Raw genomic sequence first — 56,861 nt, forward strand, 5'->3', positions numbered from 1 at the left:
GCCGCTCACCTCGCAAGGTGAGCGGCCGCCGTCGTGCCGGGAGGGGGCCCTCCGGGGTGTCAGTCGTCCTCGACGACGCGCGGGGGCTGGCCCGGGGCCACCGGGCCCGGAGCGCCCTCGGGGCGGTCGATCATCGAGTGGGTCGGCAGGTCCTCCGGGTCGGACTCGCCGGCGGGGATCTTGCGGGCCTCCTCGAGGGTCTTCTCGTCCATCTGGTAGTCCATGAAGAACGGCGAGGCCTTGCCGATGACGTCCTGGTACGTGGAGGGGTCCTTCAGGACGGTGTCCGCCAGGTGGTCGCGGGCCTCGGTGACGATCGTGGTGCTCTCGGCCACCGGGGAGTTCTCGATGGCGGTGAGGCCCTCGTTGGCGTCGCCGTAGCCCTCCATGGCGCCGAAGGTGATGGACACCATCTCGGTGCCGTCGTCACTGCAGGCCCAGCCGGTGCGCTGCGGCATCAGCGGGGCGCCGTCGGCGCCGCCCTTCATGCCCGGGCGCACGAGGGCCATGAGGCCCTTGTTGGTCTCCTCGTCGAACGTGTACTCGTCCGCGATGGCTGCGGGCTCCGGCTTGCACCACTCGAGGCGCTCGTCGTTGAGGTTGTGCTGGTAGCGGACCATGGCCATCGGCATGCCGTTCTCCGCACGGGTGGAGCTGGTGAAGGAGCAGCTCATGAACTCGAGGTTCTCGTCGCGGGAGGCGAAGAGCTGGGCGATGGACATGGCGGACGCGTTCGGGATGTGCGTGGCCACGGCGTCCAGGGTGCCCTGGTCCAGGACGTCGCGGGCGCAGTCCATCACGGACACGGTGTCCTGCTTGGCGGAGGCGATCGAGATCCAGCTGCCGGTGGCGGCGCCGTCGGTCACCCCGGGGCCGTCGGTCTCGAGCGCCTCACGGGGCTGCGGGCGGCGGGTGCCGGCGGCGGCGCTCGACGCGGCGGCCTCGGCCACCTTGGAGGCGGCCGCGGCGGTCGGGTCGAGGCTCTCGGACGGGCTCGGCTCGGAGGCCTCCTCGGTGCCGGAGGAGGGCGCACCGTTCGGGTCCTCCTGGTCTGCGACGCAGCCGGAGAGCACGAGTGCCAGCGCGGCGGCGCCTGCGCCCAGGGGCAGGAGGCGGCGTCGTGCGGCGGTCGAGGCCTTGGCCATGGAGAGCTCCTTCGAAGACAGTGGGCGGTGCCGGGAGGGCACATGCACTGACCCACGGTACCGGAGAAGCCTGGAAGCGGCCCGGGGCCGCCGGGCGAGCGTGGATACACTTTCGGAGAACCCCGCCGCCTGCTGACGTGCATCCCCGTATGTGCGGTGCGGGCGGACCCGCAGACAGCACAGGAGGAGATCGCCATGTCCGAGTCGCTGATCGGCAAGAACCTGATGGAGCCGCCGGCCACCCTGCTCCCGGAGGAGCCCGAGGTCCAGGCTCGCATCGAGGCCGGAGACCTGCCCGAGGACATCGTCCCGGTCGCCCCGGACTCCTCGCTCGTGTGGGCCATGATGGCCGAGGACGCCTGGAAGGAGGGCCGTACGGTCGACTCCTACGCCTACGCGCGGGTCGGCTACCACCGCGGCCTCGACGCCCTGCGCCGCTCCGGATGGCGCGGCGCCGGCCCGGTGCCCTACTCCCATGAGCCGAACCGTGGCTTCCTCCGCGCCCTCTACGCCCTCGGCCGGGCAGCCGCCGGCATCGGCGAGTCCGAGGAGGTCCAGCGCATCGGCACGTTCCTGAACGACTCGGACCCGTCGGCGAAGGAGCAGATCGAGAAGGCGCAGGGCTGACGCGCACGTGGCCAAGCTCTACTTCCGCTACGGGGCGATGAACTCCGGGAAGTCCACCGGCCTGCTGCAGGCCGCCTTCAACTACGAGGAACGGGGCCAGCGCGTTCTGCTGGCCAAGCCGCAGGTGGACACCAAGGGGGATGACGAGATCGTCTCCCGCCTCGGCGTCTCCCGCCGCGTGGACTTCCGGATCCGCCCGGACGACGACGTGGTGCAGCTGTTCCGCGGCCACGCCTCTGGGGAGGATCCGGACGCCCTGGTGGACCGCCTGGAGGGCGTCCCCCCGGTGGCGTGCCTGCTGGTGGACGAGGCCCAGTTCCTCACCCCGGGTCAGGTGGACGACCTGCTGCGGATCGCCGTGGAAGAGGGGGTGCCCGTGCTCGCCTACGGCATCCGCACCGACTTCCGCACCCATTCCTTCCCGGGCTCGGCACGGCTGATGGAGCTGGCGCATTCGCTGGAGGAGCTGAAGACCATCTGCCGGTGTGGGAAGAAGGCGCTCTTCAACACCCGCAAGGCCACCGACCCCGCCACGGGGGAGGAGCACTACATCTTCGAGGGGGACCAGGTGGCCATCGACGGCGTCGAGGTGACCTACGACTCCCTCTGCGGCGGCTGCTACCTGCGCGAGTCCGGTGGCCGGCTGGGCTGAGGCGGCGCTCTCTGCGCCGAGCCAGAAGAATCGGCTGCTTCGAGGCTCGGCGAAGGGGCCGATTCTTCTGGCTCGCGTGAGGCGGAGGTGCGTGTTGTCAGGGAACTCCCAGTGCTGGTTCGGTCTCCGTACACCGGCGCTTCGTAGGCTGAAGCCACCTCATCAAGGTGCGAGTGATGACGGGCGAGGGGCCCCGGAGTTGATCCGGGGCCCCTCGTCCTGTCCGGTTCAGTGCGGTGAGGTCAGGGTTCCGCGTGGGACTGTCAGGGGTGTGGTCAGTGTGGGCGGAAGGGTGATGCGCCTTCGGGTCCGGTGGGTGCGGGGGTCTGGGTGGACTCCGGCAGGGGGCCGGGCTGGCCGGTGAAGTCCTCGAGACTGTCGGTGTCGGCGTAGCCGTCACCCACGGCGCCGTACTGCGGGTCCAGCTCGGAGCGGACCATCTCGTGGCCGTCGGGCATGTCGCGGCAGATCCCGCGGACGTGGTTGATGACGATCAGTGTCCCGTCGCGGTCTTCGTCGAGCAGGACGGTCATGACCATGTTCTGTCCGTCGTGCTTGCCGCCGAGCAGGCGGGTGCCGTCGAAGTTGCCTTCGGCGTCGACGTCGGCGGGGTCTTCGGCCAGGGTCCAGCCCTGTTTGTCGGCTTGGGTGCGGATGTGGTCGGCGACCTTGTGGGCGGTGTCCTCGGAGTCGACAGCGACCACGGCGCGGGCCATCCAGGACGTTCTCTCGACGGTGGACGGATCGCCTGGGAGCGCTCCGGTGCAGGTCCTTTCGCGCAAGTGGGTCACCGATTCTGCTCCCATGGCGCGGGCGATGTCGGGGAAGGTCTTGTCCAAGAACTCCCCGTCGGCGGTGGACAGGGCCTCCGCCTCGGCGGACTGTGAAGCGGTCACGTCTTCTCCTGGGTCGGGTGCACACGAGCTGAGAGCCACCAAGGCCACGCCTGCCGCGATGGCCCGTATGGAAGCGGATCGGAATGTCAACGGATCACCTCGTCGTAGGGGCGCTTGAATTCGTCGAAGCCCTCGCTTTCGGTGATCTCGGGGTGGTCGTCTAACCCGTCGATGAGCACCGGAGCCTTGGGATTCGCGCTGTAGTCGAGCCGGTCAGGCAGCTCAGGGACGAGCTCATCCTCGTAGATGAAGGCCTCGATGTTGGCGCGAGACGTAGAGCGCGGCACCCACAAGTCACTGTGTCCCCGGGACGATTGCCACCTTCACCACCGGGCTCTCCCCCTTGTGTTCTCCCTTGCCTCACTGTGGTGTTCGCGCTCAGTGCGGGTCAAGCTGTTGTGCCCCGCCCCGTCCCATCACTGATCGGTGCCGCCCGCGGGCGTGCCGTCGGAATCCTCCCACTCGTGGCCCATGAAGGTCTGTACCGTCTCGTGGTGCCCGGAGGAGCCCACCAGCAGGCTGTGGCCGGCTGGGCTGAGGCGGCGCTCTCTGCGCCGAGCCAGAAGAATCGGCTGCTTCGAGGCTCGGCGAAGGGGCCGATTCTTCTGGCTCGCGTGAGGCGGAGGTGCGTGTTGTCAGGGAACTCCCAGTGCTGGTTCGGTCTCCGTACACCGGCGCTTCGTAGGCTGAAGCCACCTCATCAAGGTGCGAGTGATGACGGGCGAGGGGCCCCGGAGTTGATCCGGGGCCCCTCGTCCTGTCCGGGCAGCGACGTTCAGCGCGGCCGGAAGTCGGTGCGCAGGGCCCGCTGGATCCGGACCACCCGCTCATCCGACCACTCCTGGCCCAGCACCGCGGCCCAGTAGGGCACGACCTCCTCGAAGTACTGGTGCCCGTGGCCGCCGTCGGTGGCGACGGACAGCGGCTGGTCCATGCCGACCTGCCAGAACGTGGCCCACGGCGTCCAGGTCAGGTTCGGGGAGACGTCCCGGCCCACCTTCTCCTCCATCCAGTCCGGCTCCGAGACCAGCAGGTCCGGGTCCCACCAGACGATTGGGTCCGAGGCGTGCTGGGCATAGACGACCCGGGGATGCTCCCACTCCGCGTAGGGGCCGCCGTAGTAGTCGTGGCCCAGCTCCTCGGGGCGGGTGACGAACCGGACGTGCCGCCCGTTGTCCACCACGGGAGCGATCTCCGGGCTGCCCGGCCGCCGCTGCTCCGTGAACTGCTGCCACAGCGGCGTGAACCGCGGGGTGCCGCTGAACACGGCGCCGTCGACGTCGGCCATGAGCTCCTCCGGGGAGTCGAACGCGCCCTGCATGCCGTAGGACCCCAGCGACTCGCCGCTGACCACCAGCAGCGGGCGACGGTCCTCGGGCAGCTCGAGCCAGGCGTCGTGGACGGCGTCGAAGAGCGCGCGGCCGGCCTCCGGAGGGGACTGCCGGTCGGAGACGTAGGCCAGGGCCGAGGAGAAGTAGGAGTACTGCAGGGACACCGTGGCGCAGTCCCCGCCGGCCAGATACTCGACGGCGCCGGCAGACCAGCCCTGCACGAAACCGGTGCCCGTCGTGGTGGTCACGTGCACGACGGACCGGTCGAAGGCGCCGGTGCGCTCCATCTCGGCCAGCACCGCGTCGACCGCGTCCTGGAGGGTGGGGTTGCCCTCCTTGCCGGCGTACAGGCGGATCGGCTCCTGAGCCGGCTGCCCGGTGATCTCTGCGATGCGCTCGCGACGGGCGCCGTCGGCGACGAACACCTGACCGTCCCGGCCGAGGCTCTCCCAGGACTGCGTGGACTGCGGCGACCCGGAGCGCTCGGGCTCGGCCGGCCGGGTGCGTCCGGGGGCGGTCTCGGCGTTGAGCTGCGCGGCGGAGGACAGGGCGGCGTTCATGCCTTGTCGGTACAGCACGCCCTCGGAGAGCCAGGTCACGGTGGTGAGCACGACGACGGTGGCCGCCGCCGTCGCCAGGACCCCGGGCAGGAAACGGCGAGCCAGGTGGCGGACTTTCCACCAGGCCAGCGCCAGCAGACGGACGAGCAGCAGCACCACCCCGGCCAGCGCGAGCCCCGCGGCCACGCCGGCCAGTTGCGATCCGGCCCCGTTGCTGCGCAGACCCACCAGCTCGGCGGTGAGCTCCTGTTCGCGCAGGCTCCACACCCAGATGGCGACGGTGACCGCCGTGAGCAGTACCGTCCAGCCGAGGCGGATAAGCCAGTCCGACAGCGGCGGCAGGGTGATGCGCAGACCGATGCGGCGGGCGATCCACGCGCTCGCCCGGCCCACGAGGTCGCCGACCAGGTAGCCGAGCACGGAGCTCAGCCCCACCGCGACGGCCGTCATCCACCAGGTGCGGGGCAACAGACTGGGACTCAGGGACACCCAGAGCATCACGAGGGCGAGGGTCATGCCCGGCTGGGACAGACGCAGCAGGAAGCGCTGCCGTCGGTCCAGGACCTTCAGGGGGCCCACCGGGTACACCACGTCCGGGGCGTCCGGCGCGGGCGGGCGCCACCACGGGCGAGAGCCGCCGATGATGCGGTGACTGCCGACGGCGGCGTGACGACCGTGCCGGGCCGCCGTCGAACCCGCGCCCGACGGGGGCAGCTCGGCCGGAGCGTCGGAGGGCGGATCGGTCGGGGCGGCGGCCACGGCGCCAGGCTAACGACGTCGTCCCGCTGCGGCCAGTGCTGGGCGGCTCCGTCCCGGGACGGGCGCTGCGGAGGCCGTCGGAGATGGGGCAGAGTGGCTGTGGAACACGGTGCGTGGCACGTGATCAGCGCGCCTGGATGGAAGGAGGATGGATGAGTGAGCAGGGCATGGAGCGGGTTTCGCTCGCAGATGTGCAGTTCCCTTTGCGGGTGCGGGTGCGTACTGGTGTGTGGGCGCCGGCGTTCGTGATGGCGGTGGTGCTGTGGGCGCTGTTCGTGCCGATCATCCTGGGGGTGCCGTCGTCGTTGTTCGAGGCGGACTCGGCGATGTTGCCGTTGCTGCGGGTGTTGGCGGGGGTCGGGTTCCTGCCGTTGTCCTTGTATGTGGCCTACACGTGGATGGCGTGGCGTCGTCCGCGGCATCTGACGGTGGATGAGGAGGCGGTGTGGACGGATTCGTGGCGGGTGCGTTGGGAAGACGTCAGGTCTGTGTGGTTGAACCCGACGCATGGCCAGGCTCCGGACAAGAAGACGCAGGTCGGTTTCATGGTTGAGGACCACGCCTGGACGGATGAACTGCGGCGGGGGAACCGGTGGGACTCGGGGTATCCGTTCGGTCTCGGGGGTCTGTTGCCGAGGGACAACTTGGTCTTGACGCAGTTCGCCACGGATCCGCCGATCCAGTCGTTGTTCGGGCTGTTCGAACAGTTGCGCATGCAGGCCCGTGGTGAGAAGCCGGACGACGCGACCGCGCATGGGTGACGCCGCGGGGTTCGACGGCGTCTCGACCACTTCCCATGCCGCGGCCTCTGCGGCAGCCGACGCCCGTCACATCTGCACCGAGGAGTTCGCCGGCCGGGTCAGAGCGAGACGAGCAGCAGCGTCGCCGCGAACACCAGGCCGGAGGCGATGAGCACTATCGTGGTGTAGCCGAGGATGTCGCGCATCTTCAGCCCGGCGATCGCCAGCAGCGGGATGGCCCAGAACGGCTGGATCATGTTGGTCCACTGGTCGCCGTAGGAGACGGCCATGATGGTGACGGCCGGGTCCACGCCCAGCTCGGCGCCGGCGGAGAGCATGATCGGGCCCTGCACGGCGAACTGGCCTCCGCCGGAGGGGACGAAGAAGTTCACCAGGCCGGCTGCGAGGAACGCGAACAGGCCGAAGGTCACCGGGTTGGAGACGGAGACCAGGGCGTCGGACAGCACGGTGATCAGCCCGGTGGCGGTCATCATGCCGAGGATGCCGGCGTACAGGGGGAACTGCAGCAGGATCTCGCCCACGTTCGAGGCGGCCTTCGCCGTCAGCGCGATCAGCTCGTGGGCCGAGCGGGTCAGCAGCAGGATCAGGGCGAGGAAGGACCAGTTCACGATGTCCAGGGTCAGGGTCCCGCCGAGCACGAAGTGGCGGACCAGGTACACGGCCAGGGCCAGACCCACCAGCAGGGTGGGGACGCGGGAGGCGTCCAGGCGGTCGGCCGGCGTCTCCAGAGGGGCCGCCTCCACCTCCTGCTTCTCAGCCTTCTGCGCGGGAAGCTCGATGATCCTCGTCTCGCCGCGCGGGGCGATGAGGTAGAGGGTCAGGCCGACCACCAGGACCGTCGCGGCCGCGGCGAGCATGTTCCAGGTGGAGAACACGGTCTCGGTGATGGGGACGGTCTGCCCGCCGAGGGACTCGGTGAGGAAGGAGCCTTCGGTGGCCGCGGTGAGCGGGCCGGAGGCCGAGTAGCCCATGTGCCAGACCACGAACCCGGCGAAGCCGGAGGCCACGAGCATCGGGAAGTGCAGCTGCACGCCGCGGTCGCGGCCGCGGGCGGCGACCTCGCGGGCCATCAGCGCGCCGACCACCAGGCCGAGGCCCCAGGTGATCAGCGCGGCCGCGGCGGCCACCACGAACACGAACAGGTAGGACTGCAGCGGGGTGCGTGGGATGCCTGCGAGCCAGGACAGCAGGCGGCGGACCGGCCCGGTGTTGGCCAGGATGTGGCCGAGCAGCAGCACGAGGGCCATCTGCGTCATGAACTCGAGCAGTCCGGCCAGGCCCCCGCCCCAGCCGTCCAGGACCTCGAGGGGCCCGGCCGGGGTGAGTGTCAGGCAGAGGATCGCGACCAGGAAGGTGAGCACGATCGTGAACATCAGGGAGGAGGGGATGAACCGCTCCACCACGGTGTTGACCGGGCGCATGGCTCGGGAGAAGACGTTCCCCTCGGCGGGGGTCTGCGCGTCGGAGCGCGCGGGGGCGGACGTGGGCATAGAGGGCTCCCTCCGGTGCGGGCGGGCAGGGGCTTCCATCGAACCCCCTCGAGTGACTCAGGTCACTCTAATGGAGGGATCCCCGCTGCGACGGCCGCCCCCGAGGGCGGCGAGGCGGGTTGATGAACAGTGTTCAATGATCCTGCTACAGTGCTGGGCATCACATCGCCGTGACCGACGACCCCGAGGTGCCCCATGACTCCTGCCGTTCCGCAGACCCTCGCAGCCCAGCAGACCGCCGCCGGCCTCCTCGACCCGGAGACCCTCGTGGACCGCATCGAGGCGGGCCACGTGCTCACCGCTGAAGAGGCCGTCGCCGTGCTGGACGCCCCGGACGCGGAGACGTTCCGCATCGTCGCGGCAGCCTCGCGCCTGCGCGAGAAGCACTTCGGCCGCACGGTCAAGGTCAACTATTTGGTCAGCCTCAAGACCGGTCTCTGCCCGGAGAACTGCACCTACTGCTCCCAGCGGCTCGGCACCGAGGCCGAGATCCTGCGCTACACGTGGCTCAAGCCGGAGGAGGCCGTCCGCCAGGCGGGCCTGGGCATCGCCGGCGGCGCCTCGCGCGTGTGCATGGTGGCCTCCGGCACCGGTCCCACGGACCGCGACGTCGACCGCGTGGCCGGCATGGTCGGCGACCTCAAGGCCCAGCACCCGGACGTCGAGGTGTGCGCGTGCCTCGGCTTCCTCAAGGACGGCCAGGCCGAGAAGCTCAGGGACGCCGGCGTCGACGCCTACAACCACAACCTCAACACGGCCGAGTCCCACTACGAGTCCATCTGCACCTCGCACACCTACGAGCAGCGCGTGGACACCGTGCAGCGTGCCGGCGCCGCCGGCCTGTCCTCCTGCAGCGGCCTGATCGCGGGCATGGGGGAGACGCACGAGCAGCTCGTCGAGGCCGTCCTCGCGCTCCGCGACCTGGACTCCGACTCCATCCCCGTCAACTTCCTCATGCCCTTCGACGGCACCCCGTTGCAGGGCCACCAGCAGCTCACGCCCCTCGAGTGCCTCCGGATCCTCGCCATGGTCCGCATGGCGTGCCCGGACAAGGAGCTGCGCATCGCCGGCGGCCGCGAGATGCACCTGCGCTCCCTGCAGCCGGTCGGCCTGCAGGTGGCCAACTCGATCTTCCTCGGCGACTACCTCACCTCTGAGGGCCAGGACGCCGAGGCAGATCTGCAGATGATCGCCGACGCCGGCTTCACGGTGCTCGGCGCCGAGGAGCGTGCACAGCAGGCCGCGACCGACGACGGCGGCCCGGCCGGCGGCTGCTGCGGCGGCACGGACGACGCCGGCCCGTGCGGCTCCGGTGCGGCCGTCGCCTCGGCGGCCAGGGCCGCGGAGGACGCTCGACCCGACACGGGCTCCGAGGGCGCCGTGAAGCCCGAGCTGCGCCGTCGGGGCGCGGGCACGGCCGAGCCCGCCAACGCCTGAACGCACCGTGACCGCTCCCGCTGAAGCCGGCCTCCTCGACCGCGACGCCGCCCACCTCTGGCACCCCTACGGGGCCGCCGGCGCCCACCAGCTCTACGCCGTGCACGGCGCCCGGGGCGTCCGCCTCGACCTCGAGGGGCCGGGCGGGGAGCGTCACCGCGCCATCGACGCGATGGCGTCCTGGTGGTCCGTGGTGCACGGGCACGGGCACCCTGTGCTCGTCGAGGCACTGACCCGGCAGGCCGCGGCCTTCCCGCACGTCATGTTCGGCGGGCTCACGCACGCGCCCGCCGTCGACCTGGCGGAACGGCTCGTCGCGCACACCCCCGCCGCGCTCGAGCACGTGTTCCTCGCCGACTCCGGCTCGGTCTCGGTGGAGGTCGCGCTCAAGCTCGCCCTCCAGTACCAGGCGACGCGCGGCCGTCCCAGCCGCCGCCGATTCCTCACGGTCCGCGGCGGCTACCACGGGGACACCGCCGCGCCCATGGGCGTGTGCGATCCCGTGGACGGCATGCACGCGGCCTTCACCTCGCTCGTGGCTCGGCATCTGTTCCTGCCCCGTCCGCCGGCGGCACGCTGGATGCCCGAGGGCGTCGCCGCGGCACCCACGGCGCCCGACGCCGTTCCGGCCGGCCACTGGGAGGCCGACGACGCCGCCTTCGCCGCGTGGGAGGACGAGGCCCGCGCCTTCACCGCCGCGCACGCGGACGAGATCGCCGGCGTGATCCTCGAACCCGTGCTCCAGGGGGCGGGGGGCATGCGCGTCTACGACCCGCGCTGCCTCGCCGTGCTGCGCGAGCTGTGCGACGAGCACGGGCTCCTGCTCATCGCCGATGAGATCGCCACCGGTTTCGGCCGCACCGGCCGCTGGCTCGCGTGCGAATGGGCCGGCGTCGTTCCGGACGTGCTGTGCCTCGGGAAGGCGCTCACCGGCGGCACCATGACGGGCGCGGCCATGCTGTGCACCGCCGAGGTGGCCGAAACGGTCTCCCGACGGGAACGGGGCATGCCCGGGGCGCTCCTCCACGGGCCCACGTTCATGGGCAACCCGCTGATGTGCGCGGTCGCCTCCGCATCCCTCGACCTGCTCACCGACCCGCGTGACGGCTGGGCCGCCCAGGTGCCCCGCGTCGAGGCCGGACTGCGCGCCGGGCTGGCGCCGGCCACCGATCTTTCCGCCGTCACCGACGTGCGGGTCCTGGGCGCGGTCGGCGTCGTGGAGCTGGACCGGACCGTGGACGTCGAGCCCGTCACTCGGGCCGCCGTCGCCCGCGGTGCGTGGGTACGCCCCTTCCGGCGGCTGGTGTACGTGATGCCGCCCTACGTGAGCACCGACGACGACGTCGCCACGATCTGCGCGGCCGTCACCGGGGCCATCGGGGAGGTCTGCGCATGAGCACCGCCGAGGCCGTCGCGGCCACGAGCACGCCCGCCGACCCGTGGTCCTCGTGGCTGCGCTCCCGGGCCGACGTCCGCGCGCGCCGCGGCCTGGAGCGCCGCGCCGACCCGCCGGAGCCGGGCACGCCGTCGTCGGACGTCGTGGACCTGGCCGCCAACGACTACCTGGGCCTGGCCGCCCACCCGGACGTGCGGGCCGCCGCGCGCGTCGCCACCGAGGGGCCGGTCGGGGCGCGGGCCTCCCGCGTGGTGACGGGGACACATCCGGCGCACGCCGACCTCGAGTCCGCCGCCGCCGCGCTGGCCGGCGCGGATGCCGCCCTCGCCTTCTCCTCCGGCTACACCGCGAACCTCGGCGTCCTCGGTGCCCTGGCCGGGCCGGGCACCGCCTTCCTCCTGGACGAGCACGCCCACGCGAGCCTGCGCGACGGCGCCGCCCTCGCCGCCACCGCCCGCTCAGGGGCCTTCACCTCCTTGCCGGGCGCGTCGGTCACCACGGTGGAGCACAACAGCGTGCCCGCCTTCCGGGCCGCCCTCGACCGGCTGCGCGCCGAAGGGCGGGCGCGACGGATCGTGCTGGTGGTCGAGTCCCTGTACTCCGTGCTCGGGGACGAGGCCGACCTGCCCGCGTTGGCCGCCCTGGCCGCCGAACACGGCGCCCTGCTCGTGGTGGACGAGGCCCACTCGCTCGGCGTGGTGCCCGGCGGCAGCCGCGCGGGCGCCCTGGGACTGTGGGCGGGGCAGGCGCCCGTCGTGGTCACCGCCACCTGCTCGAAGGCCCTCGGCGGACAGGGCGGTCTGGCCCTGTTCGGCGGACCCGACGCGCCGTCCTGGCGCGACCACGTGCTGAACACCGCCCGGACCTTCGTCTTCGACACGGCCCTGGCCCCCGTGCTCGCCGCCTCCGCGGCGGCCGCCTGCCGGATCGCCGCCACGGGAGAGCCCGCGGCGCGGCTCGCGCGGGTCCGGGAGACGGCTGTGGACGTCCTCACCCGCCGGCCCGAGCTGGCCGGGCACGTGGAGGTCGGGGCGGGGGCCGTCCACTCGATCCGCATGCCCGGACCGGAGCAGGCCGTCGCCGCGGCCGCGGAACTGCGCGCGCACGGTGTCCTCGTGGGATGCTTCCGCCCGCCCAGCGTGCCCGACGGCGTCGCCCGCCTCCGCGTGAGCGTGACCACCGCCGTCCCCGAGCCCCGGCTGCGGGCGGCGCTGGAGGCGGTGGCGAGCGTGGCCGCCCGGGCGTGGGGTGCGTCCACGGGCTGTCCGTTCTCCCACGGTGACCCGCGGCCGGAGGCCGTGCGCGGCGACCACCTGCGGATCTCCGATCCCGCCGACCTGCGGCGCGTGCTCACCGACCCCGGGACGTTCGCCTCGGACAACGCCCTCACGGCGGTCGTCCCGCTGAGCGGCCCGGCCCGCCGCATCCTCGCCGCTGCCCGCTTCCGGCTGCCGCCCGTGCTCGCCTCCGCCGGCGGGGAGGAGCACCGGGCGGTGCGTCGCGTCGTGGCACCGTTCTTCTCCCCGGCGAAGGTGCGCGAAGCCCGCGGCCGGATCCTCGCGACCGCCCGGACGGCCCTCACGGCCGCCCTCGCAGACACCGGCCGCGCAGGCGGGGCCGTGGACCTGGCGACCACCGTGGCGGCAGCGGTCCCGGCGCGCGTGATGTCCGCCCTGACCGGCGTGCCCAACCCGCCCGAGGCGCAGCTGCACCGCTGGAGCGCCGACTCCCTCGAACTGTTCTGGGGCTGGCCGGACGAGGACCGCCAGCTGCGGCTCGCCCGCTCCGCCGCCGACTTCCACCGGTGGCTGCGCGGGGCCGTCGTCGAGGCGCGCGGGGACGACGCACAGCCCGGCAACCTGTTCGCGGCGCTGCACGAGGCCGGCGTCGACGACGAGCGGATCGTCTCCCTCGGCTACTTCCTGGTGATCGCAGGGCAGGAGACCACCCGGCTGCTCATCTCCACCGCGCTCACCCGCGCCCTGGCCGACCCCGCCCGCTGGGCCGCGCTCGGCGCCGGGGCGGACGGGGGCGCCGGAGCCGATGCGGCGGAGGCGGCCGCGGCCGAGCTCGTGGCCGAGTGCCTCCGGACGAGCTCCTCGGTGCCCACCTGGCGGCGCCTCGCCACGGCGGACGTCCGCGTCGGCGAGCACGAGATCCGCGCCGGCGACGAGCTCCTGCTGCACCTCAGCGGCGAACAGCACGATGACGCCCGGCTCGCCTTCGGCTTCGGCCTTCATCGCTGCCTCGGGGCCGGGCTCGCGGAGCTCGAGACCGCCCTCGTGGTCCGCGAGGTCGCCCGCCTGCTGCCGGGCGCCCGGCTCACCGGGCCTCCGGCGACGTGGCTGCGCCTGCTCTCCTTCCAGGCACCGCAGCACGTGCTCGTGACGCCCGGACCGTGGCACGGCGGCGAGGACACCCGAATCGAGCAGAGTGGAGTGGACGCATGCGCATCGAGGTCGTGACCGGCACGGACACGGACGTCGGCAAGACGTGGGGCACCGCCGCGCTCGCGGCCCGTGCCCTGGCGGCTGGGCTCCGCGTGCACGTGGACAAGCCGGTGCAGACGGGCGTCGCTTCGGGAGAGGCGGGCGACGCCGAGGCCGTCCGAGACCTGGTGGCCGCGGCCGCCGCATCCGGCGCGCTCGACGCCGCCGCTCCGGCCCGCCTGACCGTGTCCGAGGGGGCGCGGGTCGGCCCCGCGATGGCCCCCGTGGACGCCGTCGCCCACGCGGGGGAGGGGACGCCCCCTCTGCCGTCTCTGGGTGAGCAGCTGGGCCGTTGGCGGCGCCTCGCCGCGGGCGTCGACCACCTGCTCATCGAGGGCGCCGGTGGGATCACCGTGGCGTGGACCGAGGCCGACGAGGGGCCCGTGGACGCCGTGCGCGCGCTGCGGGCGGCCGGGCTCGAGGCGGGGTTGACGGTCGTGGCGCGCCCCGGGCTGGGCACGCAGAACCACGCGCGCCTCACGGTGGAGCACGCCGCCGCCCGTGGCGTGGCGCCGGAGCGGATCCTCGTCAGCGGCGTGGCCGCGGACCCAGACCCCGTCGAGCGGGCCAACCTCGTGTTCCTGGCCCGCCTGGCCGGCGCCCACGGGGCGGTGCTGGAGACGGTGCCGCGGGGCACCCCGCCGCGCGTCGTGCCGGAACGCTGACGGCCATCAAGGCGAGGCCGCACACGAGGCCGACGTCCATCGCGGTGCTCTTGCCGAGCAGGTCCATGAGCACCGGGGTCGTGGCGCCGGAGTCCGGGTGGTCGCCGCCGTCGGGGAAGATGATCGCGGCCCGCGCCCACGGCAGCACGGCCCAGGGTCGCCACGTGCCCACGCTAGGGCCCTTCCGGGTGCGGCGGGATGGCGAAGCCGGCGGCCACGAGGAACACGAACAGGTAGGACTGGATCGGCATGCGCGGGATGCCTGCGAGCCAGGACAGCAGGCAGAGGATCGCGACCAGGAAGGTCAGGACGATCGTGAACATCAGGGAGGAGGGGATGAACCGCTCCACCACGGTGTTGACCGGGCGCATGGCTCGGGAGAAGACGTTCCCCTCGGCGGGGGCTTCCATCGAACCCCCCTCGAGTGACTCAGGTCACTCTCATGGAGGGATCTCCGCTGCGGCGGAGGCAGGTGGCGATCGCCGCGATGCCGCAGGCGGCGCTGCCGAGCAGCAGCGGCGGGCTGAGCCAGAGGGCGAGCACCTCGTCCGAGGTGCCCAGCGCGTCGGCCAGGAGGCTGGTGGCGAAGAAGGAGCCGTCCCCGCCGGGGGCGTCCGTGTAGTCCGGGTGGACGAGGATCGCGAGCACGCCGAGCACCCAGCATGCCGTCAGCAGATGCCGCAGCCGCCTGCCGAGGACGACGCCCGGCGTGGGCTCGTGCTCCGGGTTCGCCCGCGGGAGCCTCCAGAGCGCGGCCGCCACGGCCGCGCCGCAGAGGGCATGCGGCAGGCCGAGGACCGCCAGGTAGAGCCCGCTGATCCAGCCGAAGCCCACGAAGACCGCGCGCAGCAGTACCACCGCCAGTGGCAGCAGGACGAAGGCGACGGTGATCGGCAGCAGCAGGTTCGTGCGGTCGTGGCCCACGGAGGGCTGGCCGTGGGCGCCGCCGCCGGCGGTGCTCACCGGCGCTCTTCCGGTCGGTCGTGGGGGAAGGCCGCGGTGGCGCGGGCCGGCACCGGGGCGGGCATCGGGGCGGCGTCGGCTGCGGGTGCCCGCAGGCGCCGTACCAGGCAGAGGAGGACCGCCGCGGCGCCGCACAGCAGGGAGACGGCGGCCAGGGTCAGGCCGACGGCCATTGTGATCTCGGCGGCGAGGTCGTATCCCCAGAGCTGCTCGGCGACGGGCAGGGCGACTGCGGACTCCGGGGCGTCGCCGGCGTCCGGGAGGATCGCCGGTCCGGCGACGCCGGCGGCCCAGCAGACGCAGAGAAGGGCGGTCAGCGGGGCACCGAGCCGGATGCCGGAGCGACGCTCGTGCACCGTGTTCACGCGGGGGAGCATCAGCAGGGACAGTCCGACGGCCAGCCCGCCGAACGCCTGCAGGGCCACGCCGAGCATGATGTAGAGGAGCATCATCCACCCGGCCAAACCGTTCATCGCGCGCAGCGTCACCACGATCACCGGGATCGCCAGGAAGGCCAGCGTCACGGCCCACACGACCGGCACCCGCCACAGGCCGACGGACGGACCCCGCAGAGGCGGAGCGGGGTAGGCCCGTTCCCGCGCGTACGGATCGTGGGCGGCGGGATCGTCGGAGCGGGGGTCGTGGACGGCGGCCCCCGGGGCACGCCGGCCCTGGAAGTGCGGGTCATCGGGGTCCGGGTGCGCCCCCGTCTGCGGCAGGCTCATGGTGTCCAGCATAGAGAGCGGGGCGGGTCCGTCATACCCCGAAGTGTGTCATGCGTCACGCTGGTAGACTCCCCGTGCAAGGGCTCCCTGCGCATTGCACGGAGCATTTTCCATGTTCGGGCCCGTGATGCGGCAGCGTCCTCCGGGCCCTGTAGGAGAGATGACATGCCAGCGATCGCTATCGTCGGCGCCCAGTGGGGCGACGAGGGCAAGGGCAAGGCCACCGACCTGCTGGGGGGCCGCGTGGACTACGTGGTCAAGCCCAACGGCGGCAACAACGCCGGTCACACCGTGGTGGTGAACGGCGAGAAGTTCGAGCTGAAGCTGTTGCCGGCCGGCATCCTGTCCCCGAACGCGGTCCCGGTGATCGGCAACGGCGTGGTCATCAACCTCGAGGCGCTGTTCCAGGAGATCGACGGCCTCGAGGCCCGCGGCCACTCCTGCGCGAACCTGAAGATCTCGGCCAACGCCCACCTGGTGGCCCCGTACCACCAGACCATGGACAAGGTCACCGAGCGCTTCCTCGGCAAGCGTGCCATCGGCACCACGGGCCGGGGCATCGGCCCCACCTACATGGACAAGGTCGCCCGCCTCGGCATCCGTGTGCAGGACGTCTTCGACGAGTCGATCCTGCGGCAGAAGATCGAGGGCGCCCTGCGGCAGAAGAACGAGCTGCTGGTGAAGCTCTACAACCGCCGTGCCGTCACGGTGGACGAGATCGTGGAGTACTTCCTGTCCTACGCGGACCGCCTGAAGCCGATGGTCGTGGACTCCGTGAACCTGCTCAACGACGCCCTGGACGAGGGCAAGGTCGTGCTGATGGAGGGCGGCCAGGCCACCTACCTGGACGTGGACCACGGCACCTATCCGTTCGTGACCTCCTCCAACCCGACCGCCGGCGGGGCGTCCGTGGGCGCGGGCATCGGCCCGACCCGTTTCTCCCGGACCATCGGCATCGTGAAGGCCTACACCACCCGCGTGGGCTCCGGGCCGTTCCCCACCGAGCTCTTCGACGAGATGGGCGAGAAGCTGCGCACCACCGGCGGCGAGTTCGGCGTGAACACAGGCCGCCCGCGCCGCACCGGCTGGTATGACGCCGTCATGGCGCACTACGCCGCCCGCATCAACGGCTTCACCGACTACTTCCTCACCAAGCTGGACGTGCTCACCGGCATCGAGAAGATCCCGGTGTGCGTGGCCTACGACGTGGACGGCGTGCGCCACGACCGCATGCCCATGACCCAGACCGAGTTCCACCACGCGAAGCCGATCTTCGAGTACTTCGACGGCTGGACCGAGGACATCTCCGGCGCCCGCACGCTGGAGGACCTGCCGGAGAACGCGCAGAAGTACGTGCAGGCCCTGGAGGAGATGTCCGGCTGCCGGATCTCCGCGATCGGCGTCGGCCCGGGCCGCGACCAGGTGGTCCAGGTCCACGACCTGATCGAGGACTGACGAGCCTGCCGTGGGCAGGGCGCCTCCGCCGACCGGGCGGGGGCGCCTTGCTGTTGCACGCTCCTGCGCTGCAGGCGCCGGCGCTCCTTCCCGACGACGGTCCCTCGCCTCCGCCTGGGTCCCTCGGCTCCGCCGGGGGCACTTGCCCCGCGGCCTGCCGACGCGGTCGCCGCCGGTCCGGGGGCATGCTGTGCCCGGGGCCGCCACCGTGGGGGCGCGGCCGTGTCCGCACTGTGGAACGGGCCTTGGTGTGCTGTGCGCCACAAGGGTTAGCCTCGATTAACCGAACCGGTCGGCCGCAGTCCCTCCGGGCGTCCTGCGCCCGGGGGCGTGTGCGAGCCGCCCGAGCCCTCGCTACGTAAGGAGCTCCATGGCCGAGGCCTACATCATCGACGCCGTCCGCACCCCGGTGGGCAAGCGCGGCAAGGGGTTCGCCCAGGTCCACCCGCTGGACCTCGCCGCCGTCCCGCTGCGCACTCTCCTGGAGCGCCACGGGGACAGGATCGGCGACTCCGCGAACGTGGACGAGGTGATCCTCGGCTGCATCGACCAGATCGGCCCGCAGGCCATGGACATCGCCCGCAACGCCTGGCTCGCCGCCGGCGGTTCCGAGGACGTGCCCGGATCCACCATCGAACGTCAGTGCGGCTCCGGCCAGCAGGCCGTGCACTACGCGGCCCAGGCCGTCATGTCCGGCACCTCGGACCTGGTGATCGCCGGCGGTGTGCAGTCCATGTCCGCCGTCCCGCTGGCCACGTCCAACGTGATCGCCAAGGACCTCGGCTTCCCGGACCCGTACACCGGCTCCGAGGCCTGGGCGGCCCGCTACGGGGACGAACAGATCTCCCAGTTCCGCGGCGCGGAGATGATGGTGGAGAAGTGGAACATCACCCGTGAGCAGGCCGAGGACCTGGCCGTCCAGTCCCACGAGCGCGCGCTCGCCGCCCAGGCGGCCGGCCGCTTCGACCGCGAGATCGTCCCCTGCTTCGGCGTCACCGCGGACGAGGGCCCGCGCACCCCGGACCGGGAGAAGATGGCCTCCCTGCAGCCCATCTCCGAGGGTGGGATCCTCACCGCGGCCAGCGCCTCCCAGATGTCCGACGGCGCCGCCGCCCTGCTCATCGCCTCCGAGGCCGCCGTGGAGAAGCACGGGCTCACCCCGCGCGCCCGCATCCACCACCTCTCCGCCCGCGGCGCCGACCCGGTGATGATGCTCTCCGCCCCCATCCCGGCCACCGCCTACGCCCTGGACAAGGCGGGCATGACCATCGAGGACATGGACGTCGTCGAGATCAACGAGGCCTTCGCCTCCGTGGTCCTCGCCTGGCTCGCCGAGACCGGCGCCGACCCGGCCAAGGTCAACCCCAACGGCGGCGCCATGGCCCTCGGCCACCCCATCGGCGCCACCGGCGCCCGCCTGATGACCTCCCTGCTGCACGAGCTCGAGCGCACCGGCGGCCGCTACGGCCTGCAGACCATGTGCGAGGGCGGCGGCCAGGCCAACGTCACCATCATCGAGAACCTCAACGCCGGCACCCCGGCCGCCTGACACCTGCCCGACGACAGAAGGACGCCTCCATGACCATCGCCCACGATGTCACCTCGTTGGTGCCGGCCTCCGCGTACCAGTTCGGCCTGACCCACCTGCTGGACCGCAGCGCGGCCGCCTACCGCCGCAACACCGCCACCCGCTTCGGCGAGCGGTCCCTCACCTACGCCGAGCTCGCCGCCGCCGTGGACCGCACCGCCCGGGGCCTGCAGCGCCTCGGCCTGAAGCCCGGCGACCGCGTCGGCGCGTTCAGCATGAACTCGGACCTCTACCTGATCCTGTTCCTGGCCGCCGCCCGCGCCGGGCTCATCCATGTGCCCGTGAACTCGGGCCTGAAGGGCGGCGAGCTCGCCCACATCCTCAACGACTCCGGCGCCACCGTCCTCGTCGTGGACAAGGCCCTGGCATCCCTGGTGGACGAGGTGCGGGCGAGCGGCAAGGTGGAGTCCCTGGCCGTCGTCGTGCCCTTCCAGAAGGGGGAGCAGGCGGAGGAGAATGCCGCCGGCATCACCAGCCTGGAGGAGCTCGCGCTCGACGAGACTCCGGCCGGTGCCGCCGAGGGGGCCGAGCCGTTCCCGCAGGTGCACTCCGAGGACCCGGTGCAGCTGCTCTACACCTCCGGCACCACCTCCGCCCCGAAGGGTGCCGTGATGACCCATCGCGCGCTGGTGGCGGAGTACGACTCCACCCTGATCGCGCTTGACTTCACCGAGGAGGACCGCCCGCTGATCGCGATGCCGCTGTACCACTCGGCGGCCATGCACGTCTTCGCCATGCCGTACCTGTCCCTCGGCGCGACGCTGCGGATCATCGAGAAGCCGGACATCGGTCAGATGCTGCAGCTGGTGCAGGACGAGCACATCGGCTCCCTGTTCCTCGCCCCCACCGTGTGGGTGCCGCTGGCCAATCGCGAGGACCTCGGCGACTACGACCTGACCTCCCTCACCAAGGCCCAGTACGGCGCCTCGATCATGCCGGTCACCGTGCTGCAGCGCCTGCGCGAGGCGTTCCCCAAGCTCGGCTTCTACAACTGCTTCGGCCAGTCCGAGATGGCCCCGCTGTGCACCGTGTTGCGCCCCGAGGAGCACCACGCCCGCCCGGCCTCCTGCGGCCGCCCCGCCCAGCACGTGCAGGTCCGCGTGGTCGACCCCACCGGCGAGCCCGTGCAGGTCGGCGAGCCCGGGGAGATCCAGTACCGCTCGCCGCAGCTGTTCTCCGGCTACTGGAACAACCCGGAGGCCACCGAGGCCGCGTTCATGGACGGCTGGTTCCGCTCCGGCGACCAGGTGACCCAGGACGAGGCCGGCTACATCCAGGTGGTGGATCGCATCAAGGACGTCATCAACACCGGCGGCGTCCTCGTGGCCCCGCGTGAGGTGGAGGACTGCGTCTACGAGGTGGAGGGCGTGGCCGAGGTCGCCGTGATCGGTGTCCCGGACGAGCGCTGGATCGAGGCCATCACCGCCGTGGTGGTGCTCAAGGACGGCGCCCAGGTCACCGAGGAGCAGGTGATCGCCCACGTCAAGGAGAACCTCGCCGGCTTCAAGGTGCCCAAGTCCGTGGAGTTCGTGGACGAGCTGCCGCGCAACCAGTCCGGAAAGCTGCTCAAGCGCGTGCTGCGCAAGGAGAGGAGCGAGGCGTGAGCCTGACCCCGGAACTCGACATCGACGTCCGCGCCCCGCTGGACACCGACTTCCTCGGCGCCTTCGCCGACGCCACGGAGGCCGACCGCGCCGCTGCCGCGACGGCCCGTGAGACCGTCACGCCCATGCTGGACGAACTGGCCGAGGCCTGGCACAACGGCGAGTACCCGGTGCACCTGGTGCAGCAGGTGGCCGCCGCCGGCCTCATCACCGACGGCGTGGCCGTGGCGGGCATGGACACCCTGTCCCCGCTGGCGGCCGGCCTGGTGACCATGGAGCTGTCCCGCCTGGACGGCTCGCTCGCCGCGGCCTGCGCCGTGCAGGGTGGCCTGGCCCTGCGCTCCGTCGTGGAGCTCGGCTCCGAGGAGCAGAAGGCGGCGTACGCGCAGAGGCTGGCCCGCGGCGAGCTGCTCGGTGCCTTCGCCCTGACCGAGCCGGAGCACGGCTCCGACTCCGTGGCGCTGGAGACCACCGCCCGGAAGGTCGCCGGCGGCTGGGTGATCGACGGCCAGAAGAAGTGGATCGGCAACGGCGCCGCCGGCGGGATCACCCTCGTCTGGGCCCGGGACGAGGAGGGTCAGGTCCGCGGGTTCATCGTCCCGCAGGAGACCGAGGGATACTCGGCCGAGCCGATCGTGCGCAAGGGCGTGCTGCGTGCCCTCCACCAGTCCCTCATCACCCTGGACTCGGTGAAGGTCGGCGATGAGGCCCTGCTGCCGGGCGCGAACTCCTTCGCGGACACCGCCCGTGTCCTCGAGGCCACTCGCGTGAACATCGGCTGGTCCGCCCTCGGGCACGCCACCGCCCTGTTCGAGGGCGCCCTGCAGTACACGCAGGCGCGCGTGCAGTTCGGCAAGCCGCTGGCCGCCCAGCAGACCGTGCAGGAGCGGCTGTCCCAGATGCTCGAGGCCATCACCTCCATGCAGCTGCAGGCCGCCGCCGTGGCCCGGCTCCAGGCGGCCGGGCAGCTGCGCGGTGAGCACGCCTCGATGCTGAAGTACCACAACACCCGCGCCGCACGCCGGGTCGCCGGCATCGCCCGGGACCTCATGGGCGGCAACGGCCTGCTGCTGGAGCACGGCATGATCCAGCACTTCGCGGACCTCGAGGCGCTGCACACCTACGAGGGCACCGAGACGGTGCAGTCCCTCATCATGGGCCGCCGCCTCACCGGACACTCCGCCTACGGCTGGGCGAGCGCCAAGGCCTGATCCGACGGTGGGGCGGACGTTACGCTGGCCACATGAGGATCAGCGTCGGACAGTTCCGCCCCACCGGAGTCATCGAGGAGAACCTCGAGGTGCTCCGTCGGCTCACCGCCCAGGCCGCCGAGGAGGGCGCCGGGCTCGTCGTGTTCCCCGAGGAGTCGATGCTCACGCAGCGCCATCTCGTCACGGACACCTTCGAGGAGGCCGTGGACACCGAATGGGGCGAGTTCGTCGCCGCGCTCAAGGACATGGCGCGCGAGTACGGGATCGCGATCATCGCCGGCGGATACGAGCCCTCCGGGACCCCGCGCCCCTACAACACCCTCGTGGCCGTGGACGGCTCCGGTGCCGAGCTCGGCACCTACCGGAAGCTCCACCTCTACGACGCGTTCAAGCACAAGGAGTCGGACACCATCACCCCGGGCGACCGGGACCTGCTGTCCGTCCGCATCGGCGAGCTGACCTTCGGCCTGCTCACCTGCTACGACCTGCGCTTCCCGGAGCTGTCCCGCAAGCTCGCCGTGGACGGCGCGGACGTGCTCGTGGTCCCGGCCGCCTGGTTCAAGGGCGACCACAAGGTGGACCACTGGCAGACCCTGCTCAAGGCCCGGGCCGTGGAGAACACCGTCTGGGTGGTCGCCGCGGACACCTGCTCGGACTCGACGATCGGGCACTCGGCGATCGTGGACCCGCTGGCCCTGCCGGTGGCGGCGTTGGAGGACGAGCGCGAGGCCCTCGTGACCGCCGAGGTCACCCGTGACCGCATCGAGGACGTCCGCTCCTTCCTGCCGGTCCTTCAGAACCGGCGCACCGACGTCCTCTGACCTGCGGGCGACCGGCGGCATCACGGGCCGGACGCCATGATTCCCGGCCCGGGACCCGGTGGCACTAAACTGGGGCACAGAACTCTGGGCGCCTGCGGGCGCCCGGCGCGCAGAGGGCCCCGGAGGCGGGGCGGATGGGAGACCAGCAATGAACACGAACACCACCGTCGCCACCCGTGGCGGCGCACGCCCGGTGCCGGCCGAGCCGATCGTCCCGCCGAGTCTGCCGGTCAACGCCTGGGGCATCACCAACCGCATCGTGATCGTCGCGGCGATCGTGCTGATGGTCGCCGAGTTCGTCCAGCTCTTCACCACCCGGCCCGACGGCCTCGTGGTGCTCGGCGAGGGCGGTGTGGGCTTCGTGCCGCTCATGCTCTCCCTGTTCTTCGCCCTGATCGGCGGTTCCCTCGCCGGCGTCGTCGCCTCGTGGGTCGTCAACGTCATGGGCGGCTACGGCCGCAACGCCGGCCGCTACGCGATCGGCGGCCTGGTCGGCGGCATCGTCTCGGTGCTGTTGCTGATCATGATCTTCTCGAACACCGCCGCCGAGAACTCCGGCTGGGTCCTGCTGATCGGCATGCCGGTCGCCGGCCTGATCGGCGGCCTCTGGGCCGGCATCAGCTCCGCCCGTCGCCACTGAGCGATAAGCGGGTCGTCACTCGCCCCTGCGCGCCGCCTCACTCGCACCGCGCGCTCGCACCGCACGACGGCGCCGTTCCCCCGACGGAGGGGAGCGGCGCCGTCGTCGTCTGTGGGGCCTTGCTCGACGGGCATGACGAAGGGCCCCGGTCCGGCTTTCGCCGGTCCGGGGCCCTTCGCTGTCATCACTCGCACCTTCGATGAGGTGCTTTCAGCATAGGGATCCTTCGTGGAGGTACCAGGGGAGAACTCTGGGAATTGTCTGAAACCGGGTCACCGTGCGGTGACGGCCCGCTGTGCGCCGTCCTCGCCACGCGCCTGGGTTCCGGCCCTGTGCGCCGCGTGTCCCGACGACGGCACCGACGTCCGGACTGTGCGGCGCCTCCTCGAGGGCCCGCCTCACCGCCCGGAGAGGGCGTCCGCGATCTGCGCGGTCGCCTCGACGAGGGCCTGCCGGCAGCTCTCGGCGAGCTCATCGGTGCAGCGGTAGGTCGGCACGAGCGTGGACAGTGCGCCCACGGGGGAGCCCTGGACCGTGATCGGAGCGGACAGGGCGGTGACGTCCCGTTCCACGGTGTCCTTGATCATCGCGACGGAGTCGGCCTCGACCTCGCCGCGGAGCACGGCCCCCACGGCGGTGCCGTCGAGGGGGACGGTGCGGCCGACCCAGTTGGTGTGGCGCACGGAGTGGGTGCCCTCCACGATCGCGATGTAGACGGCGGTGTCGGCTGCGCCCGGGATCGCCAGGTACACGGACTCGCCGGTCTTCTCGGCGAGCGCCCGCATGGGCTCGCCGGAGAGTTCCACGAGCGGCTCGCGGGTGAAGGCGCGTGCACCGAGGCGGATCAGCTGTGCGCCGGGGCGGTAGCGGCCGTCGTCGTCGCGGGTGACGAGGCCGGCGCCCTCAAGGCTGCGCAGCAGACGCAGGGCCGTGGAGGGGGCGAGGTCGGTCTGCCGCGCGGCGTCGGACAGGGTCAGCGCGGAGCGCTCGGTTACGGCGGCCAGCAGGTCCAGGGCGCGGTCCACGGTGCGCGTCGAGGCGGAGGGCATGGAGAAAGCCTATACAAGGGGTTGCGCGCGCCACACCGGGAGGGTTTCAATGGATGGAAGGCATACGCCATCAGATGAAAAGGCGAGGCTGACGCGCCCACCCGACCGGCCGCCGTCGGGAAGGACACCGGACCCCTTGAAGGAGAGGACCCCATGACCCAGGGATTCACCCAGCACGACCCGTCCCGCGAGATCCGCGCTCCGCGCGGCACGGAGATCTCCGCCAAGTCCTGGCAGACCGAGGCCCCGCTGCGGATGCTCATGAACAACCTGGACTCCGAGGTCGCCGAGCGTCCCGAGGACCTCGTCGTCTACGGCGGCACCGGCCGCGCGGCCCGCTCCTGGGAGGCCTTCGACGCGATCGTCGAGACACTGAAGGACCTCGAGGAGGACGAGACCCTCCTGGTGCAGTCCGGCAAGCCGGTCGGCGTGTTCCGCACCAACACGTGGGCCCCGCGCGTGCTGATCGCCAACTCCAACCTGGTGGGCGACTGGGCGGACTGGGCCACCTTCCGCAAGCTCGAGGCCGAAGGCCTGATGATGTACGGCCAGATGACCGCCGGCTCCTGGATCTACATCGCCACCCAGGGCATCCTGCAGGGCACCTACGAGACCTTCGCCGCCATCGGCCGCAAGAAGTACGACGGCACCCTCGCCGGCACCCTGACCCTCACCGGCGGCTGCGGCGGCATGGGCGGCGCCCAGCCCCTGGCCGTCACCCTCAACGGCGGCGTCTGCCTGATCGTGGACGTCTCCGCCGAGCGTCTGCGCCGCCGCCAGTCCAAGCGCTACCTGCACGAGGTGGAGACCGACCTGGACAAGGCGATCGCCCGCGTCAACGAGGCGAAGAAGAACAAGGAGGCCGTCTCCGTGGGCCTGGTGGGCAACGCCGCCGAGGTGTTCCCGGAGCTGCTCAAGCGCCACCAGGCGGGCGAGCTCGAGATCGACATCGTCACGGACCAGACCTCCGCCCACGACCCGCTGTCCTACCTCCCGGTGGAGTACACCGTGGAGCAGTGGCACGAGGAGGCCGCCGCGGACGAGGCCGGCTTCACCAAGAAGTCCCAGGAGTCCATGGCCCGCCACGTGGAGGCCATGGTCGGCTTCCAGGACGCCGGCGCCGAGGTCTTCGACTACGGCAACTCCATCCGCGACGAGGCCCGCAAGGCCGGCTACGACCGTGCCTTCGAGTTCCCGGGCTTCGTCCCGGCCTACATCCGCCCGCTGTTCTGCGAGGGCCTCGGCCCGTTCCGCTGGGTGGCCCTCTCCGGCGACCCGGAGGACATCCGCGTCACCGACGAGGCCCTGAAGGAGCTGTTCCCGGAGAACGAGCACCTGCACCGCTGGCTGGACGGCGCCGCCGAGTTCGTGGAGTTCGAGGGCCTGCCGGCCCGCATCTGCTGGCTCGGCTACAACGAGCGCCACAGGGCCGGTCTGCTGTTCAACCAGCTGGTGGCCGAGGGCAAGGTCAAGGCGCCGATCGCCATCGGCCGCGACCACCTGGACTCCGGCTCCGTGGCCTCCCCGTACCGCGAGACCGAGGCCATGCTGGACGGCTCCGACGCGATCGCCGACTGGCCGCTGCTCAACGCCCTGACCGCCACCTCCTCCGGTGCCACCTGGGTGTCCATCCACCACGGCGGCGGCGTCGGCATCGGCCGGTCCATCCACGCCGGTCAGGTCGGCCTGGCGGACGGCACCGAGCTGGCCGCAGCCAAGCTCGAGGCGCTGCTCACCAACGACCCGGCCATGGGCGTCATCCGCCACGTGGACGCCGGCTACTCCCGCGCCGCCGAGGTGGCGGCCGAGCGCGGTGTGCGTGTGCCCATGGAGGCGAAGATCCGCGACTGACGCACCCGTGCGGCCGTCGTCGTCCCCCGCACGGGCACGACGACGGCCCCCACCGTGGCGGAGGCGGCCCGCCTCCGCCACGGTGCAACCCAGGAGAGGAGCAGCACGATGTCCGTGACGAACCCGGGGGACCGCGAGTTCCACAGCTACACGACCGCGATGGCGGCGATCGGCCGTGACGAGCCCCGCCCGTCCGGCCGCTGGCGCATGATCGTCTACTCGGTGATCGGCATCGTGATGTTCTTCGTGCCGATCACCCTGAACGGCACCACGACCATCCCGCTGGACCACCTGGTCAACGGCGTCCGCACCCTGCTGGGGGAGGCGGACCGCTTCGTGGCCCTGGCGATCATCGCCGCCGGCGCCGTCTACCCGTTCGTCACCGGTACGTGGCGGCAGTCGGCGTTGAAGGCCGCGTTCGCGTTCCTGGCCGTGCTCGGACTGGTCACCGCGTCCATGGTGGTCTTCGGGTTCGGCCCGGAGTTCGTGCTGAACGAGGACATCGGACCGTTCCTCATGGACTCGCTGGTGGTGCAGGTCGGACTGATCGTGCCGATCGGCGGCATCTTCCTGGCCCTGATCATCGGCTACGGCCTCATGGAGTTCGTGGGCGTGTACCTGCGCCCGGCCATGCGTCCGGTGTTCCGGGTGCCCGGCCGCTCCGCGGTGGACGCCGTCGCCTCCTTCGTGGGCTCCTACGCGCTGGGCCTGCTGCTGACCAACCGCATGTACCGCGGGGGCCGCTACACGGCCAAGGAGGGCGCCATCATCGCGGTGGGCTTCTCCACGGTCTCGGCCACCTTCATGGTGATCGTCGCCCGCACGCTGGACCTGATGGGCGTGTGGCTCTGGTACTTCGTGGGCACCCTCGTGGTGACGTTCGCCGTGACCGCGCTGGTGGTGCGCCTGCCGCCGCTGAGCCGCATCCCGGACGAGGTCTACCCCGGAGCGGAGCCACGCCCGGAGCAGCCGGTGACCCATGACCGCTTCGCCGTGGCCCGCCGCGCCGCCGAGCAGACCCTGGCCGAGGCACCGTCACTGCCGAAGAACATCTGGATCAACTTCCGTGACGGCCTGGTGATGGTCATGCAGATCCTGCCGTCCATCATGTCCGTGGGCCTGATCGCGCTGGTGCTGGCCACCTACACTCCGGTGTTCACCTGGGTGGGCCTGGTGTTCTGGCCGTTCTTCTGGATCCTCGGCTTCTCCGATCCGTCGCTGATGGCCACCGCCGCGGCGACCTCGATCGCCGAGATGTTCATCCCGGCCACCCTGCTGGCCGGCAGCGACGACCTCGTGGCCCGCTTCGTGATCGGCGTCGTCTGCGTCTCCGCGATCATCTTCTTCTCCGCCGTGGTCCCTGCCATCCTGGCCACGGACCTGCCGATCAAGCTGTGGCACCTGGTGGTCATCTGGGCCGAGCGCGTGATCCTCACGATCCTGCTCGCCACCCCGCTGGCCCACCTGGTGGCGGCCGTCGCGGTCTGACCGCCGGCCACACCGACCGACGCACGCCCCTGCCCCCTCACCCGGAAGGACCCGCATGACCTCCCACCTGATCACCGACATCGGCGAGCTCACCTGCGTGGACGCCGAGTCCCGCGTGCTGCACGACGCCGCCGTGGTGGTGGAGGACGGCACGATCGCCTGGATCGGCGCCGCCGCCGACGCCCCGGAGGCGGACGGACGCACCTGCGCCGAGGGCCGGGCCGTGCTGCCCGGCTGGGTGGACCCCCACACCCACCTCGTCTTCGACGGGGACCGCTCCGCCGAGTTCGAGGCCCGCATGGCCGGTGAGTCCTACGCCGCCGGCGGCATCGGGGTGACCACCGAGGCCACCCGTGCCGCCTCGGACGAGCGCCTGGCCGAGCTGGTCCGCGGCCGGGTGGCCGACGCGGTGGCCGGAGGAACCACCTACCTGGAGACCAAGACCGGCTACGGGCTCACCGTGGAGGAGGAAGCGCGCCACGCGCGCCTGCTGGCCGGACTGCGCGCGGAGGGCCTCGTGGACGAGGTGACCTTCCTCGGTGCCCACCTCGTCCCCGCGGGACGGCAGGCGGAGGACTACCTCGACGACGTCGTCGGGCCCATGCTCGAGGCTGTGCGGGAGCACGTCGACTGGGTGGACGTGTTCTGCGACCGCGGTGCCTTCGACGGCGACCAGACTCGGCGAGTGTTCGAGGCCGGCCGTGCCGCCGGGCTGGGGCTGCGCCTGCACGGCAACCAGATCGAACACGGGCCCGGCGTCGCCGTGGCCGTGGAGTACGGTGCGGCCTCGGTGGACCACGTCAACCACCTCACAGACGAGGACGTCGCCGCCCTGGCCTCCACCTGGGCCGGCTGGGACGCGGCCGCCCGCGCCGGCGAGCCCGGCACCGTGGCCGGGTGCCTGCCCGCCTGCGACCTGTCCACGCGTGCCCCGCTGGCGCCGGGCCGAGAGCTGCTGGACTCCGGTGTGCCGATCGCCCTGGCCTCCAACTGCAACCCGGGCACCAGCTACACCACCAGCCAGAACTTCAACGTGGGCACCGCCGTGCTGCAGATGCACCTCACCCTCGCCGAGGCCATCGAGGCGGCCACCTACGGCGGAGCGCTGGCGCTGCGGGCCCAGGATCGGGTCGGGAGCATCGAGGTGGGCAAGCGCGCCGACCTGCACATGCTGGACGCGCCCGCCGCCATCCACCTGGCCTACCGCCCCGGCATGCCCCTGACCCACGCGGTCTGGCGCGCGGGCCGTCGCGTGGCCTGACAGCCTCCACCGCGTACGATCACAGCCGGGGCCACCCACCCGTCCGCATCCGAGGCCGCACGCACCCGTCCGGAGCCGGCCTCTCCCTCCGAAACCCCCTGACCCGAGGAGCGCACCGCCCATGACCACCACCACTGCCGCCAGCGTCACGCTCGGCACGTCCGGGGCCACCCTGGACGACGTCCTCGCCGTGGCCCACCACGATGCCCGCGTGGTGCTCGCCGACGACGTGCTCGAGACCGTCGGTGCGGTGCGCCGCCACGTCGAAGCGCTGGCCGAGGCCGAGACCCCCACCTACGGCGTCTCCACCGGCTTCGGCGCGCTCGCGGACAAGCACATCCCGCTCGAGTCCCGCGCGCAGCTGCAGAAGTCCCTGATCCGCTCCCACGCCGCCGGCATGGGCCCAGTGGTGGAGCGCGAGGTCGTGCGCGCGCTGATGTTCCTGCGCGCCACCACGCTGGCCTCCGGCCGCACGGGTGTGCGGCCCGTGGTGGTCGAGACGTTCGTGGCCATGCTCAACGCGGGCATCACCCCCGCCGTGCGCGAGTTCGGCTCGCTGGGCTGCTCCGGCGACCTCGCCCCGCTCTCCCACGTGGCCCTGGCGCTGATGGGCGAGGGCGACGTCGTCGGGACGGACGGTGAGCTGCGTCCGGCCGGCGAGGCGCTCGCCGAGGCCGGGATCGAGCCGGTGGAGCTGCGGGAGAAGGAGGGCCTGGCCCTGGTCAACGGCACCGAGGGCATGCTCGGCATGCTGATCATGGCGCTGGCCGACCTCGAGGAGCTCGCGGACACCGTGGACCTCACCGCCGCGATGTCCGTGGAGGCGCTGCTCGGCACCGACCGCGTGTTCGTGCCGGAGCTGCACGCTCCGCTGCGCCCCCATCCGGGCCAGGCGGCCTCCGCGGACCGGATGCTGAAGATTCTGGCGGGTTCGCCGATCGTGGCCTCGCACCGCGAGGGCGACTCCCGCGTGCAGGACGCCTACTCGCTGCGCTGCGCCCCGCAGGTGGCCGGCGGCCTGCGCGACACCCTCGCGTACGTGCGCACCGTGGCCGAGCGCGAACTCGCCGCGACCGTGGACAACCCGGTGGTGCTCGACGACGGCCGGGTGAGCTCGAACGGCAACTTCCACGGTGCGCCCGTGGCCTATGTGCTGGACTTCCTGGCCATTCCGGTGGCGGATGTGGCGAGCATGTCCGAGCGCCGCACCGACCGCATGCTGGACCCGGCCCGCTCGCACGGGCTGCCCGCGTTCCTGGTGGACGACCCGGGCGTGGACTCCGGCATGATGATCGCCCAGTACACGCAGGCCGGGCTCGTCTCGGACATGAAGCGTCTGGCCGTGCCGGCGTCCGTGGACTCCATCCCGTCCTCGGCGATGCAGGAGGACCACGTCTCCATGGGCTGGCACGCCGCCCGCAAGCTGCGCTCAGCCGTGGAGAACTTCCGCCGTGTGCTCGCCGTGGAGCTCGTGGCGGCTGCCCGCGCGATCGAGCTGCGCGCGCCGTTGCAGCCCTCCGTCGCCACCGGTGCGGCCGTCCGTGTGATCCGTGAGGCCGGCGTCCCCGGCCCGGGGCCGGACCAGTACATGGCCCCGCAGCTGGCCGCCGCCGAGCAGGCCCTGCGCGACGGGTCCGTGCTGGCCGCGGTGGCGGAGGCGCTGGCGGGTGCGTCCGTCGACGCCGAGCCGCAGGATCTGGGCGGGCAGTCCACGGGCGCCGAGGCCGAGGGGCACTGACGCCCCAGGGCGGTCAGATGCCATAGAGGGGCCAGATGCCACAGAGTGGTCACGGCATGCCGCGTGCGCCTGCACGAGACGGCGTGCCGTGACCACTTCTGTGTGGGGCGCCGGCGGGCCGGGCCCGCTCCGCCGCGCCGGGGTGGGCCGGGCCTGGCCTCAGGCCGGCTCAGGCCGCCAGGTCCACGTCCTTCGTCTCCTTCATGAGCAGGCCGGTCAGTCCGGTGAGGCCGCCGACCACCATGAGGTAGATCGGGAACGCGCTGGTCCACCCCTGCGCCGTCAGCCACGTGATCAGGTACGGCGCCGTGCCGCCGAAGATCGCGGTGGCCAGCGAGAGCATGGTGGCCACGCCCTTGGCGCGCACCGCCGTCGGCAGCGCCTCGGACCAGACGGCGCCGTTGACGCCGAACAGCAGCGCCACGGCCAGCAGGGCGATGGTCTGCACGAGCAGGAACGAGGCGAAGCTGCCGTCCAGCATGCCGAACAGCGGGAACGGGAGCACCACGAAGAGCAGACCGAAGGCGATGACCAGCGGACGACGTCCGACCCGATCGCCGAGCAGGCCCGCCCCGAGGATGGCGGCAAGGAAGATCAGCTGGGCCACGAGCGAGGCCGAGAGGGTGGTGGACTCGTCCATCTGGTGGGTCACCTGCGCGTGCGTGGGCAGGTAGATCAGCCACGTGTAGAACATCAGCGAACCTCCTGCAGAGACCAGGAAGATCGTCAGCAGGCCGCGCCACACCGAACCCGACTCCCGGCGCGGGGACTCGTCGGCGGCGGGCACCACCTGCTGGGCGGCCGTGAAGTGCTCCGACTCCGTCAGGCTCCGGCGCAGGTACAGCGCATAGAGGCCCAGGACGCCGCCGATGCCGAAGGCCACGCGCCAGCCCCAGGAGGCCACCTGGTCCTGGGAGAGCAGCGTGGTGACGGCCAGGCCCACGAGTGTCGCCAGGATGGTTCCCACCACCACGGACACCCACGACGTGGCCCCGAACAGTGCACGCCGACCCTGCGGCGCCCTTTCGACGAGGTAGGTGACGGACGTGCCCATCTCGCCGCCGTGTGCCAGGCCCTGGAGCAGGCGGGCGACGACGAGGATCACCGAGGCGAGGACGCCCGCCGTGCCGTAGGTGGGGGTGAAGGCGATGAGCAGGCTGCCCAGTGCGGTGATCATCATCGCCGCGAAGAGGCTGCGCTTGCGGCCCACCCGGTCCGCGTAGGCGCCGAACAGGTAGCCGCCGAGGGGTCGGGCGACGAAGCCCACGGCGAAGACGGCCAGGGTGGCGAGCAGCCCGGACGTGGGATTGTCCGCGTGGAAGATCTGCGCCGCGAAGACCGGCGCGAAGATCGTGTAGACGTTCCAGTCGTACCACTCCAGCGCGTTGCCGAAGTTCACGGCCAGCATGTCCTTCACGCTCCGGGGCCGGGGTCGAGGCACGGGAGCGGGGCGGGTCGCGCCGCCGGCGGCGGTGCTCATGCCCGCCCCTCGAGTCCGGCCTGGGCATCGCCGTCGGCGCCGGGCACACGCATCTCGAAGGTCTCCCGCACCACGGTGTAGTCGAAGTAGCCCAGGCGGGCGATCGGCTGGATGCGCGGGATGTCGAGTCGGCCGTCGGCGGTGATGACGTCGTCGTCGATGTGGATGGTGTCCACGTGGGCGAAGACCACGTCGATGGTGCCGACGTTCGAGTTCCCCTTGATGCGGTGCGTCGAGTGGTAGCGGCACTCGAAGCGCACAGGCGACTCGGCGACCATCGGAATGGGGTGGTTGTCCGCGTAGACCTTGGTGACGCCGTGCTCGGCGATGCGGTCCCACTCGCTCTCGCCCGGCTCCAGGGCCATGGCGGTGACGTTGACGGCCTCGCGCAGGTCGTAGGTGGCCATGTTCCACACGAACCAGCCGGTCTGCTCCGCGTTGAGGACGGTGTCCTTGCGGCGTCCGTCCGGGTACTGGTTCGCGGAGAACATCACCATGGGCGGGTCGAAGGTGAGGTTCTGCCACTGGCTGTAGGGAGCGATGTTCTCCATGCCGTCCGGGCTCACGGAGGACAGCCAGCCGATGGGGCGGGGGACGGTGGAGCTCTTGAACGGGGAGTAGGGCAGGGGGTTGGCCTCGTGCTGCGGGCGGTACTTCATGACGCCTCCATGTGATGCGGACTACAGGGTGTGCGCCACGTTACGCCGCATATCCGAGATATATCAAGAGCATCCGGGCAGACGACTGCCTAGGCTGGGCCCATGAGCAAGTCGGAGGAGGCCTACGCCCGCCTGACGCAGAAGATCGAGACCGGGGAGCTGCCGCCGGGTGCCGTCCTCACCGAGGCGGCCCTCATGGACGCCGCGGGAACGGGCCGCACGCCCCTGCGCGAGGCCGTGCAGCGGCTCGTCCGGGACCACTGGCTCTCTGCCGGCGGCGGGCGTGGACTGCAGGTGCCTGCGATCTCGGTGGACGATCAGCTGGAGAGGCTCGAGGTGCGGCGGTCACTCGAGGTGTTGGCCGTGGACCTGGCCTGCATCCGGGCGGGGGAGGAGCAGTTGGCGGACGTCGAGGCCCACGTGCACCATCTGCGTGCGGTGTCCGACCTGCCGGCGTACGTCGCCGCCGTGGGGCGTTCGCACGAGCTGTTGCGCACGATCGCGAACAACCGCTATCTGTCCGATTCCCTGGTCCCGCTCCAGGGTCTGTCCCGCCGGTTCTGGCTCGCCACCACGAAGGGTCTGTCCGGTGAGGTCGAGCGTGGCCGGGCGTTCTATGTCCCGGCGCTGGAGGCGGTGACCCGCAGGGACCCGGTGGGCGCCCGGGCCGGGGTGCTGGCGCTGCATGACTTCCTCGCGCGCTCGGCACTGGACTACGCGGCCCGACGCGCGGCCCACGGCCGGACCGAGCCGCCGTCCCCGTGGACCGAGGGGCGCTGAGGCGGCGGATCACCGCTCCGCCGCGCCGGGCCCGGCCTCAGGCCAGCAGTCCTCCGTCCGTCCGGTGCCGGCTGACGATCGTGTGGATCAGCCGGGCCGCGGCCTTGGCCGTGCGACCGTCCACGTCCAGGGAGGGGTTGAGCTCCACCACGTCGGCCAGGGCCAGCTTTCCGGAGCGGGCGGCCTCCAGCGCACACGCGTGGATCACCTCGTAGGGCACGCCGAAGCCGGCCGGGGCGCTGACGCCCGGGGCGACGGCGGCCGGCAGCACGTCCAGGTCGATCGTCAGGTAGAGCACGTCCACCGCGTCGATGAACGAGCGCACCCAGCGGCGCACGCCGGTGATGTCGGCGGTCTGGGCCTGCTCGTCGGTCACCCAGGAGACCCCGTGCTCGCTGGCGGTGTCGAACAGCGCACGCGTGTTGTTGGCCTCGCTGATGCCCACCACCGCGTAGGAGAGCCGATGGTCCGAGCCTTCGGCATCACGCAACGCCTGCAGGAACGGGGTGCCGGACGTCGCGTGGGACTCCTCGCGCAGATCGAAGTGGGCGTCCAGGTTGAGGATGCCCACGCGGGTGCCCGCTCCCACGCGCTTCGAGCCCGCCAGACCCTGGTAGGAGGCGTAGGCGGTCTCGTGACCGCCACCGAGGACCACGGTGAGGTCGTGCTCGTCCAGCAGTCCGGAGATCCTCTCCCCGAGGGCCCGCTGACCGTCTTCGAGGTCGCCGGGGTTCTCCTCGTCGCCGAGGCGGACCACCACGTCGCCGTGGTCCGACAGGGCGCCGGTCTCCGGGCGGTAGGACAGCGGGGAGAGCGCAGCACGCAGCGCGTGGGGCCCCTCCGATGCACCGATGCGTCCGCTGTTGCGGCGCACGCCCTCGTCCGAGGAGAACCCGACGAGCGCGGTCGACCGCGCATCCCCGGCGCCGGAGGGCGACGAGGAGGCGACGTCCGAGGCGGCGGAGGAGCCGTCGTCGGGAAGGGACGCTGCAGACGAGGCGGCACGGACCACCTGGTGCCAGCGGAGGTGTTCGGCGGTCTCGCCGTCGGTGCGGCCGGACCACCCGGGGGCGGAGGAGGGGGACGGGGCGGAGAACTCGGAGGTCATGACCCCATCCCACGCCTGATCGCCCCCACAGGGCAAGCCGGGGCCGGCCCGGAGGTCACACGCGCCGAGCCAGAAGGACTGGCCCCTTCAACGCGTCGTGACGTGGCCGAACCCTCTGGCTCGGCGCAGGCCCAGGGCCTCACCGGTCGATCGTCTGCCGCTTCGAGCTGATCACTCCGGTCACGAACCCGGCGAGGTTGAGGCCGCCGTGGAAGCGGGCGTGCTCGATCTTCACGCAGCGGTCCATCACGATGTCCAGGCCGAGCTCCTCGGCCAGGTGCGCGGCGTCCTCGTTCCAGATGCCCAGCTGCAGCCAGACGGTCCTCGCACCGGCGGCCTGGGCCTCGCGGACGATCTCCGGGGTGTCGGAGGCCTTGCGGAACACCTCCACGAGGTCCGGCTGCACGGGCAGGTCCGCCAGGGAGGCGTAGACCTCGTGGCCCAGGATCGTCTTCCCGGCCTCGGCCAGCACCGGGTTCACGAAGTACACGTCGAACGTCGTGGAGCTCAACAGGTAGGTGGCCACGAAGTACGAGGCGCGCGCGGGCTTGTCTGAGGCGCCCACGATTGCGATGCTCCGTGCCCGGTGCAGGATTGCCAGCCGCTCCGGGGCGGTGGGTCCGGTCCAGGTCCTCTCGGGGATGGCGGTGCTCATCACAGGCCTCCTTCTGCCGTGCCGTTCCCGGCGTCGCTCTCCTGCTTCCCGACGACGGCCGCGTCCGTTCCCGGAGCCGGCTCGCCGTCGCGTGTGGTGCCGGTGGCGGCGGTGAGCGCCTGGTCCAGGTCCCAGAGGATGTCCTCGACGTCCTCGATGCCCACCGAGAGGCGGATGAGGTCCTCGGGGACGCCGCCGGCGATCAGCTGCTCGGCGGTGAGCTGCTGGTGGGTGGTGGAGGCCGGGTGCAGCACGAGGGTCTTGGCGTCGCCGATGTTGGCCAGGTGGCTGGCCAGCTGCAGGTTCGCGATGAACTCCGCGCCGGCCTCGCGCCCGCCGCGGTGCTCGCCGCCGGCCACGCCGAAGCTGAACACCGAGCCGACGCCACGGGGCAGCAGCGTCCGGGCCCGTTCGTGGTGCGGATGCGAGGGAAGACCGGCGTAGCGGACCCAGCTCACACGCGGGTCCTCGTCCAGCCAGGCGGCCACCTGCTGCGCGTTGGCCAGGTGGGCGTCCATGCGCTGGGCCAGGGTCTCCACACCGATCAGCAGCTGGAACGCCGACTGCGGGGCCAGGGACGGACCGAAGTCCCGCAGCTGCTCCGAGCGCAGCTTGGTGAGGAAGCCGTACTCACCGAAGTTCCCCCACCAGGAGACGTTCCCGTAGGAGGGCACCGGATCGGTCATCTGCGGGAACTTCCCGTTGTCCCACGGGAAGGCGCCAGACTCCACGACCACGCCGCCGAGGGTGGTGCCGTGGCCGCCCAGGAACTTGGTGGCCGAGTGGATGACGATGTCCGCTCCGTGCTCGATCGGCCGGATCAGGTACGGGGGAGTGAGGGTCGCGTCCACCACGAGCGGGATGCCGTGCCGGTGCGCGACCTCCGCCAGGCCCGGCAGGTCCACGATGTCCCCGGAGGGGTTGGCGACGATCTCGGTGTAGACGGCCTTGGTGTTCTCCTGGACCGCGGCCTCGAAGTCCGCGGTCTCGGAGGAGTCCACGAAGGTGGTCTCCACACCGAAGCGGCGCAGCGAGACGTCCAGCTGGGTGACGGTGCCGCCGTAGAGCTTGGAGGAGGCCACGATGTGGTCCCCGGCGCCGCAGAGGGCGGCGAAGGTGATGAACTCCGCGGCCATGCCGGAGGCGGTGGCCACCGCGCCGATGCCGCCCTCGAGCGTCGCGATGCGCTCCTCGAACGCCGCGACGGTCGGGTTGCCGATGCGCGAGTAGATGTTGCCGTACTTCTGCAGCGCGAACAGGTTCGCCGCGTCGTCCGCGGACTCGAACACGAAGGAGCTGCTCTGGTGGATCGGCACCGCACGGGAGCCGTGCACGGCGTCGGGGACGGCGCCGGCGTGCAGCGCCTTCGTGCGGAACCCGAACTCGTGCGGGGCGGGGCGGGGGTCTGCCACGGGGGTCCTTCCGGTCGTCGGCCACAGGCACGGGCGACGGACGCGCGGCGGGGAGGCGGCCGTCGTCGTGGTGTCCATGGTGCGCCCGGCCCAGGGGGCGGGGCAGGCCGGAAGGTCGTGCGAGGTCACGCAGAGGCGGCCGGGCCCCGCAGCCGGCGCGGCTGCGGGGCCCGGGAGGGGGTCCTGGACAGGCGGACGCCCCGGTGCCGACCGCGCGAGGGGGTACGCATGGTGGTCGACGCCGGGGCGTCCGCTTTTCAGTTGTCCATCATCACTCGCACCTTGATGAGGCGTCTACGACGCTAGGCGGTCACCCTTGAGGCTCTCGCAAACGAGCCTGGTCATTGCCTGGCAGTCCGGATGTCGAGTGATCTGTGTCTCAATCGTTGGAACCGCTCAGCCGGGCCAGGCAGTGATCCAGAGGACCGCCGGCAGGCCGACGGCGAACACCAGGACGAAGCCCCGGTAGAGGCGCCGACCGCCCGGAGAGCCGATGTTCACGGTGGTCCCCACTCCGTAGCCCTCGCGCTTGTTCACCACGATGTTCGGCTCATCCGGGTCGTTCATCATGCCGGTGGCGGTCCAGCGTTCCTCCTCCGCCCGCTCCTGGGCAGACGCATGGTGCCCCAGCTCGGTGGCGACGTCCTCGGACCAGCGGCGCCAGTGCCGCATGGACAGGGACAGGGCCGCGAACACGCCCACCATGACCACGGTGAAGACCAGGGGCATCAGCCACCAGGGCAGCCCGGCGGTGCGTCCGAGCAGGACGTGCACGGTGGTCGGGGCCGCGGCGAGCAGTATCAGCAGGCTGATCCAGCCCAGCGCGGAGACCATGCCGAAGTGCAGGCCGTGGCCGCGTACGCGCGCCCAGCCGGAGCGGTCCTGCGGGGTGGTGGACAGGGACGGGGCGAGGGCTGCGACGACGGCCAGGGCGGCGGCGCTGCCCAGGCCGATGAGCGCTCCCTGCGCCACAGCGCCGAAGGACGTACCCGCCCAGGCGTCCGGGGACCCGCTCGGGCCCCAGTGCGTCGGGATCTGCTCCGGCAGGCCCGGCAGGGCGAGGAGCACCCACGCGACGAGGGCGAGGCCCAGGGCGGCGGTGACGACGAACGGCAGCCACGCCTTCGGCCTGGCCCTGCGGACGAGGCGACGCTCCTGCCTCTGGAGGCGGCCGTCGTCGGGGGAGCCGGGGGCGTGCGGCGGCTGGTGGGTCATCGGTAGAAGCCTCCCCTCGGGGCCGCGACGCTGCGGCCGGATCTCATCGGGGCCTGGTCTCAACGGGCTGGTGGCCTGCGAGTCTATCGAGGGGGTCCGTGAGGGCTGCGGAAGTTCCGCGCCTGCAGAGGTGCGGGGCCCGCAGAGGTGCCGCGCCTGCGGGGCGCGGTGCCTGCGCGCCGCCCGGCCTCGGACGTGCAGAGCCCCGGGCTCGGCCGCGTGAGGGGGACGCGTTGATGATCGAGGCCCGGGGCTTCTGCTGTTCAGTTGTGATTCATCACTCGCACCTTGATGAGGCGTGTTCCACGCTAGGGGGAAGCCCTGACCGCAGGCGCAGACGCTGCTGGGCGTTCTCTGGCCGTTGCGTTGCGCTTCGATCACATCGTGACGTGCGCCACGATCGGCTCGTGGCCACTGGGCTGCGCGGAGTGTCAGGCCGCGTCAGTGGGCGTCTGCGGCCTCGTTCGAGGAGCGCTTCACGAACCACACGGCCACCACGTTGAGGCTGAACACGCAGGCGCCCGCCAGCAGGGCCAGGTGCACACCGTCCATGGTGGCGGCGACCTGGTCCGAGCCGTGGGCGGCGGACCCGGCCGTGCCCACGGTCAGCAGGGTGATGAACAGGGCGGTGCCGGCGGCCGCCGCCACCTGCTGGAGGGTGGACAGCAGCGCCGAGCCGTGCGCGTAGAGGCGGCGCGGCAGAGAGGACAGGGCGGTGGTCATCAGCGGGGAGAACATCATGGACAGGCCCACGCTCATGACGATGTGCAGGGTGATCACGAACGCCGCTGTGGACTGCGGGGAGAGGAACGTGTAGCCCCAGAGCGCACCGGCGGCCAGCAGCGAGCCCGGGATGAGCAGGGGACGGGGTCCCACCCGGTCGTAGAGGTTGCCGACCACGTAGCCGAGGACGCCCATCGCGGCACCGCCGGGCAGCAGGGCCAGGCCGGATTCCTGTGTGGTCCAGCCGAGGACCTGCTGGAAGTACATCGGCAGCAGGATGATGACGCCGAACAGGGACATCATCGTCACGAGCATGCAGCACAGGGCCGTGGCATAGGTGGGCCGGGCGAGCGTGCGCAGGTCCAGCAGGGCGTCGTCCCCGAGGCGCACCTGCCGGTAGGCGAAGAACGCGAGGAACACGGCGCCGGCGGCGAGCGGGATCCATGGGGCGACCGGCGCGTGACCGCCGGCGGCCTCGCCGATGCTGGACAGGCCGAAGATCAGGCCGCCGAAGCCGAGCGCGCACAGCACGCCGGAGAAGCCGTCCAGGCGGATCTTCTCCGGCTCCGTGACGTTGCGGACCCACAGGGCGCCGGCCACCAGGGCGGCCAGGGCGATGGGGAACACGGCGCCGAACATCCAGCGCCACGTCAGGTGCTCCAGGATCACGCCGCCCACGGTGGGCCCGGCGGCCGGTGCGACTGCGATGACGATCGAGATGATGCCCATGACCCGGCCGCGACGGGAGACGGGGACCACGTTCAGCACGGTGGTCATCAGCAGCGGCATCATGATGGCCGTGCCGACGGCCTGGACGACGCGCCCGGCCAGCAGGACCGAGAACAGCGGGGCCAGGCCGGCCACCACGGTGCCGATCGTGAACGTGCTCATCGCGAAGACGAACACCTGCCGCACTGTGAACCGGTTCATCACCCACCCGGTGAACGGGATCACCACTGCCATGGTCAGCATGAAGCCGGTGGACAGCCACTGTGCGGTGGCGGCGGAGACCGAGAACTCGGCCATCAGCCGCGGCAGTGCCACGGACATGATGGTCTCGTTGAGGATCACCACGAAGGCCGCGGACACGAGCAGGCCGATGAGGCGGCCGGTGCCGGGGGCGAGGGTGACGGGGACGGAGCCGGTGGGCAGGGAGTGGGCGGAGGACTGCGCGTCGGTGTCCGGCTGCGCCTTGCCGGCGGTCATGCGGCGACCCGCTGCTGAGGCAGGGCGGCCTGGAGGGTCTCGCCGGGGGCGCCGCCGGCATTCCAGGCGCGCACGAGTCCGGTCCGAGCGGTCATGGTCTGTTTCCCTTCCCGGTGGTTCAAAGTGGGCGGTTGAAAGCCTCCGAGGATCTTAGTGGGGCACCGCCGCCTGGTGTCCGTTCGACCGCACAGTGGATAAGGTGAGACAGACGTTTCGTATTCCCCGCCGATCCCCTGGAGGCAGCTTTCCGTGAAGAACGACGACGGCGCCCGCGACTCCGCCTCGACCGCCGCCCCCGCCGGGGGTGGCCGTCCGCCGCGACCGCAGACGGTGCTGGAGGTGGTCCGCACCGAGCAGCTGACCCCCCACATGGTGCGCGTGGTGCTCGGCGGCGACGGGTTCGCCGCGTTCCACGAGCGCTGGGCCGCGAAGAGGGCGACCGACCAGTACATCAAGCTGCTGTTCGCCGATCCCGCGCTCGGGTTGGAACCGCCCTATGACATGGACGTGCTGCGGGAGCGGCTGGCCCCCGAGCAGATGCCCGTGCGCCGGACCTACACCGTCCGCGCGGTGGATGCACGGGCGCAGACGGTGGCCGTGGACTTCGTGGTGCACGGGGACGAGGGCCTGGCCGGCCCGTGGGCTGCGCAGGCGCAGCCGGGGGAGAAGGTCGCGTTCTTCGGACCCGGCGGCGCCTACCGGCCGGACGAGGACGCGGACTGGCATGTGCTCGCCGGCGACGAGGCGGCACTGCCGGCTCTGGCCGCCGCGTGCGAGGACATGGCCGCACGGCTGCCGCAGGCGCGGGGCGTGGCACTGATCGAGGTGTCCGGAGAGCAGGACGAGCAGGAGTTCGCCGCGCCGGAGGGAGTCCAGGTCCGCTGGCTGCACCGCGGCGGGGACTTCAGCCCGCAGACCGCGCTCTGGGTGGACGCGCTCGAGGAGCTCGAGTTCGGGCCGGGCCGCGTGCAGGCGTTCGTCCACGGTGAGCGCGAGCAGGTGAAGCGGGCCCGGAGGCACCTGACCGACGTGCGTGGGCTGGACCGCAGGCAACTGTCCGTCTCCGCATACTGGGCCCACGGCCGTGCGGAGGAGGCGTTCCAGGCGGAGAAGCGCGAGCCGATCGGCAAGATCTTCGACGACGACTGACCCGCTGCCCCGTTCTCCCGTCCCCCATCCCTGGTCTCACGCCCCCATCCCTGGCGTTTCTCCGCTCCGCCCACCCCTGGCGTTTCCCCCCCCCTCCGCCCACCCCTGGCGTTTTCGCTCGCGAAACGGGAAGGGGGCGCCTCCCACTTCACTAGCGAAGACGCTGCGGGGAGGGGTGGGGGCGTCTGGCCGGGGAAGGGTTGAGGCGTCCGGCCACGGTGCCGGTCCACGTTCGTCAGGGGTGGACGCGGGTGGAATCCGTTGTGATTCTATGGGGGAACATAGAGTTCGGAGGCGGGCGTCCGGCCTTCCTCCACGATCATTGACGAGGGGACCGACCATGAAGAACCGTGTGTCCATCGCCGTTGGCATGTTCGCCGCCGGTGGCCTGCTGCTCACCGCCTGCGGCTCCACGCCCACCCTGGATGAGGCCTGGCCGGAGGTTCGCAAGAACTTCGAGGAGGCCGAGAGCCTGCGTATCAACATGGAGGCCACCGGTGAGGAGGACGACAGCACGGGCACCGTCGACCTGGCCGGCGCCACGGACGACTCCCACATGAAGGGCACCATGAACATCCCCATGGGCGGAGACCCCGTGAACATGGAGGTCATGAGGCTGGACGGGGACGCGTACCTGAAGGTGAAGTCCGACGGCGAGGACAATGCCTTCACCGAGATGCTCGGCGACAAGTGGCTCAAGATGTCCGCCTCGGAGGCCGAGGGCATGGGCGAGTTCGCGATGTCCTCCCTGGTGGACCAGATGGTGGAGGACATGCCGAAGAGCGATCACTTCGACGGCCACGACATCGAGGCCGAAGAGGTCGAGATCGACGGTGAGAAGTACGACAAGTACGTGATCCCCGAGGATCTCCTTGAGAGCGAGGACGCCGGGGACGTCTACTACGTGGACCGTGATGACAACACGCTGTTCCGGGTGGAGGGCACGAAGACCGAGGACGGCGGCCAGGAAGCCGTCGTGACGTTCACCGACTGGAACGAGGTGGAGGCTCCGGAGGCGCCGGCAGAGGACGAGGTCGTCGACCAGTCTGATCTCATGAACCCCTGACACCCAGCCGTGAGGGGAGGCCGGATGCCCCCGGCGCCTGCCTCCGGCTCCCCGCCGGACTCCCCACTCGTTTTCGCTCGCGAAACGGGAGGCGACGCCTCCCGTTTCGCGAGTGAAAACGTCTGGGGGGCGGGGGCGGGAGTCGTCAGAAGCTCACCGGCGGGCGGCGACCGCCTTCTCGATCTCCGCCACGCACGGCTCGTTCTGCAGGCTCGTGGTGTCCCCGAGGGCGTCACCGGTGAACAGCTGCGTGAGCAGTCTCCGCATGATCTTGCCGGACCGGGTCTTCGGCACGTCCGGCACGAACACCACGTGCGCCGGCTTCGCCACCGGGCCGATCACCCGCGCCACGTGCCGCCGCAGTTGCTCGGCCTGCTCCGTGGTCTCCTCCGGGCGGCCGGCCACGGCGAACCGCTCGTGCGCCACCACGAAGGCCACCGCCGCATGCCCGGTCTTCGGATCCGGGACCGGGCACACCCCGGCCTCGATCACCTCCGGGTGTGCCACCAGCGCCGACTCGATCTCGATGGTGGACAGTCGGTGCCCGGAGACGTTGATGACGTCGTCGATGCGCCCGAGGATCCATACGTCCGAGTCATCGTCCCGCTTGGCGCCGTCCCCGGCGAGGAACCAGCCCTGCCGCGCGTAGTCGGCCCAGTAGGAGTCGTAGAACCGCTGCGGGTTCCCCCATACGGTGCGGGCCATGGACGGGGAGGTCCGGGTGACCACGATCTTCCCCTGCAGGTGGGCGCCGACTGAGGTGCCGTCGTCGTCCACCACGTCCACGTCCACACCCGGCAGCGGGCGGGACCCGCAGCCGGGCTTGAAGACGGTGTCGGTCGGGCGCGGGGAGAGCACGGTGGAGCCGGTCTCGGACTGCCACCAGGTGTCCACCATCGGCACGCCGACGGAGCCGTCGCGGGGCACCGGCGCCTTACCCGCCGCGGCGGCCCGACCGTCCAGCCGGTCCAGCGCGTCCCGGCCGATCTGCGTGCGCGCCCACACCCAGGCCTCCGGGTTCACAGCCTCGCCGACGGTGCCGATCAGGCGGATCGAGGACAGGTCGTACTCCGCGGGCACGCCGTCCGGGTGCCAGCCCATCAGCGATCGGATCAGTGTGGGAGCCGTGTAGTAGCTGGTCACCCCGTAGCGCTGGATGACCTCGAAGTGCCGGCCCGGGTGCGGGGCGTTCGGCACGCCCTCGTAGATGACCTGGGTGACGCCGTTGCTCAGCGGCCCGTAGATCTCATAGGTGTGGGCGGTGACCCAGGCCAGGTCCGCAGTGCACCAGTGGACGTCGTCGTCGCGCCGCGCCGGGTCCGGGTGGGAGAACAGGAAGTCGTGCGTCCACGAGGCCGCGGCGAGGTACCCGCCCGAGGTGTGCACGAGCCCCTTCGGCTGCCCCGTGGTGCCGGAGGTGTACATGATGAACAGCGGGTGCTCTGCGTCGAAGGCGCGCCGGGTGTGGACGTCCGGCTGGCGGTCCACGACGTCGTGCCACCACAGGTCCCGGCCCTCGGTCCACGGGATGTCCCGGTGGCCGGTGCGGTCCAGGACGAGGACGTGCTCGATCGCGTTGTCCCCGGACACGGCCTCGTCCGCGTTGGCCTTCACCGGCACGGCCGTGCCGCGGCGGAACTGGCCGTCCGTGGTGACGAGCAGCTTGGCGCCCGTGTCCTCGACGCGGAACCGCAGCGCCTCCGCCGAGAACCCGCCGAACACGAGCGAATGCACGGCGCCGATCCGCGCGCACGCCAGCGTGATGACGATCGTCTCCACGAGCACGGGCAGGTACACGACGACGCGGTCGCCCGCCTCGATGCCCAGCTCTTCGAGGGCGTTCGCGGCCCGGGCGACCTCGCGCTGCAGCTGCGCGTAGGTGACGGCGCGGCGGTCCCCGGGCTCGCCCTCGAAGTACAGCGCCACCTTCTCCCCACGCCCGGCCTCCACGTGCCGGTCCACGCAGTTGTACGCCACGTTGAGCCGCCCGTCCGCGTACCAGCGGATCTGCGGGGCGGCCCCGGCGGCCGCGTCCGTGGGGACCGTGTCCGTCACCTGGGTGAAGTCCGTGTCCCAGGTCAGCCGGCGGCCCACCGCCTCCCAGAGGGCGAGTCGGTCGGATTCGGCGACGACGGCGCCGTCGCCCCGACCTCCATGGGCCCGTCCCGCGGGCCGTCCCGGGTGGACGTCCGGGTCCGCTGCGTCCACCAGGGACTGCGGCAGCGGACCGGGCAGCGTGGCCAGGGCGGCGGCGGGGACGCCGTCGTTCGGGCCGCGGACGGGATCCGGCGCGGGGAGGGCCGTCTCGGCGACGGCCGCGGCGGTGCCGGCTGCGGACACGGGCATGGGGTGTCTCCTTCCATCGGTCCTGGCGGGAGCACCCGCAGCCCGCGGGGAGGCGGACCCGGGTTGCTGCGGCGTCGAAGAGCCAGGTCTCTGGTGCCGCTCCGGATGGTGTGCGCGTCCACGGTAGGCCCGCGGTGTGCCACAGACGCGGTGCCGGTCCGGCTGGTGGGCGCGGACGCGTTGCGCCAGGTCATCTGGGCGGCGCCGACGGGCGACGCCCGTCCGGCGAGGGTGTCCATGACGGACGTGGGGCGGCTGCCTTCCGTGGCCGGGCGGGGCCGTGCTGTGCTGTGGCCGACCCATCCAGAGCGGCCGAGAGATCCGGATCGACGACGCCGCAGCAACCCCCTCATCCCTGTCCGGCAGGGTCGGGACGGTGCTACCGCCGGGACCGATGGAAAGGAGCCCGCGCATGTCCGCGCCCCTCACCGCACCCCACGACCCGACCGTGAACGCGGTCCCCACCCGTCCGCCGCTGGCCGTCACCCCGGACGTCCCGGACACCGACGACCTCGCTCGACTGCGGCAGCGGTTCGCCCCGATCTTCGAGCGCATCGCCGCCGGCGCCGCCGAGCGGGACGTGAACCGCACCCTGCCGTACGAGCAGATCCGCGAGCTCAACGCCGCCGGCTTCGCCACCCTGCGCGTTCCCCGGTCCCACGGGGGACCGGAGGTGAGCGTGCGGACGCTGACCGCCCTGCTGGTGGAGCTGGCGGCCGCCGACTCGAACGTGGCCCACCAGTACCGCTCCCACTACGGGTTCCTGGAGTCCCTGCGCCACAAATCGTCCGCCCAGCAGGAGCGCTGGTACCGGTTGATCCTCGAGGGAGCCACCGTGGGCAACGCGTCCACGGAGACCTCGGGCAACGCACTGGGCACCCTCAACACCCGGCTCGAGCCCCGTCCGGGCGGCGGCGCGGTCCTCACCGGGCGCAAGGGCTACGCCACCGCGTCCCTGTTCTCCACCCACACCCGGGTCTCCGCGGCCATCACGGACGAGGACGGCAGGACGACGCCGGGCCGCTGCTTCGCCGTGGTGCCCGTCGATCACGAGGGCGTCGAGCTCTACGACGACTGGGACGGCTTCGGGCAGCGCCTCACCGCCACCGGCACCGCCGTGTTCACGTCCGTCCCCGTGGACGGCGCCGACCTCTTCGACCGTCAGGCCGGCACGGCCGAGGCCGTGATCGAGGCCGCCTACTTCCAGCAGTTCCTGCTGGCGGTCCTGGCCGGCATCGCCACCGGCGCCCGGGACACCGCCGCCGAACTGGTGCGCGCCCGCACCCGCACCTTCAACACCGGCTCCGGCGCGCTCTACCGCGAGGACCCGCTGATCCAGGAGGCCGTCGGACGGATCGCCGCCACCGCCTTCTCCGTGACCGCCGCCGTGCTGCACGCCGCCGACGCCCTGGACGCGGCCATCGCCGCGGTCGACGCCGCCGCCGAGGGCGAGGACCTGGCCCTGGAGGTCTACGCGGCCGAGCTGGCCGTGGAACAGGCCCAGGTGACCGTCCCCGAGGCCGCGATCCGTGCCGCCTCCGAGCTGTTCCACGCCGGCGGCGCCTCCAACACCCGCTCCGGCAAGGCCCTCGACCGGTTCTGGCGCAACGCCCAGACCGTGGCCACCCACAACCCCATCCCGTTCCGCGCCCGCTCTGTGGGCGACTGGTTCGTCAACGGCACCCTGCCCGAGGGGCTGAACGCCATCGGCGACGCCGCCGGCGCGCCGAAGCACTCCGAGCAGGGCGGCGCCCCGTCGGCGTCCGGGGCCGAGGCCGGCCCGGCGGTGGGCACTGCGCCGAAGGGAGGGGCACGATGAGCACCGCAACCGTCCAGCAGGCCCGCCGCACCCGCCTGCGGGCCGTGTCCGGCTCCTTCATCGGCACCACCATCGAGTGGTACGACTTCTACCTCTACGGCCTCGCCGCCGCCCTGGTCTTCAACGTCCAGTTCTTCCCCGGCTCCTCGCCGCTGGCCGGCTCCATCGCCTCGTTCGCCACCCTCGCGGTGGGCGTGGTCGTCCGGCCGCTCGGCGGTATCCTCGCCGGCCACTTCGGGGACCGAGTGGGACGCAAGTCCCTCCTCGTGATCTCCCTCGTGCTCATGGGCCTGGCCTCGGTGGGCATCGGCCTGCTGCCGACCTTCGACCAGGTGGGCTGGTGGGCCGTGGCAGGGCTTGTGGTGCTGCGCTGTCTGCAAGGGTTGTCCGCGGGCATGGAGTGGGGCGGCGCCGCCCTGACGGCCGTGGAGCACGCCCCGGCCGGACGGCGAGGGTTCTTCGGGTCCTTCACGCAGGTCGGCTCCTCGGCCGGGATGCTCCTGGCCACCGGAGCCTTCGCCGCGACCACCTCACTGACCACGGAAGAGCAGTTCGCCGCCGTCGGCTGGCGCATCCCCTTCCTCGCCTCGGCTGTTCTCGTGGTGGTCGGCTTGTTCATCCGTCTGGGCGTGGAGGACGCCGAGGAGTTCCGCCGGCTTCGCGAGAGCGACGGCGTCAGCAGCGCCCCGGTGGTGGAGCTGCTGCGTCACCACACCCGGCCGGTCCCGGTGACCGCGGGCCTGCGGCTGGGGCAGAACGGGCTCTACTACCTGGTGACCACCTACCTGGTGAGCTACCTCGTCCTGAAGGGCCTGGACAGCGCCGTTCTGCTCCAGGCGACCATGGTCGCCTCCGCGATCGGCCTGATCTCCACCCCGTTCTGGGGAGCGCTGTCAGACCGGTACGGCCGTCGCAGGGTCTCGCAGTTCGGCTATGCCCTGACCGCTGTGGCCGGCTGGGTGCTGTTCTTCGTGGTCGAGGCAGGGACGCTGTCCCTGCTGCCGCTGGTGGTGGTGCTCGTCATCAACATCGCCCACGACTCCGTCTACGGCCCCCAGGCCGCCTGGTTCGCCGAGCAGTTCCCGGTGAAGGTGCGCTACTCCGGGGTGAATCTGGGGTACCAGCTCGGCACCGTGGTCGGCGGCGGCTTCGCCCCGTTCATCGCGTCCCTGCTCTTCCGGGCCGGCGGAGGCACCCCGTGGCTCATCGCCGGCTACCTCACCCTGCTGGCCGTGCTGTCCCTGGTGGCCTCGGCGTTCGCCAGGGATCCCCGCGGTGCCGACGACGTCGACCTTCTGCGTCCCGCCGTCGCCGCTCCGGATGCGGCCGAGGGCTCCGAGGCCTCCGAGCGCTCCGTGCCCGGCAGCGCGGGGCGGGGGACTGCTGCCGCGCCGGACGCCCTGACAGACCCCACCGACACCCTCGTGATCCAGGAGGCCCGATGACCGTCGACGCACGGACAACGCCGCAGGACCCGGCCCCGTTCCGCCTCTGCGCCTTCGAGATGATGACACCGGTACATCAGTCTCCGGGGCTGTGGCGCCACCCGGACTCCCGCATCGCGGAGTTCGACAGGCTCTCCTACTGGGCCGACCTCGCCCGCACGGCGGAGGACGGCGGCTTCTCCGCGATCTTCCTCGCGGACATCCTCGGCCTCTACGACGTCTACGGCGCAGGCGTGGAGGCCACCGTCCGCGGCGGCGTGCAGTGGCCGCTGCTGGACCCGTTCACCGCGGTCTCCGCCATGGCCGCGGCGACGGACCGGGTGGGCTTCGGCGTCACCGCCTCGGTCACCTACGAGCAGCCCTATCTGCTGGCCCGCACCCTGGCGTCGCTGGACCACTTCACGCACGGCCGGATCGGCTGGAACATCGTCACCAGCTACCAGGACTCCGCCGCGCGGAACCTCGGCCTCCAGGAGCAGATCCCACACGACGAGCGCTACGACCGCGCCGACGAGTACCTGGACGCGGTCTACCGCCAGTTCGAGGGATCCGTGGAGCCCGGCGCGATCCTCGCGGACGCGGACGCCGGCGTCTTCGCCGACCCCGCCAGGGTCCACCCGGCCGGGGCCGACGGCCCTCACGTGAAGCTCCCCGGCGTCGCCCTTGCCCACCCCGGCCCGCAGGGCACCCCGTTCCTGTTCCAGGCCGGCGGATCCCCGCGCGGACGGCGCTTCGCCCAGGAGCACGCCGAGGCCGTCTTCTACATCGGCCCCACTACATCGCATGTGCGCCGGTTCCTGGAGCAGACCCGCGCCGAGCTCGCCGAGGCCGGACGGCCCGCGGACGCCATCCAGGTGTTCGCCATGGTCACGGTGGTGGCGGACGAGACGGACGAGCAGGCCCGGCAGCGGCTCGAGGACTACCGCCGGTACGTGGATGTCGAGGGGGCGCTCGCGCTCTTCGGCGGCTGGACGGGCGTGGACCTGTCCGGCCTGGACCCGGACGCCCCGCTGGAGCATGTGGAGAACGAGACCTCGCGGACGGCCCTGGCGGCCTTCACCACCCAGTCCCCGGACCGTGAGTGGACGGTGCGGCAGGTCGCGGAGTTCGTGAGCATCGGCGGCCGCGGCCCGGTGATCGTGGGTTCGCCGCAGACCGTGGCGGACGAACTGCAGCGCTGGCAGGCCGAGACCGGGGTGGACGGGTTCAACGTCTGCGCCGCGGTCCGCCCGGCCGACCTCGAGCGGTTCGCCGACCTGGTCACTCCGGAGCTGCGCCGCCGTGGTGTGCTCGCCGAGCCTGCTGCCGGCCGCACCCTGCGGGAGAACCTCACCGGTGCCGGCCCCCGGCTTCCCGAGGATCACCGCGGGGCAGGGTTCCGCCATGGCACCGACCCCACCGTCAAGGAGGTCGCTTCATGATCACCCTGCGCGACGTCACCACCGTCTTCAGCACCCCTACCTGCCCCTGCCGTGGGACGCCGACACCGAGACCCTAGGACCCAGCGCCTTCGGACCCAGCGCCTTCGATCCGAAGCGGAGACCGCGCCGCGTACTCTCCTTCGGATCGAGGGCGCTGTCTTCTCGGGGACCCGCGAATCCGGGGTGCTCGATCCGTTCCGGAGCACGCCAGAAGCGCTCCGGAACGGATCGAGGGGAGGGGCTTTCGGTGCGCACCGTGAGACGCACGGTGCGCACCCCGCCCGAGCGGCCGTCGTCGTGTCAGCATGGATGCCATGAGCAGCACCTACACCGACCTCGCCGACCGCTTCGCCGACCTCTTCGCCGCGGTGGGGAAGGGCGACCGGGCGCGTGAGGCCGGCCGGCACCTGCCGTTCGCGGTGCAGCAGCAGCTGCGGGAGGCCGGGCTCGGGATGGTCTCCGTCCCCGCGGAGGCCGGCGGCGAGGGGGCAGGGCACGAGGACGTGCTGCGCCTGCTCATGGACCTGGCCGCCCAGGACGTGAACACCGCCCATCTGTGGCGCTCGCACCTGGTGTTCGTGGCCGCCGTGGACGACCAGCCTGCGAGGACCCGACGCCGCTGGCTCAAGCGTCTGGCCTCCGGAGAGTGGGGCGGCTCCGCGCTCGCCGAGCGCTCCGGCGCCGCCCCGGGGAAGGCCGCCACCACCGCCACGAAGGACGAGGGCGGCACCTGGGTGGTCACGGGTGAGAAGTACTACGCCACGGGCACCGCCTTCGCCACGTGGACCATCGTCACGGTCGGCATGGAGGGTGCGGACCTGGTGTCCCGCCGCAACTCCAAGCGCGCCGGCGGCGTGGTCCGGGAGCCCGAGCGTGCCGTGGCCGTGGTCCGCGTCCGCCAGCCACGGGTGCGCATCAAGGACGACTGGGACGGCTTCGGCCAGCGCATGACCGCCACCGGCTCGGTGCTGCTGGACGGCGCCGCCGCCGAGGACCTGCTGGAGATCCCGCGCCCCCACGGCCCGGTCCCGGTGCTGGAGGAGGCGTCCCTGCTGGCGCTGCAGGTGGGCGTCGCCCGGGCCGCGCTCGCCGAGGGCGTGGAGCTGCTGCGCCGGCGCCGCCGCACCTTCAACACCGGCACCGCCGAGCGCCCGCAGGAGGACCCGCAGCTGCTGGAGATCGTCGGGCGCATGGGCGGGCAGGTCTCGGCCGCCGAGGAGATGGTCCGCGTGGTGGGCCGGGCCATGGACGTCGCCGCCGGCCTGGAGGCGGACGGGAACCACGACGACGGCCGCCTCGCCTCCGCCTGGGACGACGCCATGATCGCCGCCTACCGTGCCCAGGCCGTGGTGCCGCAGTTCGTGCTCGATGTCTGCACGCACATCTTCGACACCCTCGGGGCGTCGTCGACGTCCACCGTCCTGCAGCTGGACCGCCACTGGCGCAATGCCCGCACCATCGCCACCCATGACCCGGCCTCCTTCAAGGTCCGGATCGCCGGCGACCACCTGGTCAACGGCACCGTGCCGATCGCCTACACCTCCGCCGGGGACGTGCCGGACGAACGCTGAGGCGGGCGGGTCAGCAGGAAGAAGGCCGCCGCCGCGATCAGTGCCAGCGCCGGCCAGAGCACCAGGGGAGCGGCCAGGCCGGCGAGCTCGCCCAGCAGCCCTCCGCCGAGGGCGGCCACGGGCACGCACCCCATGGTCACCATGCGCCGTGCAGCGGAGGTGCGGCCGAGGGATGCCGGGGGCACCGTCTGTGCCGCAAAGGCGGCCCCGGCCACGTTGGTCACCGTCAGGGTGAGGGCCCACAGGGCGGCGAAGAGAGCCATGAGCACGCTCCCGGCCTCCGGACGCAGATACGCGGCCAGCGGCAGTGTGGCCACCCCGGCCTGGACCAGCGCCCCGAACGCGAACAGCCTCCGCGGTGCCACTGCCTCGGTGATCCGTGAGGCCACGGCGCTCGCCGCCAGCGCCGAGACGGCGGCCACCGTGCCCAGCAGGCCGAAGAACGCCGGCCCGAGGTCCAGGTGCCGCAGCACCAGCAGCGGCTCCACCGTGTCCCCGACCGCCAGGCCGATGTTGCCGGCGGTGACGAGCAGAGTGGTCGCCAGCAGCAGGCGGTTCCCGGCGATGATCCGGAATCCGTGCAGCAGGCCGGGCCTGGGTGCTTCTGGTGTGCAGCCCTCGCGCAGACCCTGGCCGTCGGTGTCTGGTCCGTCACCGGTCTCGACGTCGGCGTCTGCATCTGTGGCGACCACGTCGTCCGCCCCGCCGTCCGCGTCCTGGCGGCCGACACTGCTGACTCTGCGCACCAGCGCACGGACCCCGACCAGGGCGAGGACGAAGAGCCCGACAGCCACGCCCCACGGCACCCCCGGAGCGGACAGGGCGAGCAGGAGACCTGCGCCGCCCGGTGCCACGATCCCGGCGACAGCGTCTGCGGCCGCCATCCGCGAGACGAGGGCGGACACCTGGTCTCGAGCGGTCACCTGCGGGACCACCGCAGTCTGCGCATTCTCGCTCGCCACCGTGCAGACGCCCAGCAGCGTGGCCAGCACCAGCACCGCCGCTGTGGACAGCACCCCGCTCACGTAGAGGCCGAGCATGGTCCCGGCCAGCACGGTCTTCGTCGCCAGTGAGGCGACGAGCATGCGGGCCGGTCCCCAGGCGTCGGTGGCCGCGCCGATCGGCACGGCGAGCAGTAGGAAGGACAGTGCGCCGAGGGCGTTCAGCAGGCCGAGTTCGGCTGCGCCGAAGCCGAGCGAGGTGACCACGACGACCGCCAGCACAGTGTCCAGCAGCTGCACGCCGGCGGCATCGAGGCCGTTGGAGGCCAGAAGTCTGCGGCGGGTTCCGAGGTCGGCGGCGGCACGCCCGCCAGAGTGATGAGCAGGGGCAGGATGCGGCCCCGGCAGGGGAGGGGTGTTCATGGAAGAGCTCTCTATGGGATCCGGACACGGTCAAGACCCCTCGCACGGGGCGAGGGGGTGCGATCGCGTCGGATCAGGCGTGGAGCTTCATCACATGGAACATGGCCGTCACCCTACCGGACTGCGCTTCCGGCCCGCCGCCGTCGAGCCAGAAACATCGGTCCCTTCGCGGCATGCCGAAGTGGCCACTTCCTCTGGTTCGGCGCGGCGACTCCCCTGATTCGGCCCGCCGCCGTCGTCGAGCCAGAGACTTCGGTCCCTTCGCGGCATGCCGAAGTGGCCACTTCCTCTGGTTCGGCGCGATGGCCCCCCTGGTTCGGCCCGACGGCGACGTCACGAACCCGGCGCCGGAGGCACGCGAGGCGACGGCGCCGCCGTCGTGAAGCCTCTGCGGCAACCGACTACCGCAGCACACCGGCGGAGGCGTTGCATGGTCCCAGCCGCCCGGACTCGCACACCCCGCCGAGGCCGGTTCCCGCACCAGAAGCGCTGAAGGAGCACCCCATGAGCACTGCCGAGAAGGCCGGAGCCGCAGCATCCGCCGGACCGCACACGAACCGCGAGATCCTCTTCAACGCGTTCGACATGAACTGCGTGGCCCACCAGTCGCCCGGGCTGTGGCGGCACCCGGAGGACCGCGCCCGGGACTACAACACCCTCGGCTACTGGACGCACCTGGCGCAGACGCTGGAGAAGGGCCTGTTCGACGGGCTGTTCATCGCCGACGTCCTCGGCCCGTACTCCGTGTACGGAGGCACCTCCGAGGCCGCCGTCAGGACCGGGGCGCAGACCCCCGTGAACGATCCGTTCCTGCTCGTCTCCGCGATGGCCGCGGTCACCGAGCACCTCGGCTTCGGCGTCACCGCCGGCACCGCCTATGAGCACCCCTACCCGTTCGCACGCCGCCTCGCCACGCTCGACCACCTCACGGGCGGCCGTGTGGGCTGGAACGTGGTCACCGGCTACCTGCCCTCCGCCGCCCAGAACATGGGCCAGGACGACCAGATGGAGCACGACGAACGGTACGACCACGCGGATGAGTACCTCGACGTCGTGTACAAGCTGCTCGAGAAGTCCTGGGAGGAGGACGCCGTCGTCTATGACAAGGCCTCCGGTGTGTTCGCGGACCCGGCCAAGGTCCACGACATCGCCCACGAGGGCACGTGGTTCAAGGTCCCCGGCCACGCCGTCACCGAGCCGTCCGTGCAGCGCACCCCCGTGATCTACCAGGCCGGCGCCTCCACACGCGGCCGCGCCTTCGCCGGCAAGCACGCCGAGGCCGTGTTCATCAACTCCCCCACGAAGGAGCTGGCGGCGGCCACTGTGAAGAAGATCCGCCAGGCGGTGGCGGAGGCCGGCCGCGACCCGTACGACGTGAAGATCTTCGCGATGCAGACCGTGGTCACCGGCGCCACCGACGAGGACGCGCGGGCCAAGTACGACGACCTGGCACAGTACGTGGACCCGCTGGGCGGCCTCGTGCTGATGTCCGGCTGGATGGGCATCGACCTGTCCCGGTACGAGCTGGACGAGCCGATCGGAGACGTGGAGTCGAACGCCATCCAGTCCACCGTGGAGACCTTCCAGAAGGCCTCCGGCACGGACGAGGAGTGGACGGTGCGCAAGCTCGCCGAGTGGGTGGGCATCGGCGGCTTCGGTCCCGTGATCGTGGGCGGCGGTGAGTCCGCGGCCCGTCAGCTCGCCGACTGGGCCGATGAGACGGACGTGGACGGCTTCAACCTCGCCTACCACATCACCCTCGGCACCTTCGAGGACATCGTGGAGTTCGTGGTGCCTCAGCTGCAGAGACTCGGCCGCTACAAGACCGCGTACACGGACGGCACGCTGCGCCACAAGCTCTTCGGCGCCGGAGACCGGGTGAAGCCGACCCACCGGGCCGCGCAGGTCACCCTGGGCTGATCCGGGCCTTCTTCCCGACGACGGCCCCTCGCCCCCGACGGACCCTCGCCCCCGGCGGGCGCCCCGCCTTCGGCCGCTGCGCCCGCCTCCGGCTGCAGCGCCCCGCCGACGGTCCCCCGCCTCCGGCCGCAGCGCCCGCCGGGTACCGTGGAAGGGCAGATCCCTGCACCCCGACGGAAGGATCCCCGCGTGATCTCCTCGACGCCCCGCACCGCCGCCGACCGTTCCGCCGCAGGTGCGCTGTCCCGCCTCGGCCTGGGCGCCCTGGCCGTCACGGCCGCCCTGACGCTCTCCGCCTGCGGCGGCCCGGACTCCGCCGGTGAGGCATGGGACGGCGCCCGGGAGCACCGGGGAGCCGAACGGCCAGCTGACCATGCGCATGAAGGCCGACCAGGGGGACTTCTCCATGGAGGTGCGCGAGGTCGGAGAGAAGGGCTACATCCGCATGGACGTGGACGGCGAAGACCTGGACCAGAACGCCAAGGCGATGATGGGCCTGGGGGACAAGTGGATCGCCCAGGACGTCCCGGAAGACCAGAGGGGCATGATCGGCTCTCTGCGTGAGTCGATGCTGGCCAAGCTCCCTGACGCCGGCGCCCTCGAGGGCGTTGACGCGGAGGCGCAGGAGGTCGACCGCGACGGTGAGAAGGCCTACCGCTATGAGATCCCCCAGGACATCGCCGAGTCCGCTGCCCAGGAGGCGGAGACCGAGGGGGAGGACTCCGACGGTCTGGACCAGGGTGCGGCCGCCCTGAACGAGCTCGACATGTCCCTGGTGCACGCCTTCGTGGTGGACGGGGACGGCGAGCTCCTCGCCCTGGAGCTCCGGGGTGAAGAGGGTGAGGACGGTGAGAAGGCCCCTGCCACCGAGATGACGTTCTCCGGCTGGGATTCGGTGGAGGAGGTCGAGGCCCCCGCGGAAGACGAGGTCCGCGAGGCGCCTGGCATCGACGGTCAGGGCTGACCGCCCGGACTCGACGGCCAGGGCTGACCGCCCGGCTGGTGTGCATGCGCACAAAGGCCCCCGACCGGGAACGATCGGGGGCCTTCGCATCGCGCCTCAGGCGCAGACGGCTCAGTTCTGAGCGCCGGCCGGGCCTTCGGAGGACATCGGGGTGGACGGGTCGGAGACCACGTCGGCGTCGGCCTTGACGGCGCTGTCGCCGTTGCCGGAGACCTTGGCCTTCGCGTCGTCCACCTTGTGCTGGACGGTGGAGGTCAGGTTCTGGACCTTCTCGTTGGACTTGGCCTCCTCCCACTTCTGGGTGGCCTGGCCCTGGACCTGCGAGACCTTCTCCTGGGTCTTCGGGTCGTTCCAGAACTTCTGGGCGTTGTTGGTCATCTTGTTCAGGTTCTGGCGGCCCTCACGGGAACCGAGGAAGTAGCCGAGGGCGGCACCGACGCCAAGGGTGATCAGACGCATGTCCATTCTCCTTCTGTAGGAACGGGGGCGGTGGGCTGCGGAGCCGAGGCGGCCCCCCTCGTCAGGCCCATCCGCCGTTTGAGTCCCACTTTTGCCGTACCGAGGCCGCCAGGTCAACGTCTGGGCGCGGATTCAGCCCAGGGCGTGTGGTGTCAGGCCTGCGAAGCCGCAGGTGGGACGGGGTGGAGCGTGGGCCTCACCACTCTTGCGTGGTGGACGCGGTGGGCCAGCTCGATCAGGGCGCATCCGGCCACGGCGATCGTCACCGCGGCGGCCAGCAGGTCCGGGGCCGGCACCTCGATCAGGTGGTACCAGCGGGACGCCGGCACGGCCAGCACCAGGGCGAGCAGGGCGTACATGGCCAGCACGAGGACCGCCGTGCGCTTCGTGAACGGTCGCGTCATCACCGTGAGCACCCACAGGCCCATGAGCGTCAGCGTGATCATGGCGGCCGCCTGCTGCTGGGCGGGCGAGGCCGGGACGGCGGCGAACAGGCGGATGTAGGCGCCGAGGGCGAGCAGGCCGAGCAGGATCACCGTGCCGGACGGGACCGCGAACAGCAGGGCCCGCTTCAGGAATCCGGGCACGTAGCGGCGCGGGTTGGACAGCAGTGCCAGGAAGAACGTCGGCAGGCCGATCATCAGGAAGTCCACCGTGGAGGCCTGACGCGGCAGCAGCGGGAACTGCCAGAACAGCAGGGAGAAGACCACCCCGAAGAAGGCGGCGTAGGTGGTCTTGGTCAGATAGATGTGCGCCAGGCGCTCCATGTTCGCGATGACCTGGCGGCCCTCTTTGAGCACGGAGGGCAGGCGCGCGAACCTCCCGTCCAGCAGCACGAGGCGGGAGACCGCCTTCGTGGCGGGCGCCGCGTTGCCCATGGCGATGCCGAGGTCCGCGGACTTCAGCGCCAGGGCGTCGTTCACGCCGTCGCCGGTCATGGCCACCACGTGGCCGCGTGCCTGCAGGGCCTTCACCATGGACTGCTTCTGCTCCGGGCTCACCCGGCCGAACACCTCGTGGGCGTCCATGACGTCGGCGAGCTCGTCCGCATCCTCCGGCAGCCGACGGGCGTCCACGGCCTCCCCGGCCAGCTCCATGCCGACCTCGCGGGCGACGGCCGCCACCGTGCGGGGGCTGTCTCCGGAGATCACCTTGATCTGCACGCCCTGCTCCCGGAAGTAGTCCAGGGTCTCCGCGGCGTCCTCGCGCACGTCCTCGGCGAAGGTCAGGATCGCGACCGGGCGGATGCCCGAGGGCAGGCGGTCGCCGTCCAGCGGGCGGTCCGTGCGGCACAGCAGGATCGTGCGCAGCCCCGCGTCCGCGGTGATCGTGCAGCGGGCGGTCAGCTCCTCCGCACCCTGCACACCGATCGTCTCCACATCCACCAGCGCCTCCGGGGCACCCATCAGCCAGGTGCCCGCCAGGCCGGGGACCTGCTCTTCGGCGGCCGCGTCGAAGGCGAGCGCGGACCAGCGGCGGGCGCTCGAGAACGCCACC

46 protein-coding genes and 1 riboswitch (1 of these 47 running past the window's edge) are annotated in these 56,861 nt (G+C 71.9%); of the genes, 26 read left to right on the forward strand and 20 right to left on the reverse strand.

The features are described from left to right. Positions 1 to 59: 59 nt before the first annotated feature. Positions 60 to 1,145, reverse strand: a complete 1,086-nt coding sequence (locus HMPREF2863_RS00205; RefSeq protein ID WP_070637101.1) for a hypothetical protein — start codon at positions 1,143 to 1,145, stop codon at positions 60 to 62. A gap of 195 nt (positions 1,146 to 1,340) precedes the next feature. Here HMPREF2863_RS00205 and HMPREF2863_RS00210 point away from each other — a divergent pair, with 195 nt between their 5' ends. Further along, entirely contained in the window at positions 1,341 to 1,772 is a 432-nt protein-coding gene (locus tag HMPREF2863_RS00210; protein ID WP_067191641.1) for a DUF3151 domain-containing protein, read from the forward strand. A 7-nt stretch (positions 1,773 to 1,779) separates the two neighbouring features. Further along, positions 1,780 to 2,424 carry a thymidine kinase gene (locus HMPREF2863_RS00215; protein WP_070637102.1) on the forward strand — a complete coding sequence of 215 codons (645 nt, stop codon included), beginning with the start codon at positions 1,780 to 1,782 and terminating at the stop codon, positions 2,422 to 2,424. Positions 2,425 to 2,699: 275 nt separating this feature from the next. Here HMPREF2863_RS00215 and HMPREF2863_RS00220 read toward each other — a convergent pair whose 3' ends face one another. From HMPREF2863_RS00220 to HMPREF2863_RS00230, 3 genes are all read right to left on the reverse strand, one after another. Continuing rightward, complete coding sequence (locus tag HMPREF2863_RS00220; RefSeq protein ID WP_070637104.1) at positions 2,700 to 3,320, reverse strand: hypothetical protein; 621 nt, start codon at positions 3,318 to 3,320, stop codon at positions 2,700 to 2,702. A gap of 86 nt (positions 3,321 to 3,406) precedes the next feature. Further along, positions 3,407 to 3,607 carry a hypothetical protein gene (locus HMPREF2863_RS00225; protein WP_070637106.1) on the reverse strand — a complete coding sequence of 67 codons (201 nt, stop codon included), beginning with the start codon at positions 3,605 to 3,607 and terminating at the stop codon, positions 3,407 to 3,409. 488 nt (positions 3,608 to 4,095) lie between these two features. Then, positions 4,096 to 5,970 (reverse strand): alpha/beta hydrolase, encoded by a 1,875-nt coding sequence (locus HMPREF2863_RS00230; RefSeq protein WP_083315114.1) that lies wholly within the window; start codon positions 5,968 to 5,970, stop codon positions 4,096 to 4,098. Positions 5,971 to 6,122: 152 nt separating this feature from the next. Between HMPREF2863_RS00230 and HMPREF2863_RS00235 the strand changes: the two genes are divergently transcribed. Continuing rightward, entirely contained in the window at positions 6,123 to 6,731 is a 609-nt protein-coding gene (locus HMPREF2863_RS00235; RefSeq protein WP_070637108.1) for a hypothetical protein, read from the forward strand. Positions 6,732 to 6,829: 98 nt separating this feature from the next. Here HMPREF2863_RS00235 and HMPREF2863_RS00240 read toward each other — a convergent pair whose 3' ends face one another. Then, positions 6,830 to 8,221 (reverse strand): short-chain fatty acid transporter, encoded by a 1,392-nt coding sequence (locus tag HMPREF2863_RS00240; RefSeq protein ID WP_371327609.1) that lies wholly within the window; start codon positions 8,219 to 8,221, stop codon positions 6,830 to 6,832. Between the two features lie 195 nt (positions 8,222 to 8,416). Between HMPREF2863_RS00240 and bioB the strand changes: the two genes are divergently transcribed. Genes bioB through bioD form a run of 4 tightly spaced genes read left to right on the forward strand, consistent with a single transcriptional unit; the run spans position 8,417 to position 14,208 of the window. Then, entirely contained in the window at positions 8,417 to 9,658 is a 1,242-nt protein-coding gene (gene bioB, locus HMPREF2863_RS00245) for a biotin synthase BioB (protein ID WP_070637110.1), read from the forward strand. Positions 9,659 to 9,665: 7 nt separating this feature from the next. Next, positions 9,666 to 11,054, forward strand: coding sequence for an adenosylmethionine--8-amino-7-oxononanoate transaminase (bioA, locus tag HMPREF2863_RS00250; RefSeq protein ID WP_070637112.1), 1,389 nt, complete (start codon positions 9,666 to 9,668; stop codon positions 11,052 to 11,054). Continuing rightward, a complete protein-coding gene (locus tag HMPREF2863_RS12240) occupies positions 11,051 to 13,519 on the forward strand; it encodes an aminotransferase class I/II-fold pyridoxal phosphate-dependent enzyme (protein ID WP_070637114.1) in 2,469 nt (822 codons plus the stop codon). The genes bioA and HMPREF2863_RS12240 overlap by 4 nt, the downstream gene beginning before the upstream one ends. Further along, positions 13,501 to 14,208, forward strand: coding sequence for an ATP-dependent dethiobiotin synthetase BioD (gene bioD / locus HMPREF2863_RS00260; RefSeq protein WP_070637116.1), 708 nt, complete (start codon positions 13,501 to 13,503; stop codon positions 14,206 to 14,208). The genes HMPREF2863_RS12240 and bioD overlap by 19 nt, the downstream gene beginning before the upstream one ends. Positions 14,209 to 14,381: 173 nt before the next feature. Here the strand turns inward: bioD and HMPREF2863_RS00265 are convergent, their stop codons facing one another. From HMPREF2863_RS00265 to HMPREF2863_RS00275, 3 genes are read right to left on the reverse strand one after another with little or no spacing between them, the layout of a single operon-like run. Further along, positions 14,382 to 14,618 (reverse strand): hypothetical protein, encoded by a 237-nt coding sequence (locus HMPREF2863_RS00265; RefSeq protein ID WP_070637118.1) that lies wholly within the window; start codon positions 14,616 to 14,618, stop codon positions 14,382 to 14,384. A gap of 19 nt (positions 14,619 to 14,637) precedes the next feature. Further along, positions 14,638 to 15,171, reverse strand: coding sequence for a hypothetical protein (locus HMPREF2863_RS00270; protein WP_070637120.1), 534 nt, complete (start codon positions 15,169 to 15,171; stop codon positions 14,638 to 14,640). Beyond that, a complete protein-coding gene (locus tag HMPREF2863_RS00275; protein ID WP_141756322.1) occupies positions 15,168 to 15,896 on the reverse strand; it encodes a hypothetical protein in 729 nt (242 codons plus the stop codon). The genes HMPREF2863_RS00270 and HMPREF2863_RS00275 overlap by 4 nt, the downstream gene beginning before the upstream one ends. A 165-nt stretch (positions 15,897 to 16,061) precedes the next feature. On the opposite strand from HMPREF2863_RS00275, the gene HMPREF2863_RS00280 reads away from it, so the two are divergent. The 6 genes from HMPREF2863_RS00280 (at position 16,062) to HMPREF2863_RS00305 (ending at position 23,215) form a co-directional block, all read left to right on the forward strand. Further along, the gene (locus HMPREF2863_RS00280) at positions 16,062 to 17,351 is read left to right on the forward strand and encodes an adenylosuccinate synthase (RefSeq protein ID WP_070637124.1); all 1,290 of its coding nucleotides are present in this window, start codon (positions 16,062 to 16,064) and stop codon (positions 17,349 to 17,351) included. Between the two features lie 370 nt (positions 17,352 to 17,721). Beyond that, positions 17,722 to 18,900: an acetyl-CoA C-acetyltransferase gene (locus HMPREF2863_RS00285; RefSeq protein ID WP_070637126.1), complete on the forward strand. Its 1,179-nt coding sequence runs from the start codon at positions 17,722 to 17,724 to the stop codon at positions 18,898 to 18,900. Positions 18,901 to 18,929: 29 nt separating this feature from the next. Continuing rightward, complete coding sequence (locus HMPREF2863_RS00290) at positions 18,930 to 20,543, forward strand: fatty acyl-CoA synthetase (RefSeq protein WP_083315116.1); 1,614 nt, start codon at positions 18,930 to 18,932, stop codon at positions 20,541 to 20,543. Further along, positions 20,540 to 21,754 carry an acyl-CoA dehydrogenase family protein gene (locus HMPREF2863_RS00295; RefSeq protein ID WP_070637128.1) on the forward strand — a complete coding sequence of 405 codons (1,215 nt, stop codon included), beginning with the start codon at positions 20,540 to 20,542 and terminating at the stop codon, positions 21,752 to 21,754. Before HMPREF2863_RS00290 ends, HMPREF2863_RS00295 begins: the two co-directional genes overlap by 4 nt. A gap of 32 nt (positions 21,755 to 21,786) precedes the next feature. After that, positions 21,787 to 22,575, forward strand: coding sequence for a carbon-nitrogen hydrolase family protein (locus tag HMPREF2863_RS00300; protein ID WP_070637129.1), 789 nt, complete (start codon positions 21,787 to 21,789; stop codon positions 22,573 to 22,575). Positions 22,576 to 22,723: 148 nt separating this feature from the next. Further along, on the forward strand, positions 22,724 to 23,215 hold the full coding sequence (locus HMPREF2863_RS00305; protein ID WP_067192159.1) for a hypothetical protein: 492 nt from the start codon (positions 22,724 to 22,726) through the stop codon (positions 23,213 to 23,215). 398 nt (positions 23,216 to 23,613) lie between these two features. On the opposite strand, the gene HMPREF2863_RS00310 is transcribed toward HMPREF2863_RS00305, so the two are convergent. Next, positions 23,614 to 24,264 (reverse strand): IclR family transcriptional regulator, encoded by a 651-nt coding sequence (locus tag HMPREF2863_RS00310; protein WP_067192157.1) that lies wholly within the window; start codon positions 24,262 to 24,264, stop codon positions 23,614 to 23,616. 153 nt (positions 24,265 to 24,417) lie between these two features. On the opposite strand from HMPREF2863_RS00310, the gene HMPREF2863_RS00315 reads away from it, so the two are divergent. The 4 genes from HMPREF2863_RS00315 to hutH all read left to right on the forward strand — a co-directional run bounded on the left by HMPREF2863_RS00315 (position 24,418) and on the right by hutH (position 30,602). Continuing rightward, positions 24,418 to 26,115, forward strand: a complete 1,698-nt coding sequence (locus HMPREF2863_RS00315) for a urocanate hydratase (protein WP_070637131.1) — start codon at positions 24,418 to 24,420, stop codon at positions 26,113 to 26,115. Between the two features lie 108 nt (positions 26,116 to 26,223). Continuing rightward, positions 26,224 to 27,603 carry a YjiH family protein gene (locus HMPREF2863_RS00320; RefSeq protein ID WP_083315117.1) on the forward strand — a complete coding sequence of 460 codons (1,380 nt, stop codon included), beginning with the start codon at positions 26,224 to 26,226 and terminating at the stop codon, positions 27,601 to 27,603. A gap of 55 nt (positions 27,604 to 27,658) precedes the next feature. Beyond that, entirely contained in the window at positions 27,659 to 28,864 is a 1,206-nt protein-coding gene (hutI, locus tag HMPREF2863_RS00325; RefSeq protein WP_070637133.1) for an imidazolonepropionase, read from the forward strand. Between the two features lie 121 nt (positions 28,865 to 28,985). Next, complete coding sequence (gene hutH, locus HMPREF2863_RS00330) at positions 28,986 to 30,602, forward strand: histidine ammonia-lyase (protein WP_070637136.1); 1,617 nt, start codon at positions 28,986 to 28,988, stop codon at positions 30,600 to 30,602. Between the two features lie 169 nt (positions 30,603 to 30,771). On the opposite strand, the gene HMPREF2863_RS00335 is transcribed toward hutH, so the two are convergent. Both HMPREF2863_RS00335 and HMPREF2863_RS00340 read right to left on the reverse strand, forming a co-directional pair. Continuing rightward, positions 30,772 to 32,082: an MFS transporter gene (locus tag HMPREF2863_RS00335; protein ID WP_070637138.1), complete on the reverse strand. Its 1,311-nt coding sequence runs from the start codon at positions 32,080 to 32,082 to the stop codon at positions 30,772 to 30,774. Next, a complete protein-coding gene (locus tag HMPREF2863_RS00340) occupies positions 32,079 to 32,741 on the reverse strand; it encodes a flavin reductase family protein (RefSeq protein ID WP_070637140.1) in 663 nt (220 codons plus the stop codon). Before HMPREF2863_RS00340 ends, HMPREF2863_RS00335 begins: the two co-directional genes overlap by 4 nt. Before the next feature lie 102 nt (positions 32,742 to 32,843). Here HMPREF2863_RS00340 and HMPREF2863_RS00345 point away from each other — a divergent pair, with 102 nt between their 5' ends. Further along, the gene (locus tag HMPREF2863_RS00345; RefSeq protein WP_070637142.1) at positions 32,844 to 33,521 is read left to right on the forward strand and encodes a GntR family transcriptional regulator; all 678 of its coding nucleotides are present in this window, start codon (positions 32,844 to 32,846) and stop codon (positions 33,519 to 33,521) included. A gap of 37 nt (positions 33,522 to 33,558) precedes the next feature. On the opposite strand, the gene hutG is transcribed toward HMPREF2863_RS00345, so the two are convergent. From hutG to HMPREF2863_RS00370, 5 genes are all read right to left on the reverse strand, one after another. Beyond that, on the reverse strand, positions 33,559 to 34,629 hold the full coding sequence (gene hutG / locus HMPREF2863_RS00350) for a formimidoylglutamase (protein ID WP_070637144.1): 1,071 nt from the start codon (positions 34,627 to 34,629) through the stop codon (positions 33,559 to 33,561). Between the two features lie 139 nt (positions 34,630 to 34,768). Next, positions 34,769 to 35,284: a CoA-binding protein gene (locus HMPREF2863_RS00355; RefSeq protein WP_070637145.1), complete on the reverse strand. Its 516-nt coding sequence runs from the start codon at positions 35,282 to 35,284 to the stop codon at positions 34,769 to 34,771. Next, entirely contained in the window at positions 35,284 to 36,696 is a 1,413-nt protein-coding gene (locus HMPREF2863_RS00360; RefSeq protein ID WP_070637147.1) for an O-acetylhomoserine aminocarboxypropyltransferase/cysteine synthase family protein, read from the reverse strand. The genes HMPREF2863_RS00355 and HMPREF2863_RS00360 overlap by 1 nt, the downstream gene beginning before the upstream one ends. A 396-nt stretch (positions 36,697 to 37,092) precedes the next feature. Continuing rightward, complete coding sequence (locus tag HMPREF2863_RS00365) at positions 37,093 to 37,911, reverse strand: DUF1648 domain-containing protein (RefSeq protein WP_070637149.1); 819 nt, start codon at positions 37,909 to 37,911, stop codon at positions 37,093 to 37,095. Between the two features lie 441 nt (positions 37,912 to 38,352). Continuing rightward, complete coding sequence (locus tag HMPREF2863_RS00370) at positions 38,353 to 39,840, reverse strand: MDR family MFS transporter (RefSeq protein WP_070637151.1); 1,488 nt, start codon at positions 39,838 to 39,840, stop codon at positions 38,353 to 38,355. 249 nt (positions 39,841 to 40,089) lie between these two features. Between HMPREF2863_RS00370 and HMPREF2863_RS00375 the strand changes: the two genes are divergently transcribed. Next, complete coding sequence (locus tag HMPREF2863_RS00375) at positions 40,090 to 40,989, forward strand: siderophore-interacting protein (RefSeq protein WP_083315119.1); 900 nt, start codon at positions 40,090 to 40,092, stop codon at positions 40,987 to 40,989. Between the two features lie 340 nt (positions 40,990 to 41,329). Continuing rightward, positions 41,330 to 42,055, forward strand: a complete 726-nt coding sequence (locus HMPREF2863_RS00380) for a hypothetical protein (protein WP_070637153.1) — start codon at positions 41,330 to 41,332, stop codon at positions 42,053 to 42,055. Positions 42,056 to 42,208: 153 nt separating this feature from the next. Here the strand turns inward: HMPREF2863_RS00380 and HMPREF2863_RS00385 are convergent, their stop codons facing one another. Then, a complete protein-coding gene (locus HMPREF2863_RS00385; RefSeq protein ID WP_083315120.1) occupies positions 42,209 to 44,401 on the reverse strand; it encodes an AMP-binding protein in 2,193 nt (730 codons plus the stop codon). A gap of 296 nt (positions 44,402 to 44,697) precedes the next feature. Continuing rightward, positions 44,698 to 44,802, forward strand: a riboswitch (SAM riboswitch). An 11-nt stretch (positions 44,803 to 44,813) separates the two neighbouring features. Here HMPREF2863_RS00385 and HMPREF2863_RS00390 point away from each other — a divergent pair. The 4 genes from HMPREF2863_RS00390 to HMPREF2863_RS00405 all read left to right on the forward strand — a co-directional run bounded on the left by HMPREF2863_RS00390 (position 44,814) and on the right by HMPREF2863_RS00405 (position 50,657). Next, positions 44,814 to 46,220, forward strand: a complete 1,407-nt coding sequence (locus tag HMPREF2863_RS00390) for an acyl-CoA dehydrogenase family protein (protein WP_082739592.1) — start codon at positions 44,814 to 44,816, stop codon at positions 46,218 to 46,220. Next, complete coding sequence (locus HMPREF2863_RS00395; RefSeq protein ID WP_070637155.1) at positions 46,217 to 47,665, forward strand: MFS transporter; 1,449 nt, start codon at positions 46,217 to 46,219, stop codon at positions 47,663 to 47,665. Before HMPREF2863_RS00390 ends, HMPREF2863_RS00395 begins: the two co-directional genes overlap by 4 nt. Beyond that, complete coding sequence (locus HMPREF2863_RS00400) at positions 47,662 to 49,086, forward strand: LLM class flavin-dependent oxidoreductase (protein ID WP_070637157.1); 1,425 nt, start codon at positions 47,662 to 47,664, stop codon at positions 49,084 to 49,086. The genes HMPREF2863_RS00395 and HMPREF2863_RS00400 overlap by 4 nt, the downstream gene beginning before the upstream one ends. Positions 49,087 to 49,400: 314 nt before the next feature. Then, positions 49,401 to 50,657 carry an acyl-CoA dehydrogenase family protein gene (locus tag HMPREF2863_RS00405; protein WP_070637159.1) on the forward strand — a complete coding sequence of 419 codons (1,257 nt, stop codon included), beginning with the start codon at positions 49,401 to 49,403 and terminating at the stop codon, positions 50,655 to 50,657. On the opposite strand, the gene HMPREF2863_RS00410 is transcribed toward HMPREF2863_RS00405, so the two are convergent. Continuing rightward, complete coding sequence (locus HMPREF2863_RS00410) at positions 50,621 to 52,021, reverse strand: MFS transporter (RefSeq protein ID WP_083315121.1); 1,401 nt, start codon at positions 52,019 to 52,021, stop codon at positions 50,621 to 50,623. The genes HMPREF2863_RS00405 and HMPREF2863_RS00410 overlap by 37 nt on opposite strands. 504 nt (positions 52,022 to 52,525) lie before the next feature. Between HMPREF2863_RS00410 and HMPREF2863_RS00415 the strand changes: the two genes are divergently transcribed. Beyond that, a complete protein-coding gene (locus HMPREF2863_RS00415) occupies positions 52,526 to 53,941 on the forward strand; it encodes an LLM class flavin-dependent oxidoreductase (protein ID WP_070637163.1) in 1,416 nt (471 codons plus the stop codon). A gap of 379 nt (positions 53,942 to 54,320) precedes the next feature. After that, positions 54,321 to 54,905 carry a hypothetical protein gene (locus HMPREF2863_RS00420; RefSeq protein WP_070637165.1) on the forward strand — a complete coding sequence of 195 codons (585 nt, stop codon included), beginning with the start codon at positions 54,321 to 54,323 and terminating at the stop codon, positions 54,903 to 54,905. 111 nt (positions 54,906 to 55,016) lie between these two features. Here the strand turns inward: HMPREF2863_RS00420 and HMPREF2863_RS00425 are convergent, their stop codons facing one another. Both HMPREF2863_RS00425 and HMPREF2863_RS00430 read right to left on the reverse strand, forming a co-directional pair. Further along, a complete protein-coding gene (locus HMPREF2863_RS00425) occupies positions 55,017 to 55,364 on the reverse strand; it encodes a YtxH domain-containing protein (RefSeq protein ID WP_067189309.1) in 348 nt (115 codons plus the stop codon). Positions 55,365 to 55,516: 152 nt separating this feature from the next. Then, a protein-coding gene (locus HMPREF2863_RS00430; protein ID WP_083315122.1) for an HAD-IC family P-type ATPase crosses the window boundary here: on the reverse strand, positions 55,517 to 56,861 show its 3' portion. Its footprint extends 1,319 nt past the window's final position; 1,345 of the gene's 2,664 nt are visible here — the last part of the coding sequence; its start codon lies off the right edge, out of view — the gene reads right to left on this strand; the stop codon is at positions 55,517 to 55,519.

The sequence above is a fragment of the Micrococcus sp. HMSC067E09 genome (assembly GCF_001812555.1).
In the GTDB taxonomy this organism is placed as follows: domain Bacteria; phylum Actinomycetota; class Actinomycetes; order Actinomycetales; family Micrococcaceae; genus Micrococcus; species Micrococcus lylae.

Excerpts from the sequence above, each read along its gene's own strand:
- HMPREF2863_RS00205 (WP_070637101.1), bottom strand. The coding sequence starts at position 1,145 with ATGGCCAAGGCCTCGACCGCCGCACGACGCCGCCTCCTGCCCCTGGGC.
- HMPREF2863_RS00210 (WP_067191641.1), top strand. The coding sequence starts at position 1,341 with ATGTCCGAGTCGCTGATCGGCAAGAACCTGATGGAGCCGCCGGCCACC.
- HMPREF2863_RS00235 (WP_070637108.1), top strand. The coding sequence starts at position 6,123 with ATGAGTGAGCAGGGCATGGAGCGGGTTTCGCTCGCAGATGTGCAGTTC.
- HMPREF2863_RS00240 (WP_371327609.1), bottom strand. The coding sequence starts at position 8,221 with ATGCCCACGTCCGCCCCCGCGCGCTCCGACGCGCAGACCCCCGCCGAG.
- bioB (WP_070637110.1), top strand. The coding sequence starts at position 8,417 with ATGACTCCTGCCGTTCCGCAGACCCTCGCAGCCCAGCAGACCGCCGCC.
- HMPREF2863_RS12240 (WP_070637114.1), top strand. The coding sequence starts at position 11,051 with ATGAGCACCGCCGAGGCCGTCGCGGCCACGAGCACGCCCGCCGACCCG.
- bioD (WP_070637116.1), top strand. The coding sequence starts at position 13,501 with ATGCGCATCGAGGTCGTGACCGGCACGGACACGGACGTCGGCAAGACG.
- HMPREF2863_RS00265 (WP_070637118.1), bottom strand. The coding sequence starts at position 14,618 with ATGGAAGCCCCCGCCGAGGGGAACGTCTTCTCCCGAGCCATGCGCCCG.
- HMPREF2863_RS00275 (WP_141756322.1), bottom strand. The coding sequence starts at position 15,896 with ATGAGCCTGCCGCAGACGGGGGCGCACCCGGACCCCGATGACCCGCAC.
- HMPREF2863_RS00280 (WP_070637124.1), top strand. The coding sequence starts at position 16,062 with ATGCCAGCGATCGCTATCGTCGGCGCCCAGTGGGGCGACGAGGGCAAG.
- HMPREF2863_RS00285 (WP_070637126.1), top strand. The coding sequence starts at position 17,722 with ATGGCCGAGGCCTACATCATCGACGCCGTCCGCACCCCGGTGGGCAAG.
- HMPREF2863_RS00290 (WP_083315116.1), top strand. The coding sequence starts at position 18,930 with ATGACCATCGCCCACGATGTCACCTCGTTGGTGCCGGCCTCCGCGTAC.
- HMPREF2863_RS00300 (WP_070637129.1), top strand. The coding sequence starts at position 21,787 with ATGAGGATCAGCGTCGGACAGTTCCGCCCCACCGGAGTCATCGAGGAG.
- HMPREF2863_RS00305 (WP_067192159.1), top strand. The coding sequence starts at position 22,724 with ATGAACACGAACACCACCGTCGCCACCCGTGGCGGCGCACGCCCGGTG.
- HMPREF2863_RS00310 (WP_067192157.1), bottom strand. The coding sequence starts at position 24,264 with ATGCCCTCCGCCTCGACGCGCACCGTGGACCGCGCCCTGGACCTGCTG.
- HMPREF2863_RS00315 (WP_070637131.1), top strand. The coding sequence starts at position 24,418 with ATGACCCAGGGATTCACCCAGCACGACCCGTCCCGCGAGATCCGCGCT.
- HMPREF2863_RS00320 (WP_083315117.1), top strand. The coding sequence starts at position 26,224 with ATGTCCGTGACGAACCCGGGGGACCGCGAGTTCCACAGCTACACGACC.
- hutI (WP_070637133.1), top strand. The coding sequence starts at position 27,659 with ATGACCTCCCACCTGATCACCGACATCGGCGAGCTCACCTGCGTGGAC.
- hutH (WP_070637136.1), top strand. The coding sequence starts at position 28,986 with ATGACCACCACCACTGCCGCCAGCGTCACGCTCGGCACGTCCGGGGCC.
- HMPREF2863_RS00335 (WP_070637138.1), bottom strand. The coding sequence starts at position 32,082 with ATGAGCACCGCCGCCGGCGGCGCGACCCGCCCCGCTCCCGTGCCTCGA.
- HMPREF2863_RS00340 (WP_070637140.1), bottom strand. The coding sequence starts at position 32,741 with ATGAAGTACCGCCCGCAGCACGAGGCCAACCCCCTGCCCTACTCCCCG.
- HMPREF2863_RS00345 (WP_070637142.1), top strand. The coding sequence starts at position 32,844 with ATGAGCAAGTCGGAGGAGGCCTACGCCCGCCTGACGCAGAAGATCGAG.
- hutG (WP_070637144.1), bottom strand. The coding sequence starts at position 34,629 with ATGACCTCCGAGTTCTCCGCCCCGTCCCCCTCCTCCGCCCCCGGGTGG.
- HMPREF2863_RS00355 (WP_070637145.1), bottom strand. The coding sequence starts at position 35,284 with ATGAGCACCGCCATCCCCGAGAGGACCTGGACCGGACCCACCGCCCCG.
- HMPREF2863_RS00365 (WP_070637149.1), bottom strand. The coding sequence starts at position 37,911 with ATGACCCACCAGCCGCCGCACGCCCCCGGCTCCCCCGACGACGGCCGC.
- HMPREF2863_RS00370 (WP_070637151.1), bottom strand. The coding sequence starts at position 39,840 with ATGACCGCCGGCAAGGCGCAGCCGGACACCGACGCGCAGTCCTCCGCC.
- HMPREF2863_RS00380 (WP_070637153.1), top strand. The coding sequence starts at position 41,330 with ATGAAGAACCGTGTGTCCATCGCCGTTGGCATGTTCGCCGCCGGTGGC.
- HMPREF2863_RS00385 (WP_083315120.1), bottom strand. The coding sequence starts at position 44,401 with ATGCCCGTGTCCGCAGCCGGCACCGCCGCGGCCGTCGCCGAGACGGCC.
- HMPREF2863_RS00390 (WP_082739592.1), top strand. The coding sequence starts at position 44,814 with ATGTCCGCGCCCCTCACCGCACCCCACGACCCGACCGTGAACGCGGTC.
- HMPREF2863_RS00395 (WP_070637155.1), top strand. The coding sequence starts at position 46,217 with ATGAGCACCGCAACCGTCCAGCAGGCCCGCCGCACCCGCCTGCGGGCC.
- HMPREF2863_RS00400 (WP_070637157.1), top strand. The coding sequence starts at position 47,662 with ATGACCGTCGACGCACGGACAACGCCGCAGGACCCGGCCCCGTTCCGC.
- HMPREF2863_RS00405 (WP_070637159.1), top strand. The coding sequence starts at position 49,401 with ATGAGCAGCACCTACACCGACCTCGCCGACCGCTTCGCCGACCTCTTC.
- HMPREF2863_RS00410 (WP_083315121.1), bottom strand. The coding sequence starts at position 52,021 with ATGAACACCCCTCCCCTGCCGGGGCCGCATCCTGCCCCTGCTCATCAC.
- HMPREF2863_RS00415 (WP_070637163.1), top strand. The coding sequence starts at position 52,526 with ATGAGCACTGCCGAGAAGGCCGGAGCCGCAGCATCCGCCGGACCGCAC.
- HMPREF2863_RS00420 (WP_070637165.1), top strand. The coding sequence starts at position 54,321 with ATGAAGGCCGACCAGGGGGACTTCTCCATGGAGGTGCGCGAGGTCGGA.
- HMPREF2863_RS00425 (WP_067189309.1), bottom strand. The coding sequence starts at position 55,364 with ATGCGTCTGATCACCCTTGGCGTCGGTGCCGCCCTCGGCTACTTCCTC.